This is a genomic window from Moorena sp. SIO3I8 (genome assembly GCF_010692325.1).
Lineage (GTDB): Bacteria > Cyanobacteriota > Cyanobacteriia > Cyanobacteriales > Coleofasciculaceae > Moorena.
In genome coordinates this window covers 1-53,090 of sequence record NZ_JAAHHW010000042.1, presented here as the reverse complement: position 1 = coordinate 53,090, position 53,090 = coordinate 1, and the positions used below count along the sequence as shown (strand labels likewise).

Genomic DNA, 53,090 nt, shown 5'->3' with positions numbered 1-53,090 from the left:
TTGATTAGTAGGTGGCTGACAAACCAGCATTTAAGGCCTTTGGCCACGCTTCGCGAACGGCTTTGTTTATCAGTAAATATATTATAGCAATTTTTTAATACCCTGTGCAAAATTCATCCCACACCTAATGCTACGCATTAGGTGTGGGATGAATTTTGCCGGACAGCTAAAGCTTGGTGGGGCATGGCAACCCCTTTCGGTTGCCCAGTTGAGCCAGAAGTATAGATAATATAAGCCAGGTGATCTGGTGTAGTCTGGCCATTGAGGTTGGTGGGTAGATGTTGGGCAATGGTTGGCCAATCCTTATCTAGACAAAGGGTATGCTCTGCCATTAGCTGCACCTGGGATATTAAACACTCTTGGGTGAGTAGAATGGAAACTTGAGCAGTTTTCATCATGTAGGCCAGCCGTTTCTGGGGATAGCCAGGGTCTAGGGGAACATAAGCTCCCCCGGCTTTGAGAATTGCTAGCAGCGCGATCACCATCTCCAAGGAGCGCTCCAGACAAATTCCCACCGGAACATCTCGGCCAACACCCAAAGAAAGCAAGTAATGGGCAAGTTGGTTAGCCTTTTGATTCAACTGGTGATAGGTCAGAGCTTGTTCGGCAAAACGTAATGCTACTGCATCTGGTGTCTTTTGGACTTGGGTTTCAAATAACTGGTGAACACAGGCATTACGAGGATAATCGGTTTGGGTTTGATTCCACTCCACTAATAATTGCTGTTGTTCAGCAGCACTCAAAATCGGCAATTGAGCAATGGTTTGTTCTGGAAATACAGTGATCCCCTCTACAAAAATTTGGAAATTTCTTGTCATCCGCTCAATCGTTGCGGGATCAAACAGGTTGGCATTGTATTCAAAAGCGCCAATCAGTTCTGTATCGCTTTGAGTCAGGGATAAGGTTAAATCAAAGGTAGCCCCAGCAGTGGGTTTATCTAAAGACTTAGCACTGACAGTCAGCCCCGACAACTCTAGGGTTTCCTTCGGGAGATTTTGCAAGGTAAACATCACCTGAAAGAGGGGACTAACCCCTGGCAGCCGTTCCGGTTTCAGTTGCTCTACCAGCAGGTCAAAGGGGATATCGCCATGAGCATAAGCATCTAAGGCCACTTGACGAACTTGGGAAAGCAACTCAATGAAGGTATGCTGTTGCTTCGGTCGAGTGCGTAAGACTAAGGTATTAACGAAGAAGCCAATCAAAGCCTCTGTTATGGCTGGGTTTCGGTTGGCGATGGGAGTCCCCACCACAATATCGTCTTGATGGCAATAGCGAGACAGAAAACCGGAAAAGGCCGCAAAAAGGGTAATGAATAGGGTTGTGCCCTTACCCTGGCTTAAGACATTGAGTTGATCAGTTAGGTCAGCATTGAGGCCAAATGGCACCCGGCCAGATTTGAAGGGTTGAGTTGTGCGGGGGCGATCCAGGGGGAGGTTAAGCACTGGGGGAGCATCCGCTAATTGCTCTTGCCAGTATTTAATTTGGCTATCTCTAAACTCCCCGGTGAATCGGCGGCGTTGCCAAGTCGCATAATCAACATACTGAATGGGCAGAGGGGGTAATGATGGCGATGTTTGAGTTAAACCAGCCGTATAAAGCCATGAGAGTTCTCTGAGCAAAACTTGTATTGACCAGTCATCACTAATGATGTGGTGCATGGTCAGTAGTAAAATTTGCTTTTCCTGTGAATTGCAAATTAGCGTAAATCGCAGCAGAGGGCCAACAGTTACATCGAAGGGGCGATTTTGTTCTTGGAAAATCACTTCCTCAATCCCATCCAACCCCTCAGTGGTCAAGTCTACCATAGATAGGGGTAACCGAATCTGGGATGAAATCCTTTGGTTTGGTATGCCCTCGCCAGCTGAAAAGGTGGTTCGTAGGATTTCGTGGCGGTCGATGAGGGTTGCGATCGCATTTTCTAAACTCGTTCTGTCTAATGACCCGGTAATCACAAACGCTCTCACCAAGTTATAGGCAGCACGATTGTCTTCCAGTTGAGCCAGAAACCAGAGACCTTGTTGGGTTAAGGATAGAGGAATTTCTGCCTCTCTTGCCGTGGGGGTGGGAACTAAGGGATAGTCACCAGTGCTACAAGTGCTAGTGTTTACGGATTCTAGGTATTCTGAGAGCAGGCTAATTGTTGGTGCTTCAAAAATCTGCTTCAATGGGATTTCAATGCCTAGTCTCTGGGAAATACGAGCCACAACTTGGCTGGCATGAAGGGAGTGTCCCCCTAATTCAAAGAAATTATTCTCAATGCCAATCGGCTCAATTTTTAGGACTTCCGACCAAATTTTGACTAAGGTTTCTTCTATTTCCGTACGGGGGGCAATAACGTTTAATTCTAATTGTGATGTTGATAGAATTGATTCCGGTTTTGGTAAAGCCCGTCGGTCAATTTTACCAGTTACAGTTAAAGGTAATGACTCTAGCCAAATAAAACAAGCGGGAACCATGTAACTGGGTAATTTGTCTCCCAACGCAGCTTTTAATTCGTTGGCTGTCGGTTTGTTTTGGGAATTTACCGGAGTCAGATAAGCCACTAGCTGTTGATCCCCAACTGCTCCCCCTGCTTCTGTCTGGGCGACTACAACCGCCTCTTGAACAGCGTCTAAGTTCAACAAACTGGCTTCCACTTCACTGGTTTCAACCCGATAACCTCGGATCTTGACCTGAAAATCTTTACGACCCAGGTGCAGCAAACAACCATCCGGTAATAACTTACCTAAATCACCGGTTTTGAAATATCGATGCTCCCCATCTGTGATAAACACTTGCTCGGTTCGCTCAGGCTGTTGCCAGTAGCCATTAGCCACTTGGCGAGAACGAACCACAATTTCACCAACCTCTCCCGGAGGCACCTCCTGCCCCGATTCATCCCAAAGGAAAACCTCGGTGCCCTCAACACCATAGCCCGCAGGCACGGTGGCACCAGTGAGCACGGTTTTTTTGGTAATGGGAAATTGTCGGACTGGACTAATCTCTGTACCTCCAAGATTCACCATTAAGGTGCATTGGTCGGAAAAGTTTTCCTGGAAAAGTTCCGCATCCTGTCGGTAAACCGTTTCACTGCCAATTTGGATCAGTCGTAACTTAGGAAAATTTCCAAGCCCATCTAATTTTGAAACAAAGTGACGAAACAATGTCGCCACCGCAAACATAATGGTGATTTCGTTATCTCGCAACCATCGGCCTAACTGATGTAACCCAATTTGCTTGACATCCAAGGGGAATAGGGCTGCTCCATTCAACAGGGCACAGTAAATATCTCGCACTGCACCACCAAAAGCGGCTGAGTACAACAGTGAAAAGCGATCGCAAAAGCTAATCTTACTGCTGTTAGTATAGTTCCGGCATAGATTCAGGACATACCGATGGTTTTGGATCACACCCTTGGGGCGTCCTGTAGAACCAGAAGTGTAAAGAATATAGGCTTTATCGTCAGGATGATACTGAATTTCTAAGTTCTCGTCTGAAATCCCTGGTTCTAGGCTGTCAATCCTTAAAATATCTTGGCTCAAAACATCTTGGCTCAAAATCCTCTGCTCAAACCCTGAAGCATCGAGATGGTAGCGATCGCTTAAAATTAACCTAGCCTTTGAGTCCTTAAGAATCAGGCTAAGGCGAGACTCTGGCAACGATATATCTATCGGAACATAAAATTTCCCAGCCTTGAGTACCCCCAACATCCCTGCAATCATGCTTGGTCCGGTCTCAAATAACAGAGCAACCGGTTCAGACCCAGCCCCAAGCTTGGTTAAGATTGCTCGTGCAATCCGGTTAGCCCATTGGTTTAAGGCGTTGTAGGTTAGCTCTTGTCCAGGAAAACCGATGGCAAGACGATTCCCATGACGTGAAACCTGTTGTTCAAATTGCTCTACAATTGACCGTTCAACATTTTCTAAGGGGAAAGGCTTAAAGGTCTGGTTGGGACTATCGTTGTCGTTCAGGGTCAGGGGTTTTACAGAGGGATTCATCGTTTGAGCTTTGGTGTTTGAGCTTTGGTGTTTGAGCTTTGGTGGTTTGGGCTGACATCAATGGGATATAGCAGTAGGTACTAAGGTTAGGACAACTCTTACTTCTAAAACCTTTTTAGAGTCAACTTCTGCCTTCTGCCCTCAGCATAGCTGCCTTGCGCGTAGCGCTATAAAACCTGTCTCGTCACAGGTTCAGTTCCATGGCTGCCATCGGCTGAAGGGTTTCAGCGGCATGGTTCAAAGCCAGTTGAACCGGATTAATCACCTCGATCGCCGACAAAAACTGCCCGACAGCACCGGTACTTCTTCCTTGCAGCAACTCCAGCAAACAGGGAATTTCACTACAGCCTGCGATGATACAGTCCAGGTCAGGTTGGGTTTTGAGCAGCTCAACAAAGAAGCGTTCCCCTAAGAAGCAGGTGATATCCTGATTAGAGGCTTTTACCCCCTGATAAATGCAGTCCATCAGGGTTAACTGCAAAGCATCGTTTGGTTCGATCAGGTCAATTCCATTGGCTTGAAGGGGATGGGCGTAGACCTTTCCCCATCGCGTGGCACTGGTGCATAGGAGTAACGGTCGCTGCCAATGCCCATCTCTGAGATGCTTCACCACAGATTCAATTAATGAAATCCACTGGAGTTTAATCGCCATTTGGGGATGATTGTTCAAGAGCCGTTGCCAGGCAAAAGGAAGGAAGTAATGGGCAGCATTACACAGGACAATCACTTGGATCGGAGTATGGCGTGTATAACATTGTGCAACTCCCACTCGAATTGCCATCTCTAGCATCGCCACTAACTCCTCTTCGGCCAAGGTTTTCCTCAAGGTTTTGCTGCCAGCTTGCCTTTTCTCGGTCATAACTGTTGTTCGATTCGGCACTGCACAGGCCTGTAACAACACAATTTCCCGAGTGTTTTGAAACATCTCACAGGCTTGCTCAAATCCCTCCACCCCTGGGATAGGACCCATCCCACCAATTAAGAGTAAGGGGGGAGCTTTGGTGTGCTGAGGCCGGAGTACCATCACCTCTGTGGGATAGTCTTGATCCGCAATCACTTCTCCCAAGTCATAGTGGAGCCTGGCGATGTCAGCTAATTTTCGCCGATAGCCTGGGAGCGCCGTAATCGCCTGTTGAGCTGTTTGAAAAACGTACTGATGCTCTGGGTTAAGACGCGCAGATAAGGGGTTCGTTGGCATGAATTTCTTGACTCATACTGTTAGTTAATTTTACCATTACACCACCTAAACGAGTCAAATATTCCACAAATAAGTTCCGATCCTGTTCGTAATCAATGGATGTGTTTGTCCCTTGACAATAGGCATTCAAGGCTTTGACCACTACCAAAAAGTGATCCACTTCCGTCTCATCAGCCACATGGGCGTGGATATAGGTCAGGGCTTGCTCTTTTTCTGGAGCCGAGAAGGAGTAATGACGATCAATGAGATCACTAAAAGCTTTTAGGGCGATGGTATACTCACCGTGGTTATAGATCTCAGAAAACATATTGGTGAACAATCCCTTGGGGATATCATTCACTACCATGTTCTGATAAATCCATTGTTTAAACTCTCTGGCTTTCGGTAAGCAATACTGCTCTAATTGCCAGGAATCGTTATCCAAAAACACCCCAGCCGGTGATACAGCTCAGCATGGGTTTGACATCCATAGTCTAAACCGAGGTCTTCATAACTGGTCTCAGCGTTGAAGGCTCCCGCCATGAATAACTGTTCCCTGACTGAATAGGGATTTGCCAAAGCCAGCCGTTGTAAGCGACAAGATAGACCATAGATCGCCAACATCTTGAGGTGAGTCGCCTTCCAGGAGTTAAAGAAATGAGCCAGAAATGACTTAGACCAACGATGGGTAGGAACCAGTGCAAAGAAATTATCAATCTTGCTTACTGCCTCCGTTGCTTCACAGAAAGCTTGAGTCAATTACTGCCTCAACTGGGCGTCATCCACCATATTGATTAGAGGATTTACCGTCTCTAACAAGGAAATAGTCATACCAAAAATGCTACCCACAATTGCCTGTTATTTATAATACCTCATTGTGCTCGGGTTTCAACATTTAGTTTTCTTTTTAAACTGATTTTAAGCTGAATTTAAGAAACCAGATTTTGCAATTCAAGTTGTAGTATTTTTTTAAAAAATGTAGTATGTTGCGATAAATTATTTGGGCAGGATTAGGGCTGGTGGGACGGTTAGGCTTTCCTTCTGAGGCTGTAGTCTGGAATCTACCGGATTCTGTATTAATCGCGCACATTGATCCCAACCCATAAGGGTTATAATTCCCTCAAATGTTAGACAATGCAGCCTTACGGTTTGGTTCCCTTGACTCTCCTAATCCTAGAAATGAGGTCACATCAACCGTTCATAGTTCCAGTCGTTCTCTAAGTCCGTGTTCTCTAGGTTTCCTGATCTTCTTAGTTAACTACCTTAACTAGCAGAACACAGCTTATTCATAGCATAGCTGATTTACCTAAAACTTGACATTATTCAATTATTTCCACCGCTTATATCATAAAATGCCAATTTTTTTTTAACTTGTTATCAAATTTTATATAAGTAATACTTAATCAACTTAATTAATGTATAAGGCTTTATTATAAATATAGTTATTATAGTTATAGCGGTTTTAATAGTAATGAGTTATTAAGAATTTTTTCCCATTGTTCCTCTAGGAAATAGGTCAGCAGTCAGCAGTCAGCAGTCAGCTTGAAATAAATGTCAGCTTAATGAGCGATCGCAAACTGCTGCAGCAATACGGACTCCTGCAATTGCCCAATTGGACAGCATATCTCCAAAAAACTCAGTACGTGCAGGAGTTAAGTGCCAACGCCTCTTCTCAATCCAAGCTTTTGATTCAGCCAGCCTATTCTCAGTATTTAGATCAGATCACCGATGATGGCTGGCTAGCTGTTGGTGATGCAGCTTGTACCCTAGATCCCCTATCGTCGGCTGGTATTAACAAGGCGTTGCAGTCGGCAATTAAAGCAGCTGATGCGATCGCAAATTATGTTAAAGGTAAATCTCAAGCTTTGATCACCTACGAATCTCAAGCACTTCACCAGTTTGAACTGTATTTATAAGACCGGCGCAAATACTATTCTTATTCAAGGACAGATTGGGTTTGAACTACTTGTGTCAGGCAGTCAGGACTGTATCTTGGAGCTGGCTAGGTGGTCAGCAATCACCTTGTGATAGATCTTGATCATGTGATCTACCTTAACTTCCCAATCAAAATGTTGCATAACTTTCTTTTGGCCCATTCTTCCCATATCAAGGCGTTTTTGGGGTGAGTGGGCCAGGGTCAGCATTGCATTGGCAAGACTATCAATAAACTCCTCTCGAGAGGAGGGTTCTACAAGAATTCCACAAGAAGTATCGAGATAATCTGCTGGGCCTCCCCAATTACTGGCAATCACTGGAAGTCCCTTTGCCATTGCCTCAAGCACCACTGCCCCACCACACTCTAAAAGACTCGGTAAAACAAACACATCAGACTGCTGTAATTGCTCTGAACACTTTTCCTGAGAAAGCCAACCAGCAAAAAATACTTTACCAGTATTGTGGATAGTTGTGGATAAAATATTGAGTTCTTGTGCTTGTTTCTGTAATTTATCCCGCTCTGTACCATCACCAATAATAGTTAAGCTAATCGGAAAGTTTAGGGATGCTTTTTTAAATGAAAGCAGCAATAAATCAACGCTTTTCCAGTCCACAAGCCTACCGATAAAAACATAAGATGTTTTTATCGGTAGGCTTGTGGACGCAGATTTCAGAGGTTTAAATATAGATAAATTTACACCGTTTTCTACTATTTCAATGACTTGTTTACAGGCGACTTGAGGTAGTGCTTTTCGGGTTCGCTCATTTGCCACTATTAGTAATGCTGCCTGTTTCTTTCCAGGTATCAATTGGTTCATAATATTCGAAAACTTCCGTCCCAAAAATATGGTAAAGTTGACAGTTTTATTTGGGAGTTTCTGAAAACCTGGAGGATAGTCCATACCACCATTCATAGGACCAATAATTATCGGTACACCCATTCCAAACAGCATAGATGGTTCTTTGGGGGATACTGGAATCGGTTGATGAATTATATTGATCTGCTCCTGCTTAACAATACGGCGAATGATTTGTCGCTGGGTCAGCTGGGTCAAAAGACGCATAACCAGCCCTAGCGTAAAGTAGGATAAACGGGTAGGCAGTAGACGACCTAACTGCCACAACATACGATGCCAAATGGTGTCAGGAACATAAGCAATATGTTGATCTTGGGGAAATAATGCCTCTAATTCTGCACGAGTGCGTTCGTGTACGACTAACCAGGTAGGAATTCCTCGTTGGCGCAAAATTCGATAGTAATGTAATGGAAGAGCTGCTTCACCACCAAACTTTGCAGATGCATGTTCCGCTGCAATCAATACTCGAAGGTTCATCTTATATACCCTATGTTCTGTGATCTGTTTATGCACTAGCACCCGGGATTGACCTTTGGTCACGCTACGCGATGCGACCTAGGAGCCGCTAAAAGCGATCGACTACGCTTACTTTGTCACTCTAATTACCTATACAGGGTAAATCTATATTGTCAATAAACTACTAATATTTCTTAATAAACCCGGCCTTATTGTGCTTGTTGACAATGGATTTTCCACATATAGTGTTTATTTAATTACAAAAAAACTAAGCTGTTGCAGATTTAAATTGGATATTATTCAGTTATCAAAAAAAACCGTCAAACCCTCTCCCGTGCTCCCATTCCCCCCTTACTAAGCAGGGCGGTTTTTTGCGTCCTGCTAAAATTTAATTGGTGGGGAAGTGGGCAGATAGGGAGATCGGGAGATAGCGGTGCGCGTGAACGCGCACCGTGGGGAATTTTTATTAATAAAAAGTATTGCATAACCTGAAAAAAACCCTCTCCCCATTACCTATTACCTATTACCTATTACCTATTACCTATTACCTATTACCTATCTCCAAAGTAAAAAACCTACCCCTGTGAGCTACTCCCTACTCCCTACTCCCTACTCCCTACTCCCTTTTCCCTTTCCTAAAACCACCTTTAATACCACGGTTTGGATCGCGAAGTTGGATATTATCTTCTAGTTCAAATGCACAAGGTAGTTTGGCAGACCAGCATAGCTCATAGTCTTCTGGAGAGATATCTTGTGGAGAAAAATAATTAATACCATTGACTTGTTTTTTTACTAAATCTGACGTCATCAGATGGGGAGTTATAATCAGTCTAAAGGTCGCCATTTTGCCTTGATTTTTGCCTTGAAGTAGCTGAGCAAAATAACCAGACTGTTAATGATGCCTAGATTCGATAGGGTGTTAAAGATTGAGAGGGGATAGTCGTAGAATTTACCCTGGTAATAAATGCGTGACATGCGGGGAACTTTGATAAAGTCTTGCCCTAAAACCTCTTGCCAACGTTGATGCGCTGCTTCTACTTTGGTATAGAAGCGATGACCACCAATATCGAAGCGATAGCCTTTGTAGACTTCGGTGCGAGCAATACCACCGACTTTATTGGATTTTTCTAGAACGATAGGTTTAATGCCTTGTTTAACCAGGTCATAGGCAGCAGTAAGACCAGCCGGTCCTGCGCCTGTAATCACTACGGGATAATGTTCCATTGATTAAAAATAGTGCGTCAGTGGTGAGTGTTGAGTGCTTAGTAGGAGAATATCGATTTTTATTCCATAGCGATCGCAATTCTAGGTTAACCCTAAAATTAAACCTTATATTTAACGTTATTTTAGATTAATGATTCAGCAATATATCAGGCTTCAATAATGATTTAAGCCTGATATATTAGGCAAGTCGATCAGAGTTTTTATGTACTTTTTAAACCAATAACGAACTATACCAATGGCAAACGCAAGTCCGCTGTAAAAGTAATACAGCCAGTGCCATGGAACGGTTCGTATAGTGAATAGTAGACCACGCTTTTGATAAAAGAATTGGTAGACAGGTCTGTTGAGTACTAGCAGGGCGAGACTAAACACACAGGTAGCCATAGCAATCAGAGTACTAGACCACCAATAAGCTGTAACTAAAACACCTAGTAGAGCATAGACCAACACCACACTAATACGACTAGACAGTTTTAGGTTCAAGTCACTGATAAACTCACGACAGTTTTCCGGACTTGCGTCGTGAACCTTGAGAATTACGGCAGTCCAGGGCAAGGCGCGGTAGAAAAAGTCAGCTCTAAGCAGAGAAATTATGCCCCAGCGCTTGAGATGTTTCACCCGTAGAGTCTTACACAGCTTAATCCTGTAACCTTTTTCCTTGAGTCGATAGCCTAACTCAATATCTTCAATACAGGGTTGACGATAATTTTCCTCAAAGCCACCCATGGCAATAAAGATGTCACGACGGATTGCGCCACAGGCACCCCAGAAGGTCGATGCTTGTTCAGATGCGGTTTGGTGAGTGTAGTGGTGGAGTAAATTTTTGTACTGGGAAAGGAAATTAGCAGCACCGGGAGCATCGTCATAGGAACCAATTAAAGCGGTTAAATTAGGTTCATTGTTAAAGATTTTCAGCACTTGAGCAATAGTATCCCGATAGATTGCTACATCAGCATCTATAAAGAACAGGATATCGCTCTGTGCTACTTTCGCTCCCAGGTTTCGGGCTTTAGCCGGACCCCCTGCTGTGGGCAATCGAATTACCGTGGCTCCAAAGTCTTGGGCTAGACGCCATGAGCCATCAGTATCGCCGTCAGCTACTACAATCACTTGATCGGGAGGGGATGCAGCTTGAGATAGTCTGGCAAGACATTGGTGAAAGTCTTCCCCTCCGTTGTATACGGGGATAATGACGGAGATAGTTAGTCTAGCAGAGTCAACCATTCTTTAGAAAATTTACCTTCAATTACTGATTGATATTTTGAGATTAAATCGTTACTCTGCATCTCAATAATACCCTCCAATAGTTTAACATTAGTTTAGTTAAAATTATCAGTTGATAATAAATTAAACTAACTCGTTGATTGGCTTTAACAAAACTACCGAATAATCCCTAGTAGGGATTTTTTTTTCAAAAAGTCCTGAATTGACTGAGTAACTCTGTACTTGTAATAGAGGTTGTGTCTACAGGTTGAGCAGTCAGCAATCCGGTATCAGCAGTCAGCGGATAGTCAGCCCATTTGATATAGCTAAACGCTGATAGCTAAATTAAAAACTCAGTTTATCTCTGTGAAAAGTATAGATATAAAATTTAAATCACCAAATGTCGGTTGTTAAAACAGTTGATAGCTTACCACTGGTTTCAGTGATTATCCCTGCCTATAATACAGAGCAGTTTATTGAAATCACATTACAGTTTGTTCTTTCTCAGACCTATAAAAACCTGGAAGTGATAGTGGTAGATGACGGTTCTCAAGACCGCACAGCTGAGATTGTTCAATCTATTGCTGAGGACGATCAGCGTGTTTACTACAACAACCAAATTTAGGGGTGGCTGCTGCTCGTAATTTAGGGATTAAAAACGCGAAGGGAGATTATATTGCTCCCCTGGATGCTGATGATATTTGGTATCCGCAAAATTTAGAAAAGCAAGTTAAACGCTTCTTGGCAACCGATCCAGCGGTAGGGTTGGTTTATGCTTGGTCGGTGGATATTAATGAAGAAAATTCACTGACTGGAGATTTCCGTGCTTCAACTATAGAGGGAAAGGTTTATAAAACTCTGGTATGTCATAACTTTTTAGGCAATGCTAGTGCATCTGTGATTCGCGCCTGTTGTTTTGAGACCGTGGGTGGCTACAACTGTCAATTGAACGCACAACAGGCTCAGGGGTGTGAGGATTGGGAGCTCTATCTGGGCATTGCAGAACATTATGAATTTGCTGTTGTGCCAGAATTTATGATTGGCTATCGCAAGATTGTTAGTAGTATGTCTCGCGACTACAGCCAAATGGCTAAGTCTCATGGTTTGATGCTAGGTGACGTTCAACAAAGGCATCCGGAGATTCCAGCAGCACTTTATCGATTGTCTAAGAGTAGTTTTTATATGTATTTGGCACGACAAAGTAGTCAGTGTAGTAGCGATCGCAGTACGTTATTTTGGCTATCTCAAGCTTTGAAAGCGGATTTTATAACGCCTATTTTTCGCTATGGGTTGTATTTTTTGTTCATTAAAAGCATATTTAGAATGATCACTAAGCTGAAATCTGATAATTATGTTAATAAACCGGGTTTATCAGTCAGTTATGCGGATTTAACGAAACGCCGAGGTAGTCTATATTTCAAGCTCTTGCTTGGAAATTTATTACACCGTTCACTGCTGATGATATAAGGAATTTTCGGTTATGCTTTATCCAATCAAAGTAGTGGACATTGAGTTGAGCCGCCCCCTGACTACTCTTGATGGTTTAGATGGCTATATGGGAGTGCAAGGACTGCTTCGCTTCCATGGTGCGCCAATTGGATATGTTAAAGCACCAATTACTAATGGTCACTGCACAGCACAAACCTTAAGTAAATGTATTCTGGAAGACCATAGCGAGACGATTATCAATCGTCTTTTGTACAATGGATTATCCTTACCCCTCGGACGCGAAAGCTTGTGTCTTGAGGATTTGTTGGATGTGCCACCACCGGAGTATAAGGGAAAGTTGCCGTTAGTAACGGTTGCGGTTTGTACTCGCGATCGCACTGCTGATATTGCTCTATGTTTAAACGCTATCAATCAACTGGATTATCCTTACTTAGATATTTTAGTTGTTGATAATGCTCCCACAAATGATAGCACAAAAAAACTGGTAAAAACTTATGCTAATGTTCGTTATGTTTGTGAACATCGTCCGGGTTTAGATTGGGCGAGAAACCGAGCCATTATTGAAGCTAAAGGAGACATTATTGCCTATACTGATGATGATGTAGTGGTTGATTCAGGATGGCTAAAAGCATTAGCCCTAGTGTTTATTAAACATCCTGACGTTATGGCAGTGACTGGGTTAGTTGTGCCTTATGAATTGGAAACTGAAGCACAAGTGCTGTTTGAAATGTATGGCGGCTTCGGGCGAGGCATGAGGCGTAAGTGGTATCAGGTTAATCGAGGCAACAAAATGCCTTGGAAATTCCTGGGTACTGGACAATTCGGTACAGGGGCAAACATGGCTTATCGCCGCTCAGTCTTTGATGATATTGGTTTCTTTGACCCTGCTTTGGATGTGGGTACTGTCACTAATGGTGGTGGTGATTTAGAAATGTTTTTCCGGGTGGTGAAGGAAGGACATACCCTGGTCTATGAGCCTAGTGCCATAGTGCGCCATCGACATCGACGGGATTATGCTAAGTTGCGTACGCAAATTACTAATAACAGTATTGGTCTGTTTTCTTACGCTATCCGTAGCGTCTTTGCCTATCCAGAAGAGTTTCTGTCTTTCTTCTTGCTTTTGCTCTGGTGGATAGTTTATTGGAATTTAAGACGTTTGTGTCTTGATTTCAAAAACCCCACTCGCTTCCCACGGGATTTAATTCTGGCTGAATTCAAAGGCTGCTTCACTGGTTTAACTCGCTATCACAAAGCTCGCCACACTGCTGCTGAGATTACTCAATCTTTCGGTAACCAAGAACGAGAAACAGAAGTTGATATAAATAGTGTTCCCTACCCGATTTTTTCTGACCCTATCTTTCCCGCTCTGACTAAGGAAGAAATACCAAAGATTAAAACTAATCCAGGTATGGCAGTGCGCACTGTCGATCTACGGAAACCTTTACAGGCATTAACTGATGTAAAAGAGTATTCATCAGTACGAGTCTTTGTGAAATGGCATGATCACCTTTTAGGTAGCGTTGATATTGCTAACCCTGATCGAGGGATTAGCAAGAATCGCTTAATTGAAGTTATTGTCAATCAGTTTGGTCATAAGCTGCTCGAATTAGACCTTAACTTCAGTAGGGATTACTGCCAGACTCAAGCACTATCTATCTTAACTAATCACTATAAATTCACGGATAAAGAGACTGATTTACTAACCTCTTTACCTGATAATATACCAGTTTATATTATCATCGCTACCTATGACCGACCCCAAGATTTGCGGAAGTGTTTGTCGAGCCTAGTTGCCCAAGAGTCTACTCGACAATTGGAAATTATTGTAGTTGATAATCATCCCGCTTCTGGTTGGACTCCACCAGTGGTTGCGGAGTTTCCTGATGTTGTCCTAGTTAGTGAATCCCGTCAGGGACTAGCTTATGCTCGCAATGCTGGCTTTGTTGCTAGTACCGGGGATATTGTGATTGCGACGGATGATGATGTTACTGTACCACCAGATTGGTTAGAAAAGCTGATCACTCCTTTTGCTAGACCGGATGTAATGATTGTCACAGGTAATGTTTTGCCTCTACAGTTGGAAACCTTAGCCCAACAGTCTTTTGAAAATTATGGCGGCTTGGGACGGGGCTTTGAGCGGTTGGAGGTTAACGGAGATTGGTTTGAATCCTTTTCGCACCAGCCTGCACCAACTTGGAAGTTAGGAGCAACGGCTAATGCTGCTTTTCGTGCCAGTATATTTAGCCATCCTAAGATTGGCTTAATGAACGAAGCCCTCGGTCCCGGTATGCCTTCAGGAGTTGGTGAAGATACTTACTTATTCTATAAAGTACTTAAAGCTGGCTACACCCTGGTCTATGAGCCAAGCGCTTATGTCTGGCATAAGCATCGCACTGAGATGGCAGAGCTACATCGTCAGCTTTACAACTATAGTAAAGGTCATGTTGCTTACAATCTGACCACATGGCTACAAGATGGGGATTGGCGAGGATTGGTACAAATAGTGCTGGGATTGCCACTTGCTCATTTATCTCGCATCTATCAACGGCTAAGAGGTTGGAGTGATTATCCAATCTCCCTAATCTGGTTGGAAATGACAGGTAATCTGGCTGGAGTTTGGTCTTTGTGGCAGTCCCATATGCGGGTTAAACGTGAAGGTCGTATAGCAAAGGTAACAGGGAGTAGGGAGTAGGGAGTAGGCAAGAGGCAAGAGGCAAGAGGCAAGAGGAATCCCCCCTAACCCCCCTTAGTAAGGGGGGCGGGCAAGAGTGAAAAAATCTTGTGTACCTCATAGTTATGAAAAACACTGTAATCTCAGCCAAAGACTGAAACTTTTATTTCATCAATGTTTTAATATTTTTTTTTAATAACTAAAACTTGAAAGCACAATCGGTTAAATAAAGCCCTGTCAAGCTTTTATTGACTGCTTAATTACAGTAAACAAAACTATAAATATAGCATTTAAAATATATAAACCAGGCTTTATTATCTACTCTTACCTGCTCCCTGCTCCCTGCTCCCTGCTCCCTGCTCCCTAAAACCCAGGACTAAAGTACATAAACCAATTGAAAACTGCTTTAAAATGCTATATTACTCCAATGTCTTCAATAAAAAATCGAAAATCCAACATCAAAACGTTGTCTAAGTGGCGGTTTTATTATCTTTATGATTTGCTACGAGAGCTAGTTAATCGGGAGATGAAGCTACTCTACAAACGGTCAGTTTTAGGAGTAGCTTGGATGCTGCTTAATCCACTACTCCAGCTAGCTGTATTTTCCTTTGTTTTCCGTTTTGTATTGTCGGTTGATATTCCTCAATATACCTCCTTTGCATTTTCGGGTTTGTTGGTATGGACATGGTTTAGTAATTCTCTTTTCCAAGCCACTGGGGTGATTATTAGTAATCGCCCCCTGATCCGACAACCGGGTTTTCCCAACGCTATCTTACCGGTGGTTACCGTAACAACAGGTCTGATTCACTTTATTCTAGCCCTGCCAATATTAGTTATCTTTCTGTTAATCGATGGTGTTCAGCTACAGCCAGTAATTATACTGTTACCAATCCTACAAGCTCTCCAGTTTTCCGTTACCATTAGTTTAGCCTATATACTAGCTGGGCTTAATGTAATATTTCGCGACACCCAGCATACTATCGGTGTACTTCTACAGCTGTTTTTTTATCTCACACCTATTTTTTATGAAATTACTAATGTGCCCAAAAATTACCAGTTTTTCTATTACATTAACCCGATGGTGCATCTGGTTACCGCCTATCGCGCTGTACTAATTAAAGGAACACCACCGGATTGGCTAGCTCTGCTAGTTATGGCTTTGGTCACGGCAGTGTTTTTACCTATAGGTCTTCAAATTTTCCGGTGGCAGAGCGATCGCTTTGTGGAGGAATTATAGATGGTTGATGCAATTATTGTTCAAGGACTCGGTAAACGCTTTAACTACTATCATCCTGAGCGACCGCTTACCATTATGGAGGCGGCGCTGTCGGGTTTTCGGCATATTATGGCAGCGGAAGGGTTTTGGGCGTTGCGGAATATTACTTTCACGGTTTCCCCAGGCCAGATGCTAGGCATTCTCGGTCACAATGGGGCAGGTAAATCAACCCTGTTGCGCTTGATTGGTGGGGTTGGAAAACCCGATAAAGGGAAGGTTACGGTTAATGGCTCCATTGGAGCGCTGCTGGATTTGGGCGCTGGTTTCCATCCAGATTTGACTGGGCGAGAAAACGCTTTTGTTAGTGGTGTGGTAGCAGGTCTTACTCGTGAAGAGGTGGGGCGGCGTTTCGATGAAATCGTGACGTTTGCTGAACTTGAGCAGTTTATCGATAACCCAGTGCGCACTTATAGTACAGGGATGCAGATGCGGCTGGCGTTTTCGGTGGCTGTCCACACAGACCCAGATGTGATGCTAGTTGATGAGTTTCTGTCAGTTGGGGATTTGAGATTTCAGGCTAAGTGCTTGGAACGAATTGCTCAGTTGAAAGAGTCTGGCTGTGCTATTGTCCTAATTTCTCACAGTAGCGAGCAAATTGAGCAACTTTGCGATCGCGCTTTGTGGCTACAACAAGGACAAATCATGGCTTACGGTGAGCCAAAAGTGGTAGCAGGACAGTATGTCAATCAAATGCGATCGCAAACCCAGCAACCTACTCCCAACAGACCTGCCCAACTGACTAGGTCTGGTGTGGAACTGCGCATGAATGAAAACCGCTTTGGCTCTCTAGAAGTAGAAATTACCGATGTGTTGCTGTTACCTAGCTTAGAGATTAATAGTGGTGATTCCTTAGCCATTGACATTGAGTACTTTTCACCTCAAGCAATTGATGGACTAATTTTTAGTGTCCTCATTAGTACTGAAGATGGTCAAATCTGTCTTGAGACTAACACAACTACCATGGGAGAATCATTACCAGTTATTAAAGGTAAAGGAAAAATAAAACTCCATCTATCTCGCTTAGATTTAAACAGTGGTAAGTATTTTGTTGATGTTGGGGTTTATGAACCAAATCGGGCTTATACCTATGACTACCATTTGCGTGTTTATAACTTTTTAGTCCGTTCAAATAAAAGCGAAAAAGGTATTATTAGCCCACCGCTTCGTTGGGATATTGTTGAAGGTTGAAGATTGGTTGAAGGTTGAAGGTTGGTTGAAGGTTGAATGTTGACTGTTGAAGGTTGAAGGTTGAAGGTTGAATGTTGCTTGAAAGTTGAATGTTGGTTGAAAGTTGAATTTTGAAGGTTGGGTGACTGTTGAAAGTTGAATGTTGGGTGACTGTTGTTCGCCTTTGGCGTTCCCGTAGGGTAGGTTGGTTGACTGTTGAAGGGACAGGTAATAGGCAAGAGGTAACAGATTTAGCTTTACTATTCCCGATTCCCGATTCCCGATTCCCGATTCCCGATTACCGATTACCGATTACCGATTCCCGATTCCCGATTCCCGATTCCCGATTCCCGATTCCCGATTCCCGATTCCCGATTCCCGATTCCCGATTCCCGATTCCCTTTTATCAAAAATTTATCAAATCTAAAACTAGTGAAAAAAACATTAGATAGATTATTAAAGCTGATTCAATCAATAAGTTTAGCTATCTTGATTGTTAGTGTTTCTGTACTGCCCGTATTTGCTCAGGATGTATCTAACCGGGATTTGCCTATGGTATCTACAGCCGATGATTCCCAGTTAGAACTAACTAAATTCCATGATATAGAAGAATTTAGTGACAATTTTTTTGTAAATCAAATTACAGAAAATAATCTTACTGGTGCGGTATTTACCTTAGTAAAAGATGACAAAATTATCTTCTCAAAAGGCTACGGCTACGCTAACCTTGAGGATAAGATACCGGTTATTCCTAACAAAACTCTGTTTCGTGTAGGCTCTGTATCTAAACTAGTTACCTCTACAGCAGTAATGCAACTAGTCGAGCAAGGTAAGCTTAAGCTAAATCAAGATATTAACCAGTATCTTAAGGAATTTAAAATCAAGACTGATCAATTTAAGCCAATTACAGTTGATCATCTCTTAACTCATACTGATGGATTCGATGTAGCTTGGGTGATTGGCGGAGCCACTCGTTGCCAGTCTAAGCTGCTATCCTTAGAAAAATTTATCAGAGAAAATCTACCAGAGCGAGTGCGACCACCAGGTGAATTATATGTTTATGGTGATGTGGGATTAGCATTGGCAGGTTACTTAGTAGAAGTGGTTGCTGGAATTCCTTTCAGTGAATATATTGACCAAACTATCCTACAGCCTCTGGATATGAGTCAAAGTAGTTTTCAGCAACCATTACCGTCTCAGCTGGCAGCTAACTTAGCTGTGGGATATCAGTACAAAAATGGCAATTATATAAAGCAACCCTTTACCTGTAATAAAAGTGTTCCTACTACAGCTTTAACTACTACTGCTGAAGACATGGCTCACTTTATGATTGCTCATTTACAGGGAGGTCGTTATGGTACACAGCGTATCCTGAATGACACTACAGTAAAGGAGATGCACCGCCAACACTATACTAATTTTCCGAACATTCCTCAAGCCGCAGGATCTACTTATGGTTTTTTTGAGCGCTTTGTGAATAATCAACGGATAATTGAACATGGCGGTAGCATGTCAGGGTATACTAATCTGGTGTTTTTAATTCCAGAACAAAAGTTAGGTTTCTATATTGCTTACAATCGTAACAGTCTTAATGAGAATTTGCGAGACGACTTGGTTCAACAGTTTTTAGATCGTTATTATCCTGTACAGGAGACCATTGCATCACCTACCGAAATTATTACTAAAGCTATCCCTGAAGCTATCCCTGAAGCTAATATTCCCCAGCAGTATAAACAGCAATATAAACAAATTAATGGCGGCTATCGCTTTATTCGATATCCTCGAAAATACCTGGTTAAGTTAGCAATTGTTTTGCTTGAATCTGGACGATTATTTACTATTAAAACTAATCAAGACCACACATTAACTATATTTCCAGGAAGAAGTAAATGGGAGGAAGTAGAGCCACTCCTATTTCGCGCTACTGATAGCAATATGTATATAAATTTTCGGCCAGATAGTCAGGGTAAAATTACTGGTATGTCTATGAGTAGTCATGTCCATTTAACCTATGAAAAGTTACCCTGGTACGAAACTCTTGTTTTACAGCTTGGACTGGTGGTATTTTGTGTGATAATCTTCCTATGGTGATGTTTAGTTTGGCTAATTAGACTATTAATTAGCCGCAAAAATAAAACTTTAGCTCTAGTTTCACGACATACTCGTCTAGTGGAGTTGATCATTGGTCTGATTAGTGTTTTAAATTTATGCTTTTTGATGGGAATGGGGATAGCTATTAGTACAATAGATTTCTGGGAATTTTTCTTCGGAATGCCCCCTGTGATGATTGCGTTACTTTATCTACCCATTGTGACCACAGGCTTGAGTACTATAGTATCGATTATTGGTTTACTGGCTTGGAGAGACAAAAACTGGTCTTGGATCAGACGAGGGTATTATTGTTTGAGTATGCTAGCGGCATGGCTATTTATCTGGCTCCTAAATTCTTGGAATTTATTAGGATTTAAATTTTAGGTGAACTGTAAGGTCTGACTTACCACTGTAACTGCTGCTTGTCAACTAAAGATTACTCACGATCAGCTTCAGCAGCCAAAGCCTGATCAATGCACATTTTTAATTTCTCTGCTAACACCCGCCCATGAGGTTCCATTATCATAGTATGATGCTTCCCAGGAACTCTGATTAGATCGACAACGTGTTCCTCCCAACCCATTAACGGAAACAGCCAACGCCGAATTTTAATGTTGTAACGGTGATCATGAGCAACCCGAGTCAGGAAGAGTGTAATTTTACCCGAGTAGCCTTGGATCAGATACTCTCCTTGATTCGCTCCCACAGCAGACATAGACTTTTGTACTGTTAAATTGTCTTTTACTTCCCAGAGCAACGAGCCTAACTGTTGAGCACAAGACACTAACGAACCACGTAATAATTCCTTTTTCATTGCCACCAGAGCCGGCTCTATTCTTTGCAGATAGTAGCGATACATCTGTCCCGAACCCCAAGTATCTAATATAGCTAGAAAAGCCACTTTCTTTCCGCGCTCTTGTAGTTGCTTGGCAACTTCATAAGCTACATTTTTCCCAAAAGAATATCCTGTTAACAGTATTGGTCCAGTGGGATATACCTCCAGGATATCGCGAACGTGACTAGCGGCGATCGCTTTAATATTATTCTGTGTCGGTTGGCCTTTTTTACCGATAACCACGGAACCAGATTCTAGGAAATAAACTGGTTGCTCCTCACCTAAATAGCGGGCAAGAGTAGATATTTCCCCGACACCATTAGCGCAATAAAACAGCGGTGGCTTCACCCCTGTGGGACGGATAGTAACCATTAGAGAATCCGGTCTGGGTCGTGCTCCTTCTCGACCAGCTACAATAGTTAACAAGGCGCGAAGGTCATCTGTATCCAGTGGTAACAACTCTGGAGATAGATTAGGGTTAGGGTTATCTGCTACTTCTGGTTCTTTGAGAAGACTGGCAATTTCCTCAATGGTTGTAAATTGAAATAGGGCGGCCAACGGCAATTTTGTCTGAGTAACTTTTTCTATTTCTGCAACTAAGCGCACTGCCAGCAAGGAGTGACCACCCAACTCAAAGAAGTTATGATTGATTCCTACTTTCTTAATTCCTAAAACTTCTTGCCAAATTTGGGTTAATTTAATTTCTGTTTCATTCCGAGGTGCAATAAATTGCTCTTGTATATTTGCTTTAAAATCTGGTTCAGGTAATGCTTTTCTATCAATTTTACCACTAGAGTTATGGGGTAGCGATTCCCATAAAATAAAGGTTGATGGAATCATATATTGGGGCAGTTTATCAATAAGAAAATTTTGCAATTTTAAAGAACTAGGAGGCTCATTTTTATCCGGTGATACAACTACATAAGCCACTAATTGTTTGTCCCCAAAGCGATCGTCTGCTGTAATAACGGCAGTTTCTTTTATAGATCGATGTTCGAGGATTTTTAACTCAATCTCGGCAATTTCAATTCTTTGACCTCTAATTTTTACCTGCAAGTCCTTACGTCCGAGATATTCAAGGCTTCCATCAGGTAATAAACGACCTAAATCCCCGGTTAAATAAATCCTTGAATTACCTTCTATTTCTGATCTAAATTTTTCTTTGGTAAGATGGGGTTTACGCCAATAACCCAGAGCAAGATAAGGACTTTTAACTGCGATTTCCCCTATACAGTTTTCCCTAACTTTTTTTCCTTCCTCATCGAGCAATAGAACTTCTTTATCTTCTAAGTTACAAACGACAGGGACAATGTTACCAGTAAGCTGGGTTTTTTGATTAATAAAATAATGTCCGTAAGTACCTACTTCTGTAGAACCGAGATTATTGAGAAGGATACAATTTGGAGAAAAGTGTTGTTTGTACAGTTCTACGTCTCGAATGGAGACACTTTCTCCTCCCAAGTGAATCAACCGTAGATTAGGAAATTCTTTTTTACCTGTCAGAGTATTGATAAAATGCCGAAATACTGTAGGTACAGAATGATAAACCGTTATTTCCTCTTCAATTAAGTAGTCTGCTAATTGCTCAACCCCTTCCTGTTTGATATTGAAGGGAAAAACTGCTCCACCATTAAGTAAAGCTCTAAAAATAGCTGTTAATCCAGATAGGTGAGCATATGTGGATAGCTGAGATAAGCGATCGCCTGAGCAAAGGTGAAGAGAATTGGTATGCAATCTAATGGCATGGAGTATGTTGCGATGATTCTGGACAACAGCTTTGGGTTTTCCTGTAGAGCCTGATGTATAAAGAATATAAGCAAGAGAATCTGGGGAGACACTATAGTCACAATCTTGATCAGAGTAGCCTGAAGTTGCAGAATCGAGATTAAGTAATTGACAAGAATTTTGAGCAAGTTTTTCAGCGAGTAAAGAATTATGATTGTTACTAACAATCATAATTGTCTGGGAATCCTCTAGTATATAGTTGAGTCTGATTTCCGGAAGCGAAGCATCCAAAAGAACCCAAATTTTACCGGCTTTTAAAGAACCCAAAATTGCGGTGATTGCCATGATACCGGGTTCAAACAAAAGGGCGATTGCCCCTTCTTTTTGACCACATTTGGAGATAATGGCCGCCGCGATGCGATTGGAAATTTTATTTAGTTGCTCGTAGGTTAGCTGTTGCTTTTTATATTTAATTGCTAGTCGGTGGGAATATAGCTTGACTTGTTGTCTAAAGCGGTCTGGAACGGACTGTTCAATGTCTTCTTTTTTAAACTCTTTAAATGTTTTTTTTTTGAACATTATTGTTTATAAAAAATAACTAAAAATAATTTTTGATGTTTAAGTGTTTTGCTAATTCTTTTAAAATTTTAACGGTTTTTATTTCCAGAGAAATTCCTCGATCTAATTGTTCTGCATAATTACGCCATCTGGTTTCACCAGGAAGAATGATTTCCTCAAAATCATTGCTTGTTTTGGCAGTTTGAATGAATGAAATTAAGGTCTCTAGCCGTTGATAATAATCAACCATAGGCATGATTTTAGAAATATCAATTGCCATAAAAAAATGTCCCACATTAGCACTTCTGTCGAAGTTTTTATACATAGATGCTATTTCATGGGAAATCCCTGATCCGCTAATCACACCACTAATAATTTCCACCATTAAACCTAAACAAAATCCTTTAGCACCACCAAAGGGTAAGATAACTCCCTGTGCAGCTTTTCGAGGATCAACTATCGCATTACTGTTTTCATCAATCAAAATTCCTTCAGTAATTTTTTGATTATTTTCTACAGTTTTTCTCAATACCGAACCTGCCGTTGCACCAGTTGAAAAATCTACAATTATGGAGTTTTTATTTCTCACAGGTGCAGCAAAAGCAAAAGGATTAGTTCCTAAAACTGCTGTAACTCCACCATAAGGAGCAACATGAGGAAAAGAGTTACTAAATGCTAAACCAAGCTGTGAATTTTGTGCTGCTAACTGAACGTAATAAGCACCGGCTCCAAAATGGTTGCTATGGCTAACTAGCACCATGCCAACTCCATATTTATTGGCTATCTCTATTGCTTTTAACATGGATACATGGCCTAGATAATGACCAAAACCATCGTGACCATCCACTAAATTAATAGTTGCCGATTTTTGAATAAATTTGGGAACACAGGGTGATTTAATCAGATGCTTTCTGAATCGTTCTAAATAGGCTGGCAAGCGAGCCACACCTTGAGTAGTTCTACCAATTAGATCGAACCAGACAAAGATTTTAGCAATTATCAGGGCTTCATGCGCGTCGATACCCTCAGCACATAAAATATCATTAATAAATTCCTGTAGTTTTTCCGGATCAACTCTAATAAATGAATCCATTTTTAACGCGATTTTAGTTCATTTTTTTAACATAAATAATTTAATTAAAATAAGCAGGTACACAAAATTAATTACACATTTTACAAAATTTAAAGCCTTGCATGGTAAGGGTTACAGAGATTGGCAGTAGGAAATTAATTGGGTGCATGTCAGTTTTGTTAATCCCTGATTCAGATCCCCCTAAATCCCCCTTAATAAGGGGGACTTTTCAATCTAATTCCCCCCTTTTTTAAGGGGAGTTAGGGGGGATATATGTACCTAATTACAAATTTGACATGCTCCAAATTAATTCTGTGTAGGTGCTTATTAATCAGATATCCAACATTTATTTTTGCTTAATATCTGGTCAACCCAATCATTGCTAAATTCCCCTTTTTTGACATTTTCAATATAATTTTTAAGGCTTACTTTTTTACTAAGTAATTTTTCTAATAATTCCTCGGCCAATTCTTGGCGAATGACCACTAAACCATTTAAATCTCCACAAATAATATCGCCGGGATTAACGACAATTCCGCCACAGTTAATGGAAAAATTAATTTCTCCTGGTCCTCGGTGTAATGGACCAATAGGAGTCACACCCGTTGCATATACAGGCATTCCTACTTCCTTAATACCAGGTAGATCTCGAATCATACCATCAATCACAAACCCTGCAATTCCTCTATGTTTAGCCTTGGTTGCAATTAAGTCACCAATAATGCCGTTGGTTGTACTACCAGCCCCATCAACTACAATGATGTCCCCGGGTTGAGCGATGTCTAGAGCTTTGTGAACCATTAAATTATCGCCAGGGAATACTTTTACTGTACAAGCTGTTCCTATAATTTTTTGATCGTTAATTAAATTCTTGATATTTTGATTAATTGTGTACAAACGATTCATCATATCGGAAATATCAGGAGTCTCAAATTGAGATAATTTTTGCAATAATTTACGATCGCATCTGGTAATATTTTTTTTTATCCTAAATCCAATACCAGAATGAATTTCGCTAGATTGAGGTTTGGTCGCCATGAAATAATTTATTTGAAATTATTTGGGGATGTTTTTATACAGCACTCCTGTCGAATCCCAGCCAAAGTTAATCTAATTTGTATAAAATACTTTGACTGTGAATCAAAAACCGAAATAAGCAATTGTGAGAGTTAGGGTGCTGGATATGGGTTATACATTATGTGCTTTCGCCCTACTAATATGTATATACCTACTTAATTTATACTAGTTTCATTTTTTACTTCAGACTGGTTTGCGAATAAATTATCATAAATCGTAATTATATGAATTTGGGATGAAGATTCTGAGGAGGTGACAACAAGGCTAAAAAGCAGACAGGGTGTAGGTTGACCGGGTGTGGGGTGTGGGTAAAATAGCTGCGGGGGCGACAAGTCGTCCTAGAAGGCAGACTGTATCATGTTTTCAGCCCTCATTCCTCTGAGATTATCGGGCTGTGGCGATAAAAACGAAGTAATTATCGAATTAGTTCTGCCACACAATACATCGATTTGAACCATTTTTTACCATGCCATTCAATAGTAAAACTGCTGTATAATTGGGTTTAAGCTTGTAGTTTAGACCGGATAAATAACCTAAAAAATTACCCATTTTTTAGGTTATTTATCCGTAAAACTTTGCTATTGTGTATAAAAAAAACAATAAAATTAGATAAATTAAGCGTTTATTGCTAACTCTAGTAGCCTCTAAGTTATAACCACCACTCTTAAAATCACGAAACATTGATTCAATGCCCATAGGTTGAGCATAGGCATCACAAGCAGCATATCAACTAGGAGAGCCATTTTTAAAAAAGTTAAATAAAAAGTTAACGATTTAATTATACCGTCAAATTTAACCAGATCCGGAGATTTAATTTTTCCTTTTTTAATTAATATTGAACAGTTAGGGGTAAAGCCGAAATAAGTGCCAAATAGGACACCATTTTCAGTAATTTAAAAATTGCTTTACAATTGATGAGTTATGTGTAGGAACTTGAGAGGGATTAGCCCGAAGGGCTAGGGCCTTCAAGGCTACGCAAAAAAGACAATCCATTGAGGATATCAAGCCCACAGGTGATGGGAGCAAGACCGTGAAGTTTTGGTAAGAGGGCTTGACAAATTGCTGTCTTTGCTATAAACATCACAAATATACAACACTCTGGATAAGAATTAATTAATCAAAATCCTCTTGGAATAAGAAAAGTATATCGTCAGCTGTCAGCCGTCAGCTTAAAATAAACCTGTTTGGCCTATGGCCACGCTACGGGAACGGAAGAATTTAATATTGATAGATGAATGAGAATTGAAAGTCAACAGAAAAACCCTTGGCCATTCACGTAGCTTGGCCACGCTACGGGAACAGCTTTGTGGCACAGGCTTTGGCCTTGGCCTAAAGGCCACGCGGGGCGCGTTTGGCCACGCTGTGCGAACGACGCTGGGACTTAACGTAGCCCATAAACTGATAGCTGAATGCTTACACTAGATTAATTATAATTTGGTTTTTTCCAGATAGTTTGGTTTGTAGATATAGCATTTACAAATAAATAAAATTCTAATTTATGAGGTTATAATTTTTACGATCAGCTAAAATAACTATTCTGTATAGATGTATTTTTTTTAGAATTTGTTTCTTACTCGTCTAGGATATCTAAATACCCAAAATCCTTGGCCAGCATTAGATTTAGAGTTGCTCTGTGCTCAATTAGCATCATTTTGTCCGGAAGACCCAAAGTTAGACTGTATAGTAGTAGGTAAGGTCTAAAGCCAACTACCTCGTAATGAAGCAACTAATTCTGGGTACTTTCCTTGGGAAACTGGCAATGGCAACCCGTGATAAAATAGATAGGGTAAAAGGGGCAGTCACTAAATCGGAAAGTTTAGGAACTATAATTAACGATCAGATCGCTACACGTTTGGTCACTCAATTATGTGATCACAACAAGACTTTTATTGATGTTGGGGCACATATTGGTTCAATTATAGCTTTAGTATCTGATTACGATGCAAGTATAAAAGTTATTGCTGTGGAGGCGATACCCGATAAAGCCAGGAAACTTCGTAGTAAGTTTCCTGACGTAGAAGTACATAACTATGCGGTTGGCAACACAGAAGGAGAAGTATCTTTCTATATAAATACCAGAGAATCTGGCTATAGCTCCCTAAGGCAACCTAGCGAAGATAAAAAATCAATTTCAGTTGAAATAAAAGTTCCAATCGTACGTTTAGACAGCCTGGTATCATCAGATGACATTGACGTGATCAAGATTGATGTGGAAGGTGCTGAATTAGACGTTATTCGCGGAAGTGAGACTATCATTACCAAAAATAGTCCAGTGATAATGTTTGAAAGTGCCCCATCCCAAGAGGATGATTGGAAATCTACAAAAGCAGATATAGTGTCCTGGTTAAATGATTATGGTTATGAATTGTTCGTACCTAATAGAGTTGCACACAATGGGCCTGGATTAAGTCAAGAATGCTTCATTGAGTCCCATTATTATCCTAGACGAACAACTAACTACTTTGCCATACCAATTCAGCGCAGAACTGAGATAAGAGATCGAGCACGGACTATACTTGATCTTTCTATTGCCTAATTCTCAAGGTTTGCCTTTCACATTAAATAGCAAAGGGAACAGGGAGCAGGGAACAGGGAGCAGGGAACAGGGAACAAAAATTATCACAATTCATTTGAAATAATGACCTTGAGCTTGATGTCAAGGTCATTTTAATCAAGAATCAGAAAGCTCAGATTAATGCGATCGCATTTAGGTTGCTCAAGTTGACCTTGTCTATCCTGCCAGGCTTAGCAATCCATCACTACTCAGAGCTAGGAAGTAGCGCCAGCTTTATGGTGTCGGAAATTGGTCAGGTTCATACTCCTCCTAACACACTACCCATCGCACGAACCATATTCTGGGGCTGAAACGCATCCATAGCCGCCGTAGGCTCATACCCACAATGAACCATACAATCGGCACACTTAGGATTACCACTAGCGCGACCATACTGATCCCAATTCGTTTCCTCCAGCAATTCCTTAAAAGTGGCATAATGCCCTTCATTTAACAAATAGCAAGGCTTTTGCCACCCCAAAACACTGTAACTAGGACTTCCCCAAGGGGTACACTCGTAATCTTTCTCCCCGATCAGGAAATCCAAAAATAAAGGATTATGGTTAAAATTCCAGGTTTTATTCCCAGCCTTCAAAGGTGCTAAAATTTCCCGGAACATCCCCTTAGTCTGTTCCCGCTTCAGGAAATGCTCCTGATCTGGTGCCCATTCATAACTATATCCAGGAGAAACCATCATGCCGTCAATACCCAACATGGCCAGGAAATCAAAGAACTCCTGGATTTCCTTAGGATCAGTTCCCTCAAACACCGTCGTGTTAGTAGTCACACGAAATCCCCTAGCTTTAGCCGCCCGAATGGCCTGCACCACCTTATCAAATACCCCTTGACGGTCCACACACTGATCATGCCGTTCCCGTAAGCCATCCAAGTGAACGCTGAAAGTCAGGTAAGGGGAAGGTTGGAACTTATCCAGACACTTTTCTAACAACAACCCATTAGTACAGAGATAGACATACTTTCGCCATGCCACCAACCCCTTGACAATTTCGTCAATTTGTGGATGAAGCAAAGGTTCTCCCCCCGGAATAGAAACCACCGGAACACCACACTCTTTCACCGCAGCAAAGCACTCTTCAGGAGTGAGCTGGCTCTTGAGTATTTCCGTAGGATGCTGGATTTTGCCACAACCGGAACAAGCTAGATTACAGCGGAACAGAGGTTCCAACATCAGCACCAGGGGAAAGCGTTTACGACCCAAAAGACGCTGGGTAACAATATACTTTCCGACATCAAGAGCTTGTTGTAATTGAATTGCCATAATTGTCCTCACACCATATAATTAACGCTAATCATTGAGGGTAATCCTGATTACCCCACAGCTTTAACTTTGACCAGCTTCGCCGATAAATTTATAATACTGTTGGTGAATTGCTTAAAATCCTAGACTTCGCGACAGTTGTAAGTTTCCCTATTTACTGGAGCCAGCGGTAAGTACCGATAGATAAATAAACGGAACTGTATTAACTTTTTTAAAGCTGCCAAAAGTCTTTCTGTTCCCTGTTCCGGTGATCCGCTGTTCCCTTCCCCCCTTACTAAGGGGGGTTAGGGGGGATCCGCTGCTCCCTGTTCCCTGTTCCCTGTTCCCTGTTCCCTTAGCTAAACCAATCAACAGCATCCTTGAGGGCTTTCCTAATGGAAGATTGGGGTAACCCTAACTCTCTAACCGCTTTCGAGGCATCGTAATACATTGGGTGTTGTGCCATCCGCACCCCATTTAGCGGTATAGAAGGGGTTTTCCCGAAAGCAGTCAACACGCACTCATCAATCCAAGCGATACTCAGCGGTAGCCAGACCGGAACAGTTTTTTGAGGCGCACTCAATCCAGTAATTTCCGCAAGTTGCTCCAATAAGGATTTGAAAGATAGATTTTGGTTACCTAAAATATAGCGATCGCCTTTTTTCCCCCGGTCCAACGCCAACAGGTGACCCTGAGCTACATCCCGCACATCAATAAAATTTAATCCCGTATCCAAATAAAATGGCATTTTCTGCTGTAGGAAGCGCACAATGATTTCTCCGGTAGGAGTTGGCTTAATATCCATTGGACCAATGGGAGCGCTAGGATTAACAATCACCACATCTTGACCAGATTGAGCTGCCTTGATCGCTTCACGTTCAGCAAAAAACTTAGATTTTTTATAGTCACCCACCAATTTCTCGACAGGACTCTGATGGGTTTCATCCACAATTTCCCCAGGTTTACCCACACCAATAGCCGCTACTGAACTGGTGTAAACAGTGCGTTCAATCCCAGCTTTACCAGCACTTTGTAGCACATTACGGCTTCCCTCGACATTGTTACGATAGAGTAAATCTCGATCCGCTTGCCACAGGGAATAATGGGCAGCGACATGAAATAATACCTGACATCCCTGCATCAGTTGGCACAAGCCTGGATCGTTCAAGTCACCGATAACGACTTCTATATCTAGACCCTGGAGGTTATCGAGTTGGCTAGTAGGGCGCACCAGAGCTCGCACGGAGTATCCTGCTTCAAGTAGCGATCGCACAACATGAGCACCGATAAATCCTGTTCCTCCAGTGACGAAAGCTTTGATTGCCATTGACGCACGCTCCTCTGTTTCCCAATTTCTTATTGCTTATAGCACTACCAATTAAGGTGTTTGACATTCCTAAACTCCGAAACTTAGTCATAGCTTACTTCTGACTTCTGACTTCTGACTTCTGACTTGCGCGTAGCGCTATACCAGACAATAATCCTAGCCAGCAATCTTCCAGCAGAGTATACAATACTGGTACAACAATCAAACTCAACAACGTAGACGTAAGCAATCCACCAATAATTGCCACAGCCATCGGTTGTCGCAATTCTGCTCCTGCGCCAAATCCCAATGCCAAGGGCAACATCCCCAAAATTGTCGAAGCAGTAGTCATTATAATCGGTCGCAAACGCACCACTCCCGTTTCCAGAATTGCCTCAGTGCGACTTAAACCAGCTCGACGAAGTTGGTTAACATAATCCATCAGCAAAAGCGCATTTTTGTCAAGTAGTCCCAGCAAAAAAATTAGACCAATCAGGGAAATCATGCCAAAATCACTCTGGGTGATCAGAAGTGCTAGCATTGCTCCCACAATAGATAAGGGCAACGACAAGCCCACCACCATCGGTTCTAACAATCGACCAAAAGGCAAAATCAGCACTAGCAGCATACAGGTAACAGACAAGGTCAAGGTGCCAGCAAAACTCCCCAGCACATGACTACTCAGAGCCGAATCCCCCCACAGTTCTAACCTCACACCATCCGGTAAAACCATTTTGGCAACCTTTACCACCTCCTCAGTCGCATCTCCCAACCTTTGACCCTGGTTAAGGCTAGCACGAACATAAACCCCTCGCTGACCATTAACATGCTCAATCTCAGTAATCCTATTCCCTCGATTATTTTGACCAGTTGCCTCTACATCCACTAATCCTGGTAGTCTCTCAATCCGAGTTTTGAGATCCGCAGCAGTATTGCCTAACACCTCTAAATCATCACCCAATAAAGCAACTTGAACCGGTTTTTGAGTAGGTAGTTCAATAAACTGAATATCTTCAACACTATTCGTTACACCAGAGATCTTTGGCAAAGCAGCCCGCATTTTTTCCTGAACCTGAGCAGTAGTATATTGGCGATTACGTTTAAGTTTGACCTGAAGGTTACCTTTGTTGGGATCACCCTGTACCCCCACAACCGTATATACCGATTCCACTTCAGGGAAAGCCAGCACCGCCTCTTCTAACTGCTTAGCTACCTGCTCAGATTGCTTCAGTACCAATTTCATCCCTTTTTTAATCGGAAATAGACCATTAAACCCCGACTTTGATAGTTGTGGCTGTGATAGTTGTGGTTTTAGCTGCTTCTTAGTATCTGAATTAGTATCTGAATTAGTTAATGACTTTGACTCTTCACTGTTAGAATCAAACCCTCCCAAATTCAGAATCTTATCAATTAAATCACCAAATTGAGAGGCACTAGGCATCTGAGGCAACGGTGCCGTATAGGTAATCATAAATTCCCCTCGGTCTAGGGTAGGAATAAACCCCTGAGGAATTAGGGGAATCAGGGAAATCCCAGCCACAAAGCTCAATACCGCTAATCCCACTACAAATTTCCGATGCCCCAGGGACCAGCGCAGCAAATCACGGTAGTTGGGATTAAACCTCAACCAAAAGTCGAAAACTACTCTCGATAATCTTGCCCTGTTCCCTGTTCCCTGCTCCCTTCTACCTGTTACCTGTTCCCTGTTCCCTATTCCCTGTTCCCTGCTCCCCTGCCTAGGTTTAAGCCAATAAACCGCAAGAACTGGGCACAAGGTCCGAGCAACCAACAAAGAGGTAAGAACTGCTGCCGAAACCGTCAGACCAAAAGGTTTAAAGAACTGTCCTAAGTTACCACCCATTAAACCAACCGGTAGAAATACCGCCACAATGGTCAAAGTAGAAGCAGAAACCGTCAGACCAATTTCATTAGTAGCAGAAAGAGCAGCTTGTCGAGGAGACTCCCCAGCCTCCAGGTGCCGAGAAATATTCTCGACTTCTACAATGGCATCATCAATGATAATCCCAATTACCAGAGCCAAAGCTAACAGAGTAATGGTTTCGAGATTGAACTCATAGATAGCCATCACGATAGCGGTTCCGAGCAGGGAAATTGGAATTGCCAAGGCAGTAATTAGGGTAGCACGCCAGTTACGCAAGAAAGTAAAAATTACCAACACTGCCAGAACAATTGCCAGTAATAAACCATCAATAGTAGATTGAGTCGCTTCCCGGATATAGTTAGCTTGAGTCACTGCTAAGACTAACTGTACCTCTGGCAAACTAGCTTGTAGCCTTTGTACTGTTTCCTCTACCCGACTAACTACATCTAAGGTGTTAGCATCACCCCCTTTGATCACCTGAAAAGCCAAAGCTTCCTGTCCATTGAAGCGAATCCGAGTCGGGGTAATGGGTATGGGAGATTCGGGATTATCTCGCTGCTGTTCCTCCTTAATAATTTCTGGTGCTTGTTTGGTCAAGTCCGAGCCAGAATTGAGAGCCGTAAACGTAGTTTCCCCCCCTCCCAACAAATTGACTTTCAGAACTCCTGGAAGTTGAGCAATCTCTGGTAAAATACTAGTCTTAGCAATATCAGCTAATTGCTTCAGGTCTTTAGTATCACTCTTGATGGTGTAGCTAACTGCAGAGGATTCGTTCAAATTGAAGGGAATGACCTCAAAGGTTGCACCTTCAGGAATAGCAATTTGCCACAGTGTCTTTTCAACCTCCATTGAAGAAGAGTTGAGATCGGTTCCGACATCGAAATAGAGGGTAACCACCGTTCGACCAGGGTAGGTTGAAGAAACCATCTGATCGAGTCCTGCCAAAGGCAAAAGCCTTTCCTCAATCGGTTGAGTCAGTTTCTGCTCCGTTTCCACGGCAGTCTCCAATGGCACTTGAGCATTGACCACCACCACGGGAAACGTAATATCGGGGAATAGGGCATACTTAAGGGAACTGAACGCCAAAAGCCCAGCCACAACCATTGCGATCCAAAAACCTATGGTTACTCGGGAATACTTAATGGCTAACCGGGAAATATTGAACCGCTTTCGTAAGACCTTGAGGGAAGTCAACTTGACCATTGAAGACAATTATTATGTCACTGTTTCCCTAGGATATACTTTGAACGATCGGCTATAAGATCGGATTAGATTATCAAGACATGGCATTGACCCGGTAGCGCCACACTTGGCGAACACATTTGTTAGCTGTCCGGTAAAAGAAGCCCCACGTCTCAATCCGCAAGGATGAGCGTTTAAAGTTACCGTAAGGATAGTGGAGCCTTTATGGTTAGTCGGCTATGAGTAAAAGAGGTGCGACCCGTGGCGAATTTAATTCGCCTACGGAAAGCGCACCTTTGGTTAAAACTTTTTGATTAAGGCTCCACTAACAATCAGGTTTCGTCTCCAGGGATGAATTTTACACAGAGTCTTTCGGCTCAGGGAAACGAGCTATTAAGCTCCTGAGTAATTCGGAGCAAGTCATCCCTCTACGATTGACCGTAGGTCACGCTACGCGAACGGCTTCCTGTTGAAGTTGCCTTTTTTCAAAGCTGGTAAGTCTAATCATTAAGTTTTTATCTTTCATTTTGCATTGACACATGTAAAGACGAATGATATACTAAGAATAGGTCGAGAAATAGGATATAGCAATAATGATAGCAGCGTACCAGTACCGATTAAGGTTGACCAAATCACAGGAAGTAGAAATAGAGAAATGGTTGGACATGCTCCGACACCAATACAATTATTTACTTGCCGACAGATTCAACTGGTACGAGCAAAATCGTTGTTCTATTAACTCCTGTCCTTTAGTTTGTTACTTACCAGACTTAAGAAATAATCCTGATTATTTTTACCAAAAGAAAACCCTCCCTCAGTTAAAGAAGGATAGACCTTGGTACAAGGTGGTTCAATCTCAAGTCCTGCAAGACTGTGTTAAGAGAGTCGATCTAGCTTTTAAGCGGTTCTTGAAAGGAGACAGTAACGGAAAAAAGAGCGGCAGGCCGAGGTTTAAAGGAAAAAACAGGTACAAGTCTTTTACATTCCCTTCTCTTTATAAAAATCCTATAAATGGCAACATTATGACTCTCCCGAAGTTTGGAAAAGTCAAAATGATTTATCATCGACCTATTCCAGAAGGCTTTAAAGTAAAGACAGCCACTATAACCCGAAAAGCTGATGGGTACTATGTTACGCTATCAATCCAAGATGATTCTGTTCCGGATATTATCCCAGTAGATAGCGCTTCTAACCCTGTTGGGATAGATATGGGTCTCAAGTCGTTCTTAGTCAAGTCCGATGGTTCCGAGGTGCCAATCCCTCAATACTATCGGAAAGCTCAAAAGCGACTAAATAAAATCCAAAAAGCTGTCAGCAGATCTAAGAAAGGTAGTAACAATAGAAAGAAAGTTGTAACTAAACTGGGTAAAGCTCATAAAAAGGTAGCTGATACCAGGAAAGATTTTCATTTTAAGACAGCTAAAGAGCTTCTAGACAATCACGACCTAGTGGCTCACGAAAAGTTGAACATAAAAGGTTTGGCTAAGACTAAAATGGCCAAATCTGTATTGGATGCTGGTTGGGGTCAATTCCTGTCTATCCTGTCAACCAAAGCCGTTCGCGTAGCGTGGCCTACGGCCATAAATGCTGGGTTACTCACGGTTGCAGTGAATCCTCGAAATACTAGCCAAAACTGTTCTAATTGTGGAACAAAAGTACCCAAGAAGTTGAAAGACCGCATCCATTCTTGTCCTCACTGTGGATATACAGCAGATAGGGATGTAAATGCGGCAATCAATATATTAAAGTTGGCGGTAGGGCATTCCGTCGGTAGTAAAGCTTTCCGAGTATCCGAAGCGTTAGCTGGAGTTGGAAAGAAGCCCACACTCAACCTGAAAAGGTGAGTGTGGGAGTATGTCACCAATGGATACAGCTCTAGACCAAGCGATTGAGTTTTTAACAAGCCCATCGGTGAGACCACCGACCTCTGAAGCTGTAGTCGAGGTACTACTTCAGGCAGAGACAACTGCTAAACGAACCAAAGTCAGCTATGGCTATTCACAACTGATCGGAAATTGGCGACTAGGGTTTATTACAGGCACAAAGCGATCGCGCCAACGAGCAGGGGTGATCTTGGGTAGTGGACGATTTCTGCCAAAGTGGATCAAAATTCACCTATCCTACTCCCCATCAGAGTCTTCTCAAGACCAAGGAACGGTTCAAAATGCTGTTCAATTTGGACCGATTCAGATAGTTCTTACCGGTCCTACGAAGTTTTATCCTAAGACCAATATCTTAGCTTTCGACTTTACTCAAATCAGGATATCCTTATCTCGTATAACACTTTATCAAGGCTACATTAAAGGTGGACAAGACCGGGAAACTAGGTTCTATGAGCAACCCTTAAAAGAACAAGCATTCTTCACCTACTTTCTAGTGGAAAACCGTTGCATTGCTGCTAGAGGTCGGGGAGGAGGTTTGGCTGTGTGGAGCAAGAAGCCCTAGCTAAGTTAGATAGGTTCATCAAACGAACAGGTTTGTGCTATTGCCTTCTGTAACAGCAGATTATACTCTTGCTCATTGACCGTACAGGCACCAAACCGTTCTAGGTGAGAATTCATCATCTGAGCATCAAACAGCAAAAAGTTGCGATCGCGCAACCGTTCTACCAGCTTAACCATCGCCACCTTCGAGCCATCCGGAATCCGATAAAACATTGATTCACCAATGAAGGCTCCACCAATTACAATGCCCAAAATTCCTCCTGCCAGCTGATTTCCCTGCCAAGTTTCAAAGCTGTAGGCCCATCCAGCCTTATAAAATTGCCAATAAATTTCCTTAATTTCTGGAGAAATCCAAGTAGTTTCACGGTCAGCACAACCAGTCATTACCCCTAAAAAGTCTCGGTTAATACTGACACTAAATCGTTCCTGATTTAGGACACGACGCAGAGATTTAGGATAGCGAAACCGCTCATCCAGAGGAATTATAGCACGTTCGCGGCTTGAGTACCAGCCTAAATTACCAGTATCATCTGCCATCAGGAAATAGCCTTGAGCATACCCTTGAATTAAGTAATCAATATCGATTTCCATTAACAGAAGTGTGTAAGGAAGAACTAAATTAGTTAGGTAGAACTAAACCTAACATACTAGCGGTTGACACTTCTGTTAAAAAAAATTGGCTTTAAAGAAATCAGGTTTCTTACCTAGATTAACGGGTCTAACTAAGTTAGTTTTCACAAACCCAGTTTTTTGACAAAGTTCTCCTCCGTCTCCCCAATCTTCCCACTCTTCCCCCTCTTCCCTTTCCACTTTCCCTTTTCCCCTAATCGTGGCAAGCTGTTGATGATTCAAGGTTGATTGGCAACAAGTGCTGTATTGGTTCGGTTCCCCCCTACTGGAGAGATAAAGTCATGGTTACAAATTCTAGTGTCAAACAGTTGCTCAAAATTTTAATCGGTGCCGCCTGGATAGACGGTAAAGTTCAGGCAGAGGAACGGGAATATCTGTATAAAGTCGCCAAGGAATATGGAGTTGCTGACGACCCAGAGATTAAACCGTTACTGTATGAACTCAAAGCTGTGTCAGCAGATGAATGCTACAGTTGGGTGGAACAGTATTTAGGCGATCGCCCTAGTCCAGAAGACTATCAGCGCTTGATTGAAGCCCTCAGTGCCTTAATTTATAGCGATGGGCTGGTAGACACAGAAGAAGCCAAACTTCTGAATCGCTTGCAGTTACTCGACCCCAGCAGTCCATCTAAGCAGTCGAGTAGTCAAAAAGTACTCAAAGCAATTCAAAAAATTTACCGCCGGTGGATTGATAAGCAGTTTAGTGAATGATTACTGCATCAGTACGTCAGTGGGTCAGTGTTGAGTAATCAGTCCTGAAAAGTTCAGGACTTACCCAGCAACTCTAGCTGTAGGGTATCGCTTGGGACCGGTCTACTACAGGCCACACCCGGTCAACCGGTCACCCGACACCCTTGGGCTGATGTGACAATTTTTGATCTGGCAAGTGGTTGGCAACTCATCCAATGTTACTAGCGTCAAATTACTCAGATTGTGCCGAACTTATTGCTATTAAACAGGCATAATATGGTTTTTTTTGCTTATTTTGAGCAAAAAAAACAATTTTAGTGAACCTAGGAACATCTAGCATCTGATTGGTTCTATTTACTTAAGAACACATTAATTTAATAGAATGCCTTCCATGCTTAACCTAAATCATTTTCAATCAGGAACTGCTGCTGTTTTAGCCCTTGGACTCACCGCCACCACCATGGCTCCCCTAGTCGCACCTGCTCCGTCTTTTGCCCAAAGCACTAACTTTATCGATGTTTCATCCAACTACTGGGCAAGTGACTTTATTGGAGAATTATCCCAGCGCGGTATTATTGCCGGATTTCCTGATGGCTCCTTCAGACCAAATGCACCAGTGACCCGCGCTCAGTTTGCGGCAATGCTACGTAAAGCAAATCAAGATTTCAATAAACCCGCCATTCGCGGTGGCAACAGTTTCGTGGATGTTGCTTCCAACTACTGGGCAAATCCTGCCATTCAGGAAGCCTACCAAACCGGATTTCTGAGTGGTTACCCTGGTAATATCTTTAGACCTGAACAAAATATTCCCCGCGAACAAGTTTTAGTAGCCCTTTCTAATGGACTGAATTTCTCTTCCAGCGGTTCTACCTCAGAACTGGTCAGTTTCTACCGGGACGGCAGCCAAATTTCTAACTTTGCCCGTGCTCCCATCGCTGCTGCTACAGAAAATCGTTTGGTGGTTAATTATCCTAACGTTGCCTTTCTCAATCCGACTCGGAATGCAACTCGTGCAGAAGTTGCAGCTTTTATGTACCAAGCGCTGGTGGCAACAGAACAAGCCCCAGTGATTAGCTCCCAATACATTATCGATCCCAATCCAGCACCTGTAGCCTTCACAATTCCTGCAGGTACTTCTATTCCGGTTAAGTACAAAAAAGATAAAATTCTGCTCGCCCAAGAGGAAACTATTCCCCTAACCCTGACAGTGGATCTAAACATTACCACTGCTGATGAGGGCAAGTTGCTGATTCCTGCTGGTAGTGAAGTGGTTGGCGAACTCCGTGCTACAAAAGAGGGAGCTCAGTTTGTAGCTCAGCAGCTGTTGATCAATGGTGAAACCCTATCCTTTAATGCCACCTCTGAGGAAATTACCACCACTGAAACTATTCGCAAGGGTAGCAATCCAGGGAGTATCCTAAAAGATGCAGCAGTTGGTACCGCTGCCGCCGCTGCTATCTCTGCCGTTACCGGTGACCGTGCGATCGCTACAGAAGAAATCTTGATCGGAGTTAGTTCTGGCATCGCTTTAAATATCGGCAAACGTTTATTCGGTAGCAGCAGCGTTGACCTATTTATGGTTGAACCAGAAACCGACTTACAGCTTACCATCGACTCTGACCTGGTGATTACCAGTCAGTAACTAGATATGTGGACAGTTAACTGTTGAGAGGATGATAGATTAACCAATCAGAGCCAACCTCTCAACGGTCAACAACAACTATGTACTGAGGGCTACTGAGCGTAAGTCAACCAAACGATAAAGGTTGTTCCCATGCTTGAGTTATCTTGACCATGACTAATGGATAATTCCCCATTTTCCTCAGTCGATAGTAGTTTGGCAGGACTCAAAACTTCAATATCACCCTGCATGTATGCCATGAGTTCTTTTGCGATCGCTAATCCTAAACCAGTGCCAGGGATAGGACCATTAGCTTGAACTCCCCGATAATGTCGCTCAAACAGATGGTCTAAGTCTTCTGGAGCAATACCTGGACCAGTATCACTAATTGCGATCGCTATAGCATCACCATGATCAAGCCATTGTCCAACACCAACTTGGATATCAATTTTTCCCCCAGCTGGGGTGTACTTCAAAGCATTGTCAATCAAATTACTCAACACTTCCCGTAAAGCCTTAGGATTCCCTTTCACCAAAGGTAAGTCGGGGGCAATAGAGCAATGCAACTCCAAATTAGCCTCTTGAGTAATAGCGTCAGCAGATATAAGCAAGGGTTCTAAGACATCCTTGACCGCAAACAGTTCCAAAGGAAGAGTTTTGTCCGTGAGTAGGGGAAATTCCCCTGGGGTGGAGTGTGGTTCGGAGTGACTAGTTGGGTAAATCTCCCCAAGATCATCTGATTCTGGGGATGAGGAAGCCTCAGCCGTAGCTACAGGTAACGTTAGGGATGCTGTATCGGTTTGGTTCATGTCCAGGCAAGCATTAAACTGTTGCAGCAACTCCTGTAAGCGATCGCTTTCTCGTATAATGCTCGAAGCCACTGGATAGTTTTTATCTCCTGGTACCAGTCGCTTCAGCAATAGCTTCCCAAAGGTTCGTAAGGCCATCAGGGGATTACGAAATTGATGCAGCAGATCATCAAGCATATCCCGTTGTTTTGCCTGTAGACGTCTTTGCTGAGTCAACTGCTGCTCAAACCAACCTTGACGCTGTTCTATGACATATGCGATCGCTAAGGTTCTAGCAATGCGTTCCACACTTGCCTGTTCTGTGTGATTCCAAGGTCTATCATCACGAGCACTCACCAATAACCCCATCACTATCCCTTCATGGATTAGAGGTAAAACGATTTGGTGCTGCTGCTGTAGGGAATTTTCTGTCCAGTCAAAAGAGGTTGAACCCACATCTTGCTCTTGGTTATTTCCCTGAGGGAGTAGCCGAGGTAAGCTGCTGGATAATCGAGGAATCTGATCAATCTCACCTATTTTCTGTGGCAAAACCCAGTCAGGATCACTCATATCCCACACGGTACTTGTTTCCGGATAAACTACCACAGGAATTAGCTTTGCCTGATTGCCCTCAACGAATTCTTCCGTTAAATATACAGCACCACTAGCTGCTCCCAGTCCTTGGGTTAATAAAGCCACTTGGTTTCGACACAGGGAGACAAATTCTGAACTGACGCGAGTGAACATGAGCAATAGATGAGTGATCTGGGTTAATCCTACTGGAAGTTAAGCCACTATCAGCTTTCCTTCTATAATGTCGAACCCCTTAACTAGCGAGGGGGTCTGGGGGATACATGGACTCCCCCAGGCTGAGCGGGTGGGTTCGATGCCCACCCTATAAGCATTTACCATTGTCACCTCAGTGTGGTAGAATAGGGGCTATGTTGATGATGAACTACACATACAGGATTTATCCCAGTCAGGATCAACAACAGATCCTCAAAGACTGGCTTGAGACTTGTAGACGAGTCTATAACTACTCATTGAGGGAGTTGAAAGACTGGATTGCTAGTCGTAAATGTCCTGTGGATAGGTGTTCCATTGACAAGGAATACATCATTCCTGCCGATACACCGTTTCCTAGTTATCACCGTCAACAAAACAATCTACCCAAGGCCAAGAAAACCAACCCATTTCTAGCTTTGGTGCATTCCCAAGTTTTGCAAACAACCGTTAGGCGGTTACATGACTCATGGGAAGCAATGCAGTCTAGAGGGTTTGGGTTTCCTAGATTCAAGAAACGCGGGCAATACAAATCATTTGTGTTTCCTCAATTCAAATCTAATCCAGTCAGTAATGCACATATCAAACTTCCAACGAGGTGCGCTTTCCGTTGGCGAATTAAATTCGCCACGGGTCGCACCTCAAGATTGGCTTAGTTCCGATTCGGCTCCATCGGGAAATCCCCGAAGGATTCCAGGTCAAACAGGTTAGAGTCTTGGCTAAAGCTAGACAGACACAATGGTATGTTGTTATATCGATGGCACTGGATGTCGATATTCCTGATCACCCTGCTGTAGGCAGGGCAATCGGAATCGACCTTGGGTTAGAGAAATTCCTGACAACTTCAGACGGTTTCACAGTTGAACGGCCTAAGTTTTTCAAGTCACTGCAAGGCAAGCTGGAATTGCTGCAACGCAGAGCAGCTAGAAAGCAAAAGCGTTCTAATAACTGGGAAAAGGCACAACTGAAGGTGGCCAGACTACATCAAAAAATAGCGAATACTCGCAAAGACTTTCATCTGAAAACAGCCCATTTACTCTGTGACCAAGCTCAGACAATCTTTGCAGAAGACCTCAACACAGTAGGACTCAATCGAGGGATGTTGAGGTTTGACTGTATTGATGCTTCATTCGGTCAATTCTTAGATCTTCTCAAGTGGGTAGCCTGGAAACGGGGATGCTACTTTAAACGAGTAGACCCCCGTGGAACCAGTCAGACTTGCCCTGAGTGTCAGGCAACGGTCAAGAAAGACTTGAGGGTCAGAGAACATTTTTGTCCTGAATGCGGCTACACAACTCACAGAGATCATGCCGCCGCTCAGATGATTAGATGGCGAGGATTGGAATTAGTACCCGTGGACAATTCGGGGAACGGAAACCGCTTGTCAAGTCGATCTGTCGGGGGAGAAATCCTAGATAAGTGGCGCAAAGGTGTTTAATCATCTGGGGCAGGAATACCCGTTTGTGAGGATGGGAAGCCTACACTATACCGAAGGTTAGTTTAGGAGGATGTCACACAATTGACTATTATGCCTTAGTCATCAGTCATTAGTGATTAGACCTCTGGCAAATATCTGTTACATCCATTGCCTGATCATCTGATCACCCCATCACCCCATCACCTGATCAGTGTAATTGTGAGATGAGTTTAAGGCTATTTTTTCTAATTATATTTAAGTTTTATTAAAACTATTAAATTTTTGTATTAATTTTCCGGAGGTAATGAGGAAACGGAAAATCCCCTAAAGTATTGCTGTCAAAGGTTTCAGCCGGGTTGTTTAGTTCTATGACAAGAGCTTGATATTTTTAGAAAGAGTCGATATAATTTCGACGGCTTTTGTAACTATCTTTACAATTGCCAGCAAAAAGAGGAGGTAAAAAGGTTGGCAAGAAGACGTAAGCGTAAGAGTCGCCGCCGCCAAGAAGGGCGAAAGATACTTGAGCATGTACCTCAGTACAATCTAGAAAGTGGCGAGTATAAACCGGTTACAGCAGCACGGGCATACATTCGATCACAAGGGATAGTTCCACCTGCCCTACTACTGGTCAAACGTAACGAGCATACCACAGACCGTTATTTCTGGGCAGAAAAAGGGCTCTTCGGTGCCCAATATGTGGAAGAAAATCATTTTCTGTTTCCCAGTTTGCGATTAATCAACTCTCCCTTAAAAAAGGTAGGGGTTGCCGCTCGTAGCCGCTGAAACCTTACTGGTAATATTTATTGAAAGTGCTTTTACTTAGCCCTCCTCAAACTCTAAGGCTTGAGGAGGGCTAAGTATCTTGGGTTTATTTACCTATTCTGCTTATAGTGGGGGAAGATGTCAAACCCTGCTTGCTTACAACAAGGGTTTTAGTTTGAGGGACTGTTGAAGTTGTATTAGTTCATCGCGATGGCCAGTGACTATAACCAAACATTGCTCCGCAGCAGCTTGATCCCCAGGGGCTTGGGTAGACGCTGATTCTAATTTCAGAGATACCTGTTCGAGTCGCTCAGCTTTTTTCCAATAAAAAAGGCCCGCTGCGGGAGCTAGTGCCACTAGCCCCAAAAACACCTTAGTCAAAGTCGGAAACAAAATAGAGAGCACTAGAGATAAGCAGACTATACCACAGGCAGCTAGGACGGTTAAAAAGATAGCCAGAAACCAACTCGGTCGGACTATCCCCTGGAACGTGACTTGATTGGTGGCAGCATCCACCGCCGCCACCTGGTAGGCTCTTTGATCAAAATATTGCTTCAACTGGTTTAGAAGCGATTCTTCTGTTTCTGGGGAAGCTAGCTTCACTTGTTGTATTCGGTCTTTCACAGAGGCTCGAATAAAGAAAAACAAACCTACTGCCAATAAAAGGGTTAGCAAAAGTGTAGAAGCAAGAATAGTTGTATTCACTGAATATTAACTATAAAAATACACATCCTTTGCTACTACTTTACAATGTATGAGACACTAATGGTCAGTTTAGCTCGTCGGTACCCACTAGCTAGAGGCTGTAAGATGCTGGTGTGGGTAGATGGCTAGCAGGTAGCACGCCCTGAATTCACATCTGGGCAAAACAATGCATAACCTGACTTCTGGGATGCCACCAGGGTTTTCAAAGACAGCACCCTGGAATAAATTGCTACTTCCCTACCTAACTGACTCAACAACAGACTGGTGGCAGGGAGTCCTTGGCTGAAATTTCCCCACTGTTTCCTCAGCCATATAGTTATGCCAAAAACTGGCAAGTTCTATAGCTTTCTCCTGCCACTCTGGGCAGATTTGATACATCCTGCGTGGGCGTCCTCTTCCTTCTACTTTTTGCCAGTACGCTGAAATTGCCTGTTTTTCTTCAAGAAACTTCAGTGCACTGTAGAGGACAGTATCTGAGAGTCGATAGGTGGGGTATTCTTGTTCCAGTTGTTGGATCAGTTGTGTTCCATAAGACTCTCCTTGCAACAACACCGATAGCACATAGCATACCGCTAATTCTTTATTGAGATAGTTGGGCGGAGGATCTTGGAAAAAGCTATAGATATCTTCGAATTTCATCTGCATATGTAGTTGGAATTCCCAGTTATTCTAGATGGGATTAGAGGGTTTTCTGGCAAATAGTCATGGTTGGAGGCACCCTGGGAAATTCACGCGCGTTTTGCAGTGAGTTTTCTTGAAACGACTAACCTGGGTAGGTACATCGCTATCACAATTTATAACTTAAAAATCTCTGGCGTAGGGTTTAAATACCTCCCTAATTTGATGAAAGTTTAATGAATTTTGGACTTAACACACCTAAAAAGTAAAGATCAACTTTAATAATTGCTCGAAACCGTTATCCAAAACTACCGACTATCAAGGGTAACATCGGGAAGGAAGACAAGACAGACGAGTAACACCAATTTCATTGATGCGAGCTAGAGAGGATGATCTCGGATGGAAGGATGGGGGCATGGAGGGATGAATATCTAAGCTAATATCCATTTAAATTTCAGATCTTGCCACTTGTGCACAAGCCAGTCTACCATCTCCCCATCTCCCCATCTCCCCATCCCCCCATAAACCGCCATTCACAATTTAAATCCGTTAAAGCTTAATAATTTTTGTGGGGGTTGGTGTAAGTGGCGGTTGGTGTAAGTGGGAGTTAGTGTAACACAAAAGTGAACCATTAATGTGGCTCATCTCACATAGGACCCATTCAGGCAGGTTTTTTAGCAAATTAACGGTTCCCACATTACCTCAGGGCTTTATCTGCGATTTAGCTGGGGATGAATTGCGAGTGTGATCAATCCTTGTCACAATAAAGTTGGTTGCTGACCCCCCCGACCGACAACAAGGGTGTTTAGCTTCCACCCCAAGATTAGCCCTACGTCTTTTCGCGTTGCGGAGCGCGTGGTAGGCGCTTCAAAAGTGATTACTCAAGGGACACAGCCCCCATGCGAGAGATACCTGACAGTTCCATCCCACCAGCTCGTCAAAAAATTGCCCTAACGCTGCGCAGATTCGGTTGGATTTCCTTCTGGACTCAGTTAATCCTAGGGGTGATTTCTACCCTGATTTTAGTGTTTGCAGGGTTTACCCTTGCCAGCCCTCAACCTGACAATCAAGCGGGTCAAGGAATCGGCTTCGGTCTTTTTTTCGTAGTTTGTGGACTAGTGGCTTTAGGTATAGGCATTTATTTTGCCTACCGTTACACTGGAATCGCTAGTCGGCTGCTAGCTGCCAATGGGTCAGACATACCAAGCAAAGCTCAAACCCTTCAAACGATTAGGCTGGGCTTGATTGTGAGTTTAGTAGGAATGTTATTGACCATCATTGGCTCATTTGCAGTCATAGGCAGCCTTGTAGCCCTAGCTCTAGCTGAGCAACAAAATTCAGTTGGGTTGGCTTGTAATGATGTTCCACCGATAGACCTGTTTGTTGTGCAGGCAAACATCAACACTATTTTTGCTAATTTTGTTGGCATAGCGATTTCACTGTGGCTATTTAATCGAGTCAGTCGCTAGCCAACATACCTCACACCAGCTCACCAGCTCACCAGCTCACCAGCTCACCAGCCGACTCCCTACTCCCTACTCCCTACTCCCTACTCCCTACTCCCCTACTCCCGACTCCCGACTCCCGACTCCCGACTCCCAGCAGAAGTTAATTGCCGTTGGCAAGAAAACTGTGGCACATTGGTGAAGTTAGATCCATGTTGCTCAGATGAGTACCGATCATGCGATCGCGCCATTTTAGTAGAGAAAACTCGTGCTTGACCTAAAGCAAATTCGGGAAAATCCACAAAAGGTTCAAGAACTACTCGACCGACGTAGTGTCAATCAATATGACCTACAACCAATTCTGGAACTGAACCAGCGTCAGCGGGAGCTGGAAACATCCCGCACCCAGTTGCAGGCTCGTAGTAATGAAATTGGTAAGCTGATTGGTCAAAAAATCAAATCGGGTAGTCCTCCACAAAGCCCAGAAATTCAGTCGCTCAAGGAAGAGGGTAACCAAATCAAAACTAAGTTGAGCGAACTGGAACCCCAGGAAAAAGACCTAAAAGACCAGCTGAACACCCTCTTGCTATCCCTGCCCAACTTGCCCTGGGAATCCACACCGATTGGCAAGAGTGAAGCGGAAAATGTGGAAATCCATCGCTGGGGTGATGAGTACATTCCCAAGGATTTTCCGATTCTACCCCATTGGGAAATTGGCGAAAAACTCGGCATTCTTAACTTTGAGCGAGGGGTGAAAATCGCTCAGAGTCGATTTGTGACATTGATCGGGGCTGGTGCTGCTTTGGAACGAGCACTGATTAACTTCATGCTTGACCAGCAAATTGCTGCTGGCTATACCGAAGTGATGCCACCGGTACTGATCAACAGTGAATCCCTAACCGCTACCGGTCAGTTGCCCAAGTTTGCCGAGGACAGCTTCAAGTGCTCTGATGATGATTTGTGGTTAGCACCCACAGCAGAAGTCCCATTGGTCAATCTCTACCGAGATGAAATCCTCGAAGCATCCCAACTTCCCATTAATCTCTGTGCCTTCACCCCGTGTTTTCGCCGGGAAGCGGGTAGCTATGGGCGGGATACCCGGGGTCTAATTCGACTACACCAGTTTAATAAAGTTGAGCTAGTGAAAATTGTTGAGCCGAGTACTTCCTCCGAAGAGCATCAGAAGCTGCTTAAGAATGCTGAGGCGATCTTGGAAACCTTGAAATTACCCTACCGGACTGTAGAACTGTGTACAGGGGATATAGGTTTCTCAGCCGCTACAACCTATGACCTAGAAGTTTGGCTGCCTTCGCAAAGTACATATCGGGAAATTTCCAGTTGCTCTAATTGCTTTGATTTCCAGGCACGGCGGGGTAGGATTCGTTTCAAAGAGTCCGGCAAAAAAGGCACTAACTTTGTTCATACTCTCAATGGCTCAGGATTGGCAGTGGGGCGTACTATGTCAGGCATTCTGGAAAATTATCAACAACCCGATGGAACGGTTAAGATACCAGAGGCTCTACAGCCTTATATGGGGCGAGATCTGTTGTAATACCATGAGCCTAGAGCCTAGAGCCTAATTGCAATGCCTATACAATAGAAAAATGAAGTTAACATTACATTAAATAAATTCTTCACTTATATGTCAATTTTGGCGGCGATTGCAGTTTTGGCAGTCTTGATTCTTGTTCACGAGCTGGGTCATTTTATGGCAGCTCGTCTGCAAGGAATCTATGCCAATCGCTTTTCTCTTGGCTTTGGTCCAATTCTATGGAAATATCAGGGTCCAGAAACTGAGTATGCAGTGCGAGCGATTCCCCTAGGGGGGTTTGTGGGTTTTCCTGATGATGACCCCGATAGCGATATTCCCCCCAATGACCCCAATTTGCTCCGCAACCGACCGATTCTAGACCGGGCAATTGTGATTAGTGCTGGTGTCATTGCTAACTTGGTCTTTGCTTACTTCCTGCTTGTGGCTCAGGTAGGAATGGTTGGCATCTCGCAATTCAACTACCAACCGGGTGTGGTAGTGCCTCAACTTGCCCCAGAAAGCAGTTTAGTGGCTACAGAAGCAGGTATCAAACCAAGAGACATAATTCTCGCCGTAGATGGTCAAGGGTTGGAAGCAAACCCGGAAGGGATTACTTTCCTGATGAAAGCGATTCAAAATCATCCCAACCAGCCCCTTCAAATGCGGATTCAGCGTCAAAAACAAACGCTACTGTTGAAGGTGATTCCGGAACTAGGGATAGATGGTAAAGGAAAAATTGGTGTACAACTCTCTCCCAATGGAGAGGAAGTGCGTAAACGTGCTGGTAGTTTGCTGGAGGTATTCAGTCGTGGTGCCGAAGAATATCAACGCATTACAGTCTTAACCCTGCAAGGCTTTGGTCAGCTATTGAGTAATTTTGGCGAAACGGCGGAACAAGTGTCAGGTCCAGTGGCAATTGTGGCGATTGGAGCCGATATTGCTCGTTCCAATGCTGTCAATCTTTTACAGTTTGCAGCTCTGATTAGTATAAATCTAGCGATTATTAATATTTTGCCCCTACCAGCCCTTGATGGTGGTCAGCTGGCTTTCTTACTGATTGAAGGACTTCGAGGTAAGCCCTTGCCCATGGAAGTACAGCAGAATATTATGCAAACTGGGCTAGTGCTGCTTCTGGGTTTAGGTGTTTTCTTGATTATTCGAGATACAGCTAACCTGGTTTGGGTACAAAACTTATTCCAGTAACCCGTGTTTGGTTGTTATAGGTTACAGGTTGCAGGTTAGAGGTTACAGGTTGTAGGTTGCAGGTTACAGGTTAGAGGTTAGAGGTTACAGGTTAGAGGTTACAGGTTGCAGGTTACAGGTTACAGGTTAGAGGTTGCAGGTTAGAGGTTACAGGTTAGAGGTTACAGGTTGTAGGTTACAGGTTACAGGTTAGAGGTTGCAGGTTAGAGGTTCAAAGATTTATTGACCTAGGTTAGTTGATCCTGTGGGTTTTACTGGTATAGCTTCAGAAGAGATTTACCCTCGATCTTCTCAACATTGGCCTTGCGGCCACGCGTGCGCGTTCAACCTTCCAACCTTCTAACCTTTAACTGGCGCTTATCTAGCCAACGTTCAACCTTCCAACCTTCCAACCTTTAAACCTTCCAACCTTCCAACCTTCCAACCTTCCAACCTTCCAACCTTCCAACCTTCCAACCCATGAGTATTACCCGTAAATGGTCTGCCAAGCAGCAAAGATCCCTAGAGATTCTAATTCGCCTTAAGCGACTCTATCCGGACGCCACCTGCACACTGAATTACGAAACGCCAGTACAGTTAATGGTGGCAACCATTCTTTCAGCTCAATGCACCGATGAACGTGTGAATCAGGTAACACCAGGGTTGTTTCGCCAGTTTCCTGATGCTGTTGCGATCGCTAGTGCTGATATAGAAGTCTTGGAAACTTTAGTGCGCTCTACTGGCTTTTATCGTAATAAGGCGAAAAATATTCAAGGTGCCTGCCGCATGATTGTTAAGGAATACGGTGGTCAGGTACCGAAACAAATGGACAAACTCCTCAAGTTGCCTGGAGTGGCTCGTAAAACCGCCAATGTAGTACTTGCCCATGCCTATGGTATTAACCAGGGAGTCACGGTAGACACTCACGTCAAGCGTCTCAGTCAGCGTCTAGGATTGACAGAACACACCGATCCGATCAGGATTGAGCGAGATTTAATGGGGCTTTTGCCCCAGGAGGATTGGGAAAACTGGTCGATTCGGCTGATTTATCATGGTAGGGCAATTTGTAAAGCCCGAAAACCTGATTGTGATGCTTGTGTTTTGGCGGACTTATGTGCCAGTGCCGATCTGCCTGAGGTAACGACTACTACAACAGATAGCGGGCAAACTAATTAAGCTGATCGGATAAGATAAAAAGACAATGTCTTGTTAAAGAATAGAATTTCGAGAATTAATGGCTAAAAAATCAATGATTGAGCGCGAAAAAAAGCGCAAAAAAATGGTAGAAAAGTACGCAGCTAAGCGGGAGGCGCTCAAGGAAGAGTTTAAAAATGCTGCGACTCAACGAGAAAGGTTAGAGATCCACCGGAAAATACAACAGCTCCCCCGCAACAGCGCCCCCTGCCGTGTGCGGAACCGTTGTTGGGTTACAGGGCGTCCTCGAGGTTACTACCGAGACTTTGGACTATCTCGCCATGTCTTGCGGGAATGGGCACACCAAGGTCTATTGCCAGGTGTGGTTAAATCAAGCTGGTAGGTTAATTGTTTGCAGGTTAACTGGTTGCAGGTTAACTGGTTGCAGGTTAACTGGTTGCAGGTTAACTGGTTGAAGGTTTTAGGTTGTCTGACATACCCGAGTCTACCCTTAGGGTTTTCCTACTGAAGAGGAGCATAGCCACTCTGCCTTGAGCTTCAACGGGCCCTTGCATGACGCTCTGGGAACTTTCAACCTTAAAACCTTGGCCAATAGGCCACGCGTTCGCGTTCAACCTGAAACATCTACTGCCCACAACAGCGGTCAATGCCAAGACTTTGTAAGAGTAGGTCACTGACAGCGTTAGCGATCGCAAATTCGCCGTAAAAACTTTCTCGAAAGTCAAACGACTGCATTTCTGTAACAATAGCAATCACAAGTGAACCCAAATCATTTTCTCCTTCCATCCGTTGACGGACGAAAATCTGGGCTGCTCGTTGTGCAATCGTTTGATTAATTGCTTCTGGGAGAAACTCTTGATCTAGCCATTGCGCAAGAGTTTCTCGTAACCATTCACCTTCCTGCTCAGGATTTGCAGCTGGTGGCAGAGTAATCGCTGGAATTGGTTTCGGTTTAGCCATAAATAAGGTTTGGTGACGGCTAAGCTAAATAGTTTTCTGTTGACATTTGATTCCATCATACTGTCAACACTCAACACTCAACACTCAACACTCAATACTCAACACTCAACACTCAACAAACTGATCCTGCTAAGCTGATGCGCATTTAAATTGGTTTTTCCCTGTTCCCAGATCCGCTGATCCGAAGTTCCCTTTGAGCAATTTAGGTATCCCAATCTAAATGCTGAACAGCTTATTAAAGACTAAAAAGCCTCTTGAGTCGCTTGCGAACCCAAGCTACAAGATTTCTGTCATCTTCTGCTGCATCCAACAACCCCATTTTCCGCATCTGTTTTTGTCGCTCAGCTAATTCTTCCTGATGCTTGCCTAATTCCTGGACAATGATCTCAGATAGATCTGGATAGTCCTGCAATAGTTGTTTAAAACCTTTATTGCTAATTACAAATAATAGTGACTCTTCTAACGCTCTAACTGATGCTGTTCTTGGTACGCCTAACATTAACGAAAGTTCCCCAAAAAATTGACCTGCCTGAAGACTATTAAGAGTTTTGTTAATCCTCTCTACAAAGACTTCGACAGAACCAGCTAGGATAATATAAAACGCATCTCCAGGGTCCCCTTCATGAAATAAAATCTCTGAGGCACGTAAGCGCTTTCGGTATCCAATTTCAATTAATTGTCTTAGTTCTAATTCAGTAAAATTTTTAAAATAATCGACCTGTCGTAGTAAGTCACGTAAAGCTAAAGGTCTAGGTGTTTTAACTTTGAATGGCTGCTGAGTTGATTGTTCAATAGTTTCTTCAATAGTTTCAAGATTTTGGCGGTGAATCTCTCTCCCCATCAGGGCTTCAGGGTTGCGCAGCCAGAAATCCCTTTGAGGGAAAGGAATTGAGAGTCCCTGCTGACGTAAATTATATTCAATAATAAAATTCAAAGAACTTCTTATAAAAGGTTCTTGATCAATTCGATTGACCCATACCCGAAGTTCAAAGTTTAAAGCACTATCACCAAACCCTTTAAAAAGAACTCTTGGTGTCGGTTCAGATAAGACGGATGGTTCTAAATAAGCAGATTTTAACAGGACTTCTGTCACTAATACTGGATCACTATCGTAAGCGACTCCTACAGGTATGTGTATACGGGCTTTATAGCTGTCAAAAGTCCAGTTAAGCATTCGGTTTTCCACCAGATGAGAGTTAGGAACTACTACATCTCCCCCCTCCCTTGTGCGGATGATTGTAGACCGCATGGAGACTTCTTTAACATATCCGGATAACCCATCAAATTCAATGAAATCACCAACTCTTATTGTTCGTTCTAATAGTAATGTCACACCACTGATAAAGTTTTTAGTTATATCCTGTAGTCCAAAACCAATTCCAACCCCTAAGCCACCAGCAATAACGGCTAATGACCCCAATTCAAAGTTATTATTCAGAACAATTACAATGCCTAATATCCCAAATGCGTAGCTGATGATTGTAGCGATGACTGCTCGATTAGCTTCGTCAATCCCCATTTGGGGAAGTAGCTGTTGTTTGAGAAAGTTTTTTAGGCTACTAGCAAGAAAAATTACTATCATTAAAGATAGTACTAATTTGATTAGTGATTTAATAGATAATTCAGTACTACCTACTTTAAAAATGGTGAATTCAATGAGTTCTAAACCACCTTGATCATCAATAATATATACCAGTATAAGTAAAAGTATATAACTAATTAATTTAGAAATAAACTCTCTTTTTTTTTGATCATTAACTAGCTTATTAAGTAGTTTATAATTCAGGATTTTTTTGAAATCTTGAATTATAAATTTAGCCGTTAAAAATAAAAATATTAATTGAAGTATGGTGAGAATAGATACAGACTCTCCTCCCAGTTGGAAGAGGGGGTTTCTTAAGAATTCTAAAACTAATTTATCAAGAGGCATAAATAACTGCTTTTCAGCTATGAATCTATATTTATACCACTTAATTTTAGTATTATTTTACTATTCCGATCTCAGAGTTGCTATTTACCACTTTTCCCGCTTGCAACTCCCAGACCAGTGAAATTCATTGCACGACCGAGCATGAAGCGCTTTGAGCAACACAAGTACTTTTGAGTCAGGCACAAGCAACAAACCTGACAACAAAGCCTAAAAACCCCTTGCCACACTGACAAAATCAGTAATCAGCACACTAATCAGCACTCAGTACTAGCTTCAAGTTAGCTTCAGAAATAATTACATATTATACCATGTTTGACAATGATGTGACGGTCTCTGTCAAATGTAATCACACCACGGTTATGGAGTTCTCCTAGAGTTTTAGTCACTGTGACCCGAGAGGTGCCGATGGCATTAGCTAGATTCTGATGGGTCATGGGCACACTCAAGCGAGTTCCCGAGGGAACTGGCTCCCCCATTTCCTGTTTCAACAAGAATAATAACTGCTGCAAGCGGTCTTCCACTCGGCGCAGTCCAGCGATCGCTAAAAGTGCTTCTGTCTGTTGTATCCTGTGACCTAGCTGATTGAATAGGGTATGAGATAGATGAGGGGACGCTTCCAATTCAATCATCGAAAACCATTTAAGATGCACTTCGGATAAAGCTTGAGCCTGATAGGTCTCTAGAGCAGCCAACCCAATCCGGAAGGAGGTATCGGGCAATGCCCAACCTAGTAGCACTTCCTCTCCATCAAGGTTAATTTTACCAAAAAAATGGGTCTAAAGCCCCGTCCTTCGTTCGACGGCAATTCTAATAGACAATGGGATTGAAAGTTGGCACCTTGTGTGCTACACTAAAAGTATAATCAATAGACTGTAGTAGCTAGATACTGTCTAAACATAAGTAGGCAACGTAAAAAATATGTAGAGCGTACATATTGCGTAATTGGGTCTAACGACTTAAATGTTTATGAAAGATTTAGATAAAAAAGTATCTAGTTAAATAGATTTTGAAAAGGTACGGTGGGGCACACCGAAACCCAAGTCGGAAGACTAAATACGCTTGTGGATTTAAAGTTACCGTAAGAATAGTGGAGCCTTTATAGTCGGTCGGTTATGCAGCATAGGGGAAAGGTTTTGTAGTAAGGCTCCACTATTCTAAGGTTTCGTCTCCAAGGAGACCTCTATTTTTCCTGGCTCCGGCAAGGGATAACAAGTCACCCCGTGGAAGCAAGAATCCCCGTCCTTCCAGGGCGGGGAGTGTCAATCAGTTGAACAATACCTTGACAGACTTGCCAGATCCCAGGTGCAACCAAAGGAATGATTTCCCCCTTTGAACAAAATGTCTCGCTAACCCCACCTAAATCGAAGATTATAGGTGGGGTTAGCGAGACCAACAAAAAACACTACCTTTTCTTATTCTTTTGGCAATTCTAGATTAATCATATTTGTGTTAATATAATTTAATAGCCTCTAGAGTGGGGTGTGACTAGACCATGGGT

General features: G+C 42.8%; 43 protein-coding genes and 5 pseudogenes. 24 read left to right on the top strand and 24 right to left on the bottom strand.

Annotated elements, in window-relative coordinates:
* Positions 1–137 precede the first annotated feature (137 nt).
* The 4 genes from F6K51_RS17575 to F6K51_RS17560 form a co-directional block, all read right to left on the bottom strand.
* Complete coding sequence (locus tag F6K51_RS17575) at positions 138–3,977, bottom strand: AMP-binding protein (protein ID WP_293022213.1); 3,840 nt, start codon at positions 3,975–3,977, stop codon at positions 138–140.
* A gap of 184 nt (positions 3,978–4,161) precedes the next feature.
* The gene (locus tag F6K51_RS17570) at positions 4,162–5,175 is read right to left on the bottom strand and encodes an aspartate/glutamate racemase family protein (protein WP_293022211.1); all 1,014 of its coding nucleotides are present in this window, start codon (positions 5,173–5,175) and stop codon (positions 4,162–4,164) included.
* Complete coding sequence (locus tag F6K51_RS17565; protein ID WP_293022209.1) at positions 5,144–5,599, bottom strand: hypothetical protein; 456 nt, start codon at positions 5,597–5,599, stop codon at positions 5,144–5,146. Before F6K51_RS17565 ends, F6K51_RS17570 begins: the two co-directional genes overlap by 32 nt.
* On the bottom strand, positions 5,575–5,913 hold the full coding sequence (locus tag F6K51_RS17560) for a hypothetical protein (RefSeq protein ID WP_293022207.1): 339 nt from the start codon (positions 5,911–5,913) through the stop codon (positions 5,575–5,577). The genes F6K51_RS17565 and F6K51_RS17560 overlap by 25 nt, the downstream gene beginning before the upstream one ends.
* Before the next feature lie 803 nt (positions 5,914–6,716).
* Between F6K51_RS17560 and F6K51_RS17555 the strand changes: the two genes are divergently transcribed.
* A complete protein-coding gene (locus F6K51_RS17555; protein WP_293022205.1) occupies positions 6,717–7,070 on the top strand; it encodes an FAD-dependent monooxygenase in 354 nt (117 codons plus the stop codon).
* Between the two features lie 63 nt (positions 7,071–7,133).
* Here the strand turns inward: F6K51_RS17555 and F6K51_RS17550 are convergent, their stop codons facing one another.
* The 3 genes and pseudogenes from F6K51_RS17550 to F6K51_RS17540 form a co-directional block, all read right to left on the bottom strand.
* Positions 7,134–8,423 carry a glycosyltransferase family 4 protein gene (locus F6K51_RS17550; protein ID WP_293022203.1) on the bottom strand — a complete coding sequence of 430 codons (1,290 nt, stop codon included), beginning with the start codon at positions 8,421–8,423 and terminating at the stop codon, positions 7,134–7,136.
* A gap of 831 nt (positions 8,424–9,254) precedes the next feature.
* Positions 9,255–9,626 (bottom strand): annotated as a pseudogene (locus F6K51_RS17545) (NAD(P)-binding protein); the annotation flags it as partial.
* Between the two features lie 153 nt (positions 9,627–9,779).
* The gene (locus tag F6K51_RS17540) at positions 9,780–10,850 is read right to left on the bottom strand and encodes a glycosyltransferase (protein WP_293022201.1); all 1,071 of its coding nucleotides are present in this window, start codon (positions 10,848–10,850) and stop codon (positions 9,780–9,782) included.
* Positions 10,851–11,229: 379 nt separating this feature from the next.
* On the opposite strand from F6K51_RS17540, the pseudogene F6K51_RS17535 reads away from it, so the two are divergent.
* A pseudogene (locus F6K51_RS17535) lies at positions 11,230–12,296 on the top strand (glycosyltransferase family 2 protein).
* A 13-nt stretch (positions 12,297–12,309) separates the two neighbouring features.
* On the top strand, positions 12,310–14,970 hold the full coding sequence (locus tag F6K51_RS17530; protein WP_293022199.1) for a glycosyltransferase: 2,661 nt from the start codon (positions 12,310–12,312) through the stop codon (positions 14,968–14,970).
* On the opposite strand, the gene F6K51_RS17525 is transcribed toward F6K51_RS17530, so the two are convergent.
* Entirely contained in the window at positions 14,924–15,070 is a 147-nt protein-coding gene (locus F6K51_RS17525; RefSeq protein ID WP_293022197.1) for a hypothetical protein, read from the bottom strand. The genes F6K51_RS17530 and F6K51_RS17525 overlap by 47 nt on opposite strands.
* Before the next feature lie 306 nt (positions 15,071–15,376).
* Between F6K51_RS17525 and F6K51_RS17520 the strand changes: the two genes are divergently transcribed.
* From F6K51_RS17520 to F6K51_RS17505, 4 genes are all read left to right on the top strand, one after another.
* A complete protein-coding gene (locus tag F6K51_RS17520; RefSeq protein ID WP_293022195.1) occupies positions 15,377–16,186 on the top strand; it encodes an ABC transporter permease in 810 nt (269 codons plus the stop codon).
* Positions 16,187–17,413 (top strand): ABC transporter ATP-binding protein, encoded by a 1,227-nt coding sequence (locus F6K51_RS17515; RefSeq protein ID WP_293022193.1) that lies wholly within the window; start codon positions 16,187–16,189, stop codon positions 17,411–17,413. It abuts the gene before it with no gap.
* A gap of 128 nt (positions 17,414–17,541) precedes the next feature.
* Entirely contained in the window at positions 17,542–17,844 is a 303-nt protein-coding gene (locus F6K51_RS17510; protein WP_293022191.1) for a hypothetical protein, read from the top strand.
* The gene (locus F6K51_RS17505; RefSeq protein WP_293022188.1) at positions 17,825–19,483 is read left to right on the top strand and encodes a serine hydrolase domain-containing protein; all 1,659 of its coding nucleotides are present in this window, start codon (positions 17,825–17,827) and stop codon (positions 19,481–19,483) included. Before F6K51_RS17510 ends, F6K51_RS17505 begins: the two co-directional genes overlap by 20 nt.
* Before the next feature lie 436 nt (positions 19,484–19,919).
* Here the strand turns inward: F6K51_RS17505 and F6K51_RS17500 are convergent, their stop codons facing one another.
* The 4 genes and pseudogenes from F6K51_RS17500 to F6K51_RS17485 all read right to left on the bottom strand — a co-directional run.
* A complete protein-coding gene (locus tag F6K51_RS17500) occupies positions 19,920–22,622 on the bottom strand; it encodes an AMP-binding protein (protein ID WP_293022186.1) in 2,703 nt (900 codons plus the stop codon).
* A 19-nt stretch (positions 22,623–22,641) separates the two neighbouring features.
* Positions 22,642–23,694 carry an Ldh family oxidoreductase gene (locus F6K51_RS17495; RefSeq protein WP_293022184.1) on the bottom strand — a complete coding sequence of 351 codons (1,053 nt, stop codon included), beginning with the start codon at positions 23,692–23,694 and terminating at the stop codon, positions 22,642–22,644.
* Positions 23,695–24,000: 306 nt separating this feature from the next.
* The gene (locus tag F6K51_RS17490) at positions 24,001–24,711 is read right to left on the bottom strand and encodes a hypothetical protein (RefSeq protein ID WP_293022182.1); all 711 of its coding nucleotides are present in this window, start codon (positions 24,709–24,711) and stop codon (positions 24,001–24,003) included.
* Between the two features lie 615 nt (positions 24,712–25,326).
* A pseudogene (locus tag F6K51_RS17485) lies at positions 25,327–25,440 on the bottom strand (IS4 family transposase); the annotation flags it as partial.
* Between the two features lie 552 nt (positions 25,441–25,992).
* Here F6K51_RS17485 and F6K51_RS17480 point away from each other — a divergent pair.
* Together F6K51_RS17480 and F6K51_RS17475 are read left to right on the top strand one after the other, a co-directional pair.
* Positions 25,993–26,172: a hypothetical protein gene (locus F6K51_RS17480; RefSeq protein ID WP_293022179.1), complete on the top strand. Its 180-nt coding sequence runs from the start codon at positions 25,993–25,995 to the stop codon at positions 26,170–26,172.
* Positions 26,173–26,467: 295 nt separating this feature from the next.
* Entirely contained in the window at positions 26,468–27,286 is an 819-nt protein-coding gene (locus tag F6K51_RS17475) for an FkbM family methyltransferase (RefSeq protein WP_293022177.1), read from the top strand.
* A 277-nt stretch (positions 27,287–27,563) separates the two neighbouring features.
* Here the strand turns inward: F6K51_RS17475 and hpnH are convergent, their stop codons facing one another.
* The 3 genes from hpnH to F6K51_RS17460 all read right to left on the bottom strand — a co-directional run bounded on the left by hpnH (position 27,564) and on the right by F6K51_RS17460 (position 32,953).
* Positions 27,564–28,583 carry an adenosyl-hopene transferase HpnH gene (gene hpnH / locus F6K51_RS17470; protein ID WP_293022175.1) on the bottom strand — a complete coding sequence of 340 codons (1,020 nt, stop codon included), beginning with the start codon at positions 28,581–28,583 and terminating at the stop codon, positions 27,564–27,566.
* 334 nt (positions 28,584–28,917) lie between these two features.
* Entirely contained in the window at positions 28,918–29,889 is a 972-nt protein-coding gene (gene hpnA / locus F6K51_RS17465; protein WP_293022173.1) for a hopanoid-associated sugar epimerase, read from the bottom strand.
* Between the two features lie 94 nt (positions 29,890–29,983).
* Positions 29,984–32,953, bottom strand: coding sequence for an efflux RND transporter permease subunit (locus tag F6K51_RS17460; protein WP_293022171.1), 2,970 nt, complete (start codon positions 32,951–32,953; stop codon positions 29,984–29,986).
* Between the two features lie 572 nt (positions 32,954–33,525).
* Here F6K51_RS17460 and F6K51_RS17455 point away from each other — a divergent pair.
* Together F6K51_RS17455 and F6K51_RS17450 are read left to right on the top strand one after the other, a co-directional pair.
* Positions 33,526–34,776: a transposase gene (locus F6K51_RS17455; RefSeq protein ID WP_293022169.1), complete on the top strand. Its 1,251-nt coding sequence runs from the start codon at positions 33,526–33,528 to the stop codon at positions 34,774–34,776.
* A gap of 10 nt (positions 34,777–34,786) precedes the next feature.
* Complete coding sequence (locus F6K51_RS17450; protein WP_365939977.1) at positions 34,787–35,377, top strand: hypothetical protein; 591 nt, start codon at positions 34,787–34,789, stop codon at positions 35,375–35,377.
* 5 nt (positions 35,378–35,382) lie between these two features.
* Here F6K51_RS17450 and aat read toward each other — a convergent pair whose 3' ends face one another.
* Positions 35,383–35,967: a leucyl/phenylalanyl-tRNA--protein transferase gene (gene aat, locus F6K51_RS17445; protein ID WP_293022167.1), complete on the bottom strand. Its 585-nt coding sequence runs from the start codon at positions 35,965–35,967 to the stop codon at positions 35,383–35,385.
* A gap of 75 nt (positions 35,968–36,042) precedes the next feature.
* Complete coding sequence (locus tag F6K51_RS17440; RefSeq protein WP_293022165.1) at positions 36,043–36,228, bottom strand: hypothetical protein; 186 nt, start codon at positions 36,226–36,228, stop codon at positions 36,043–36,045.
* A 59-nt stretch (positions 36,229–36,287) separates the two neighbouring features.
* On the opposite strand from F6K51_RS17440, the gene F6K51_RS17435 reads away from it, so the two are divergent.
* Together F6K51_RS17435 and F6K51_RS17430 are read left to right on the top strand one after the other, a co-directional pair.
* Entirely contained in the window at positions 36,288–36,716 is a 429-nt protein-coding gene (locus tag F6K51_RS17435; protein WP_293022163.1) for a TerB family tellurite resistance protein, read from the top strand.
* A 370-nt stretch (positions 36,717–37,086) separates the two neighbouring features.
* A complete protein-coding gene (locus tag F6K51_RS17430) occupies positions 37,087–38,337 on the top strand; it encodes an S-layer homology domain-containing protein (protein WP_293022161.1) in 1,251 nt (416 codons plus the stop codon).
* Positions 38,338–38,429: 92 nt separating this feature from the next.
* Here F6K51_RS17430 and F6K51_RS17425 read toward each other — a convergent pair whose 3' ends face one another.
* The gene (locus F6K51_RS17425; RefSeq protein WP_293022158.1) at positions 38,430–39,851 is read right to left on the bottom strand and encodes a GAF domain-containing sensor histidine kinase; all 1,422 of its coding nucleotides are present in this window, start codon (positions 39,849–39,851) and stop codon (positions 38,430–38,432) included.
* Positions 39,852–40,051: 200 nt separating this feature from the next.
* On the opposite strand from F6K51_RS17425, the gene F6K51_RS17420 reads away from it, so the two are divergent.
* From F6K51_RS17420 to F6K51_RS17410, 3 genes are all read left to right on the top strand, one after another.
* A complete protein-coding gene (locus F6K51_RS17420; RefSeq protein ID WP_293022156.1) occupies positions 40,052–40,543 on the top strand; it encodes a transposase in 492 nt (163 codons plus the stop codon).
* Entirely contained in the window at positions 40,510–41,325 is an 816-nt protein-coding gene (locus F6K51_RS17415) for a transposase (protein ID WP_365939978.1), read from the top strand. The genes F6K51_RS17420 and F6K51_RS17415 overlap by 34 nt, the downstream gene beginning before the upstream one ends.
* Before the next feature lie 444 nt (positions 41,326–41,769).
* Positions 41,770–42,087, top strand: coding sequence for a DUF3155 domain-containing protein (locus F6K51_RS17410; protein WP_008178570.1), 318 nt, complete (start codon positions 41,770–41,772; stop codon positions 42,085–42,087).
* A gap of 135 nt (positions 42,088–42,222) precedes the next feature.
* Here F6K51_RS17410 and F6K51_RS17405 read toward each other — a convergent pair whose 3' ends face one another.
* Positions 42,223–42,771, bottom strand: coding sequence for a cofactor assembly of complex C subunit B (locus tag F6K51_RS17405; RefSeq protein ID WP_293022150.1), 549 nt, complete (start codon positions 42,769–42,771; stop codon positions 42,223–42,225).
* Between the two features lie 237 nt (positions 42,772–43,008).
* Complete coding sequence (locus tag F6K51_RS17400) at positions 43,009–43,410, bottom strand: helix-turn-helix transcriptional regulator (RefSeq protein WP_293022147.1); 402 nt, start codon at positions 43,408–43,410, stop codon at positions 43,009–43,011.
* Positions 43,411–44,288: 878 nt separating this feature from the next.
* Between F6K51_RS17400 and F6K51_RS17395 the strand changes: the two genes are divergently transcribed.
* Positions 44,289–44,858 carry a DUF3611 family protein gene (locus tag F6K51_RS17395; RefSeq protein WP_070392824.1) on the top strand — a complete coding sequence of 190 codons (570 nt, stop codon included), beginning with the start codon at positions 44,289–44,291 and terminating at the stop codon, positions 44,856–44,858.
* A gap of 95 nt (positions 44,859–44,953) precedes the next feature.
* Here F6K51_RS17395 and F6K51_RS17390 read toward each other — a convergent pair whose 3' ends face one another.
* A complete protein-coding gene (locus F6K51_RS17390) occupies positions 44,954–45,085 on the bottom strand; it encodes a hypothetical protein (RefSeq protein WP_293022142.1) in 132 nt (43 codons plus the stop codon).
* Between the two features lie 17 nt (positions 45,086–45,102).
* On the opposite strand from F6K51_RS17390, the gene serS reads away from it, so the two are divergent.
* From serS to F6K51_RS38470, 6 genes and pseudogenes are all read left to right on the top strand, one after another.
* Positions 45,103–46,386: a serine--tRNA ligase gene (gene serS, locus F6K51_RS17385; RefSeq protein ID WP_293022139.1), complete on the top strand. Its 1,284-nt coding sequence runs from the start codon at positions 45,103–45,105 to the stop codon at positions 46,384–46,386.
* 90 nt (positions 46,387–46,476) lie between these two features.
* Positions 46,477–47,568, top strand: a complete 1,092-nt coding sequence (gene rseP, locus F6K51_RS17380; RefSeq protein ID WP_293022137.1) for an RIP metalloprotease RseP — start codon at positions 46,477–46,479, stop codon at positions 47,566–47,568.
* A gap of 419 nt (positions 47,569–47,987) precedes the next feature.
* A pseudogene (locus F6K51_RS38475) lies at positions 47,988–48,044 on the top strand (hypothetical protein); the annotation flags it as partial.
* Positions 48,028–48,723 carry an endonuclease III gene (gene nth / locus F6K51_RS17375; RefSeq protein ID WP_293022135.1) on the top strand — a complete coding sequence of 232 codons (696 nt, stop codon included), beginning with the start codon at positions 48,028–48,030 and terminating at the stop codon, positions 48,721–48,723. The pseudogene F6K51_RS38475 and the gene nth, both read left to right, overlap by 17 nt.
* A 58-nt stretch (positions 48,724–48,781) precedes the next feature.
* Positions 48,782–49,084 carry a 30S ribosomal protein S14 gene (gene rpsN, locus F6K51_RS17370; RefSeq protein WP_008178551.1) on the top strand — a complete coding sequence of 101 codons (303 nt, stop codon included), beginning with the start codon at positions 48,782–48,784 and terminating at the stop codon, positions 49,082–49,084.
* Positions 49,023–49,157 carry a pentapeptide repeat-containing protein gene (locus F6K51_RS38470; RefSeq protein ID WP_365939976.1) on the top strand — a complete coding sequence of 45 codons (135 nt, stop codon included), beginning with the start codon at positions 49,023–49,025 and terminating at the stop codon, positions 49,155–49,157. The genes rpsN and F6K51_RS38470 overlap by 62 nt, the downstream gene beginning before the upstream one ends.
* A 169-nt stretch (positions 49,158–49,326) precedes the next feature.
* Here the strand turns inward: F6K51_RS38470 and F6K51_RS17365 are convergent, their stop codons facing one another.
* The 3 genes from F6K51_RS17365 to F6K51_RS17355 form a co-directional block, all read right to left on the bottom strand.
* Positions 49,327–49,662: a hypothetical protein gene (locus F6K51_RS17365; protein ID WP_071104310.1), complete on the bottom strand. Its 336-nt coding sequence runs from the start codon at positions 49,660–49,662 to the stop codon at positions 49,327–49,329.
* A gap of 235 nt (positions 49,663–49,897) precedes the next feature.
* Positions 49,898–51,592, bottom strand: a complete 1,695-nt coding sequence (locus tag F6K51_RS17360) for a cyclic nucleotide-binding domain-containing protein (RefSeq protein WP_293022126.1) — start codon at positions 51,590–51,592, stop codon at positions 49,898–49,900.
* 284 nt (positions 51,593–51,876) lie between these two features.
* Complete coding sequence (locus F6K51_RS17355; RefSeq protein ID WP_293022124.1) at positions 51,877–52,329, bottom strand: Crp/Fnr family transcriptional regulator; 453 nt, start codon at positions 52,327–52,329, stop codon at positions 51,877–51,879.
* A 328-nt stretch (positions 52,330–52,657) separates the two neighbouring features.
* Here F6K51_RS17355 and F6K51_RS17350 point away from each other — a divergent pair.
* Positions 52,658–52,750 (top strand): annotated as a pseudogene (locus F6K51_RS17350) (RNA-guided endonuclease TnpB family protein); the annotation flags it as partial.
* Positions 52,751–53,090: the final 340 nt, after the last annotated feature.

Excerpts from the sequence above, each read along its gene's own strand:
- F6K51_RS17575 (WP_293022213.1), bottom strand. The coding sequence starts at position 3,977 with ATGAATCCCTCTGTAAAACCCCTGACCCTGAACGACAACGATAGTCCC.
- F6K51_RS17570 (WP_293022211.1), bottom strand. The coding sequence starts at position 5,175 with ATGCCAACGAACCCCTTATCTGCGCGTCTTAACCCAGAGCATCAGTAC.
- F6K51_RS17555 (WP_293022205.1), top strand. The coding sequence starts at position 6,717 with ATGAGCGATCGCAAACTGCTGCAGCAATACGGACTCCTGCAATTGCCC.
- F6K51_RS17550 (WP_293022203.1), bottom strand. The coding sequence starts at position 8,423 with ATGAACCTTCGAGTATTGATTGCAGCGGAACATGCATCTGCAAAGTTT.
- F6K51_RS17540 (WP_293022201.1), bottom strand. The coding sequence starts at position 10,850 with ATGGTTGACTCTGCTAGACTAACTATCTCCGTCATTATCCCCGTATAC.
- F6K51_RS17530 (WP_293022199.1), top strand. The coding sequence starts at position 12,310 with ATGCTTTATCCAATCAAAGTAGTGGACATTGAGTTGAGCCGCCCCCTG.
- F6K51_RS17525 (WP_293022197.1), bottom strand. The coding sequence starts at position 15,070 with ATGAGGTACACAAGATTTTTTCACTCTTGCCCGCCCCCCTTACTAAGG.
- F6K51_RS17520 (WP_293022195.1), top strand. The coding sequence starts at position 15,377 with ATGTCTTCAATAAAAAATCGAAAATCCAACATCAAAACGTTGTCTAAG.
- F6K51_RS17515 (WP_293022193.1), top strand. The coding sequence starts at position 16,187 with ATGGTTGATGCAATTATTGTTCAAGGACTCGGTAAACGCTTTAACTAC.
- F6K51_RS17500 (WP_293022186.1), bottom strand. The coding sequence starts at position 22,622 with ATGTTCAAAAAAAAAACATTTAAAGAGTTTAAAAAAGAAGACATTGAA.
- F6K51_RS17495 (WP_293022184.1), bottom strand. The coding sequence starts at position 23,694 with ATGGATTCATTTATTAGAGTTGATCCGGAAAAACTACAGGAATTTATT.
- F6K51_RS17490 (WP_293022182.1), bottom strand. The coding sequence starts at position 24,711 with ATGGCGACCAAACCTCAATCTAGCGAAATTCATTCTGGTATTGGATTT.
- F6K51_RS17475 (WP_293022177.1), top strand. The coding sequence starts at position 26,468 with ATGAAGCAACTAATTCTGGGTACTTTCCTTGGGAAACTGGCAATGGCA.
- hpnH (WP_293022175.1), bottom strand. The coding sequence starts at position 28,583 with ATGGCAATTCAATTACAACAAGCTCTTGATGTCGGAAAGTATATTGTT.
- hpnA (WP_293022173.1), bottom strand. The coding sequence starts at position 29,889 with ATGGCAATCAAAGCTTTCGTCACTGGAGGAACAGGATTTATCGGTGCT.
- F6K51_RS17460 (WP_293022171.1), bottom strand. The coding sequence starts at position 32,953 with ATGGTCAAGTTGACTTCCCTCAAGGTCTTACGAAAGCGGTTCAATATT.
- F6K51_RS17455 (WP_293022169.1), top strand. The coding sequence starts at position 33,526 with ATGATAGCAGCGTACCAGTACCGATTAAGGTTGACCAAATCACAGGAA.
- F6K51_RS17450 (WP_365939977.1), top strand. The coding sequence starts at position 34,787 with ATGTCACCAATGGATACAGCTCTAGACCAAGCGATTGAGTTTTTAACA.
- aat (WP_293022167.1), bottom strand. The coding sequence starts at position 35,967 with ATGGAAATCGATATTGATTACTTAATTCAAGGGTATGCTCAAGGCTAT.
- F6K51_RS17435 (WP_293022163.1), top strand. The coding sequence starts at position 36,288 with ATGGTTACAAATTCTAGTGTCAAACAGTTGCTCAAAATTTTAATCGGT.
- F6K51_RS17430 (WP_293022161.1), top strand. The coding sequence starts at position 37,087 with ATGCTTAACCTAAATCATTTTCAATCAGGAACTGCTGCTGTTTTAGCC.
- F6K51_RS17425 (WP_293022158.1), bottom strand. The coding sequence starts at position 39,851 with ATGTTCACTCGCGTCAGTTCAGAATTTGTCTCCCTGTGTCGAAACCAA.
- F6K51_RS17420 (WP_293022156.1), top strand. The coding sequence starts at position 40,052 with ATGATGAACTACACATACAGGATTTATCCCAGTCAGGATCAACAACAG.
- F6K51_RS17400 (WP_293022147.1), bottom strand. The coding sequence starts at position 43,410 with ATGAAATTCGAAGATATCTATAGCTTTTTCCAAGATCCTCCGCCCAAC.
- F6K51_RS17395 (WP_070392824.1), top strand. The coding sequence starts at position 44,289 with ATGCGAGAGATACCTGACAGTTCCATCCCACCAGCTCGTCAAAAAATT.
- F6K51_RS17390 (WP_293022142.1), bottom strand. The coding sequence starts at position 45,085 with ATGGCGCGATCGCATGATCGGTACTCATCTGAGCAACATGGATCTAAC.
- rseP (WP_293022137.1), top strand. The coding sequence starts at position 46,477 with ATGTCAATTTTGGCGGCGATTGCAGTTTTGGCAGTCTTGATTCTTGTT.
- nth (WP_293022135.1), top strand. The coding sequence starts at position 48,028 with ATGAGTATTACCCGTAAATGGTCTGCCAAGCAGCAAAGATCCCTAGAG.
- rpsN (WP_008178551.1), top strand. The coding sequence starts at position 48,782 with ATGGCTAAAAAATCAATGATTGAGCGCGAAAAAAAGCGCAAAAAAATG.
- F6K51_RS38470 (WP_365939976.1), top strand. The coding sequence starts at position 49,023 with ATGTCTTGCGGGAATGGGCACACCAAGGTCTATTGCCAGGTGTGGTTA.
- F6K51_RS17365 (WP_071104310.1), bottom strand. The coding sequence starts at position 49,662 with ATGGCTAAACCGAAACCAATTCCAGCGATTACTCTGCCACCAGCTGCA.
- F6K51_RS17360 (WP_293022126.1), bottom strand. The coding sequence starts at position 51,592 with ATGCCTCTTGATAAATTAGTTTTAGAATTCTTAAGAAACCCCCTCTTC.